Annotated in this window: 55 protein-coding genes (1 of these 55 running past the window's edge); 48 read left to right on the forward strand and 7 right to left on the reverse strand. The window is 47.9% G+C overall.

Annotated features, from left to right (window positions below; genetic code table 11):
• Positions 1-110: 110 nt before the first annotated feature.
• The 5 genes from istA to QQL66_RS09795 all read left to right on the forward strand — a co-directional run bounded on the left by istA (position 111) and on the right by QQL66_RS09795 (position 3,728).
• Positions 111-1,616 carry an IS21 family transposase gene (gene istA / locus QQL66_RS09775; RefSeq protein ID WP_082640780.1) on the forward strand — a complete coding sequence of 502 codons (1,506 nt, stop codon included), beginning with the start codon at positions 111-113 and terminating at the stop codon, positions 1,614-1,616.
• A complete protein-coding gene (gene istB / locus QQL66_RS09780) occupies positions 1,603-2,343 on the forward strand; it encodes an IS21-like element helper ATPase IstB (RefSeq protein ID WP_053112996.1) in 741 nt (246 codons plus the stop codon). The genes istA and istB overlap by 14 nt, the downstream gene beginning before the upstream one ends.
• A 79-nt stretch (positions 2,344-2,422) precedes the next feature.
• Complete coding sequence (locus tag QQL66_RS09785) at positions 2,423-3,055, forward strand: hypothetical protein (protein WP_284381073.1); 633 nt, start codon at positions 2,423-2,425, stop codon at positions 3,053-3,055.
• A gap of 47 nt (positions 3,056-3,102) precedes the next feature.
• Complete coding sequence (locus QQL66_RS09790; protein WP_268905169.1) at positions 3,103-3,372, forward strand: hypothetical protein; 270 nt, start codon at positions 3,103-3,105, stop codon at positions 3,370-3,372.
• 11 nt (positions 3,373-3,383) lie between these two features.
• Positions 3,384-3,728, forward strand: coding sequence for a response regulator (locus QQL66_RS09795; protein WP_284381075.1), 345 nt, complete (start codon positions 3,384-3,386; stop codon positions 3,726-3,728).
• 263 nt (positions 3,729-3,991) lie between these two features.
• Here the strand turns inward: QQL66_RS09795 and QQL66_RS09800 are convergent, their stop codons facing one another.
• The 3 genes from QQL66_RS09800 to QQL66_RS09810 are packed head-to-tail and all read right to left on the reverse strand — an operon-like array spanning position 3,992 to position 6,351.
• Complete coding sequence (locus QQL66_RS09800; protein WP_284381077.1) at positions 3,992-4,510, reverse strand: PD-(D/E)XK nuclease family protein; 519 nt, start codon at positions 4,508-4,510, stop codon at positions 3,992-3,994.
• Complete coding sequence (locus QQL66_RS09805; RefSeq protein ID WP_284381078.1) at positions 4,503-4,919, reverse strand: CFI-box-CTERM domain-containing protein; 417 nt, start codon at positions 4,917-4,919, stop codon at positions 4,503-4,505. Before QQL66_RS09805 ends, QQL66_RS09800 begins: the two co-directional genes overlap by 8 nt.
• A complete protein-coding gene (locus QQL66_RS09810; RefSeq protein WP_284381079.1) occupies positions 4,909-6,351 on the reverse strand; it encodes a fused MFS/spermidine synthase in 1,443 nt (480 codons plus the stop codon). The genes QQL66_RS09805 and QQL66_RS09810 overlap by 11 nt, the downstream gene beginning before the upstream one ends.
• 539 nt (positions 6,352-6,890) lie before the next feature.
• Here QQL66_RS09810 and QQL66_RS09815 point away from each other — a divergent pair.
• From QQL66_RS09815 to QQL66_RS09830, 4 genes are all read left to right on the forward strand, one after another.
• Positions 6,891-7,127, forward strand: coding sequence for a hypothetical protein (locus QQL66_RS09815; RefSeq protein ID WP_284381080.1), 237 nt, complete (start codon positions 6,891-6,893; stop codon positions 7,125-7,127).
• An 11-nt stretch (positions 7,128-7,138) separates the two neighbouring features.
• Complete coding sequence (locus QQL66_RS09820; protein ID WP_004748851.1) at positions 7,139-7,477, forward strand: hypothetical protein; 339 nt, start codon at positions 7,139-7,141, stop codon at positions 7,475-7,477.
• Between the two features lie 10 nt (positions 7,478-7,487).
• A complete protein-coding gene (gene ssb, locus QQL66_RS09825; protein ID WP_257172044.1) occupies positions 7,488-7,961 on the forward strand; it encodes a single-stranded DNA-binding protein in 474 nt (157 codons plus the stop codon).
• Between the two features lie 85 nt (positions 7,962-8,046).
• Positions 8,047-8,238 (forward strand): hypothetical protein, encoded by a 192-nt coding sequence (locus tag QQL66_RS09830; RefSeq protein ID WP_004748853.1) that lies wholly within the window; start codon positions 8,047-8,049, stop codon positions 8,236-8,238.
• Here QQL66_RS09830 and QQL66_RS09835 read toward each other — a convergent pair.
• The gene (locus QQL66_RS09835; protein WP_004748854.1) at positions 8,225-8,545 is read right to left on the reverse strand and encodes a hypothetical protein; all 321 of its coding nucleotides are present in this window, start codon (positions 8,543-8,545) and stop codon (positions 8,225-8,227) included. The two genes, QQL66_RS09830 and QQL66_RS09835, sit on opposite strands and share 14 nt — an antisense overlap.
• Positions 8,546-8,607: 62 nt before the next feature.
• Between QQL66_RS09835 and QQL66_RS09840 the strand changes: the two genes are divergently transcribed.
• From QQL66_RS09840 to QQL66_RS09915, 16 genes are all read left to right on the forward strand, one after another.
• Entirely contained in the window at positions 8,608-9,579 is a 972-nt protein-coding gene (locus QQL66_RS09840; RefSeq protein ID WP_004748855.1) for a recombinase RecT, read from the forward strand.
• A 79-nt stretch (positions 9,580-9,658) separates the two neighbouring features.
• Positions 9,659-10,000 carry a hypothetical protein gene (locus QQL66_RS09845; RefSeq protein ID WP_004748856.1) on the forward strand — a complete coding sequence of 114 codons (342 nt, stop codon included), beginning with the start codon at positions 9,659-9,661 and terminating at the stop codon, positions 9,998-10,000.
• Positions 10,001-10,083: 83 nt separating this feature from the next.
• Positions 10,084-11,088, forward strand: a complete 1,005-nt coding sequence (locus tag QQL66_RS09850; RefSeq protein ID WP_284381083.1) for a YqaJ viral recombinase family nuclease — start codon at positions 10,084-10,086, stop codon at positions 11,086-11,088.
• Positions 11,089-11,327: 239 nt separating this feature from the next.
• On the forward strand, positions 11,328-11,582 hold the full coding sequence (locus QQL66_RS09855) for a hypothetical protein (RefSeq protein ID WP_004748858.1): 255 nt from the start codon (positions 11,328-11,330) through the stop codon (positions 11,580-11,582).
• A 375-nt stretch (positions 11,583-11,957) separates the two neighbouring features.
• Positions 11,958-12,923 carry an AAA family ATPase gene (locus QQL66_RS09860; RefSeq protein WP_004748859.1) on the forward strand — a complete coding sequence of 322 codons (966 nt, stop codon included), beginning with the start codon at positions 11,958-11,960 and terminating at the stop codon, positions 12,921-12,923.
• Entirely contained in the window at positions 12,920-13,744 is an 825-nt protein-coding gene (locus QQL66_RS09865) for a hypothetical protein (RefSeq protein ID WP_004748860.1), read from the forward strand. Before QQL66_RS09860 ends, QQL66_RS09865 begins: the two co-directional genes overlap by 4 nt.
• Positions 13,745-13,863: 119 nt before the next feature.
• Positions 13,864-14,808, forward strand: a complete 945-nt coding sequence (locus tag QQL66_RS09870) for a DUF3150 domain-containing protein (protein ID WP_004748861.1) — start codon at positions 13,864-13,866, stop codon at positions 14,806-14,808.
• A 10-nt stretch (positions 14,809-14,818) separates the two neighbouring features.
• Positions 14,819-16,621, forward strand: coding sequence for a cobaltochelatase CobT-related protein (locus QQL66_RS09875; protein WP_284381086.1), 1,803 nt, complete (start codon positions 14,819-14,821; stop codon positions 16,619-16,621).
• A gap of 81 nt (positions 16,622-16,702) precedes the next feature.
• Positions 16,703-17,020 carry a hypothetical protein gene (locus tag QQL66_RS09880; RefSeq protein WP_004748863.1) on the forward strand — a complete coding sequence of 106 codons (318 nt, stop codon included), beginning with the start codon at positions 16,703-16,705 and terminating at the stop codon, positions 17,018-17,020.
• A gap of 77 nt (positions 17,021-17,097) precedes the next feature.
• Positions 17,098-17,265: a hypothetical protein gene (locus QQL66_RS09885; RefSeq protein WP_004748864.1), complete on the forward strand. Its 168-nt coding sequence runs from the start codon at positions 17,098-17,100 to the stop codon at positions 17,263-17,265.
• Between the two features lie 79 nt (positions 17,266-17,344).
• Positions 17,345-18,421: a DUF7146 domain-containing protein gene (locus tag QQL66_RS09890; RefSeq protein ID WP_284381087.1), complete on the forward strand. Its 1,077-nt coding sequence runs from the start codon at positions 17,345-17,347 to the stop codon at positions 18,419-18,421.
• Positions 18,422-18,506: 85 nt separating this feature from the next.
• On the forward strand, positions 18,507-18,800 hold the full coding sequence (locus QQL66_RS09895; RefSeq protein WP_284381089.1) for a hypothetical protein: 294 nt from the start codon (positions 18,507-18,509) through the stop codon (positions 18,798-18,800).
• 32 nt (positions 18,801-18,832) lie between these two features.
• Positions 18,833-19,983, forward strand: a protein-coding gene (locus QQL66_RS09900; RefSeq protein WP_431356908.1) for an IS3 family transposase whose coding sequence is annotated in 2 segments (ribosomal slippage) — positions 18,833-19,070 and positions 19,070-19,983 — 1,152 coding nt in all. Because the reading frame shifts where the segments join, the coding sequence is not laid out codon by codon here.
• Between the two features lie 12 nt (positions 19,984-19,995).
• Positions 19,996-20,136 carry a hypothetical protein gene (locus QQL66_RS09905; RefSeq protein ID WP_284381093.1) on the forward strand — a complete coding sequence of 47 codons (141 nt, stop codon included), beginning with the start codon at positions 19,996-19,998 and terminating at the stop codon, positions 20,134-20,136.
• A 115-nt stretch (positions 20,137-20,251) separates the two neighbouring features.
• On the forward strand, positions 20,252-20,584 hold the full coding sequence (locus QQL66_RS09910; protein WP_284381094.1) for a hypothetical protein: 333 nt from the start codon (positions 20,252-20,254) through the stop codon (positions 20,582-20,584).
• Positions 20,585-20,627: 43 nt separating this feature from the next.
• Complete coding sequence (locus tag QQL66_RS09915; RefSeq protein ID WP_004748868.1) at positions 20,628-20,786, forward strand: hypothetical protein; 159 nt, start codon at positions 20,628-20,630, stop codon at positions 20,784-20,786.
• A 52-nt stretch (positions 20,787-20,838) separates the two neighbouring features.
• Here the strand turns inward: QQL66_RS09915 and QQL66_RS09920 are convergent, their stop codons facing one another.
• Positions 20,839-21,849 carry a hypothetical protein gene (locus tag QQL66_RS09920; RefSeq protein ID WP_284381095.1) on the reverse strand — a complete coding sequence of 337 codons (1,011 nt, stop codon included), beginning with the start codon at positions 21,847-21,849 and terminating at the stop codon, positions 20,839-20,841.
• 39 nt (positions 21,850-21,888) lie between these two features.
• Entirely contained in the window at positions 21,889-22,497 is a 609-nt protein-coding gene (locus tag QQL66_RS09925; protein WP_284381097.1) for a DNA-binding protein, read from the reverse strand.
• Positions 22,498-22,661: 164 nt separating this feature from the next.
• Here QQL66_RS09925 and QQL66_RS09930 point away from each other — a divergent pair, with 164 nt between their 5' ends.
• The 10 genes from QQL66_RS09930 (at position 22,662) to QQL66_RS09975 (ending at position 26,925) form a co-directional block, all read left to right on the forward strand.
• Positions 22,662-23,222 carry a hypothetical protein gene (locus QQL66_RS09930; RefSeq protein ID WP_284381098.1) on the forward strand — a complete coding sequence of 187 codons (561 nt, stop codon included), beginning with the start codon at positions 22,662-22,664 and terminating at the stop codon, positions 23,220-23,222.
• Positions 23,223-23,313: 91 nt separating this feature from the next.
• A complete protein-coding gene (locus QQL66_RS09935; protein WP_004748873.1) occupies positions 23,314-23,478 on the forward strand; it encodes a hypothetical protein in 165 nt (54 codons plus the stop codon).
• A 14-nt stretch (positions 23,479-23,492) separates the two neighbouring features.
• Complete coding sequence (locus QQL66_RS09940) at positions 23,493-23,777, forward strand: hypothetical protein (RefSeq protein WP_284381101.1); 285 nt, start codon at positions 23,493-23,495, stop codon at positions 23,775-23,777.
• Positions 23,777-24,076: a hypothetical protein gene (locus QQL66_RS09945; RefSeq protein WP_004748875.1), complete on the forward strand. Its 300-nt coding sequence runs from the start codon at positions 23,777-23,779 to the stop codon at positions 24,074-24,076. Before QQL66_RS09940 ends, QQL66_RS09945 begins: the two co-directional genes overlap by 1 nt.
• An 11-nt stretch (positions 24,077-24,087) precedes the next feature.
• Positions 24,088-24,483, forward strand: a complete 396-nt coding sequence (locus QQL66_RS09950; RefSeq protein WP_284381103.1) for a hypothetical protein — start codon at positions 24,088-24,090, stop codon at positions 24,481-24,483.
• Between the two features lie 9 nt (positions 24,484-24,492).
• Positions 24,493-25,077 (forward strand): YdbT family protein, encoded by a 585-nt coding sequence (locus tag QQL66_RS09955; protein WP_284381104.1) that lies wholly within the window; start codon positions 24,493-24,495, stop codon positions 25,075-25,077.
• Positions 25,077-25,571 (forward strand): hypothetical protein, encoded by a 495-nt coding sequence (locus QQL66_RS09960; protein WP_284381105.1) that lies wholly within the window; start codon positions 25,077-25,079, stop codon positions 25,569-25,571. Before QQL66_RS09955 ends, QQL66_RS09960 begins: the two co-directional genes overlap by 1 nt.
• Positions 25,568-26,413: a hypothetical protein gene (locus QQL66_RS09965; protein ID WP_284381107.1), complete on the forward strand. Its 846-nt coding sequence runs from the start codon at positions 25,568-25,570 to the stop codon at positions 26,411-26,413. The genes QQL66_RS09960 and QQL66_RS09965 overlap by 4 nt, the downstream gene beginning before the upstream one ends.
• Before the next feature lie 16 nt (positions 26,414-26,429).
• Positions 26,430-26,639, forward strand: a complete 210-nt coding sequence (locus QQL66_RS09970; RefSeq protein WP_004748880.1) for a hypothetical protein — start codon at positions 26,430-26,432, stop codon at positions 26,637-26,639.
• A 22-nt stretch (positions 26,640-26,661) separates the two neighbouring features.
• Positions 26,662-26,925 carry a hypothetical protein gene (locus tag QQL66_RS09975; RefSeq protein ID WP_284381108.1) on the forward strand — a complete coding sequence of 88 codons (264 nt, stop codon included), beginning with the start codon at positions 26,662-26,664 and terminating at the stop codon, positions 26,923-26,925.
• Positions 26,926-26,993: 68 nt separating this feature from the next.
• On the opposite strand, the gene QQL66_RS09980 is transcribed toward QQL66_RS09975, so the two are convergent.
• Positions 26,994-27,779: a DsbA family protein gene (locus tag QQL66_RS09980; protein WP_284381109.1), complete on the reverse strand. Its 786-nt coding sequence runs from the start codon at positions 27,777-27,779 to the stop codon at positions 26,994-26,996.
• A gap of 183 nt (positions 27,780-27,962) precedes the next feature.
• On the opposite strand from QQL66_RS09980, the gene QQL66_RS09985 reads away from it, so the two are divergent.
• The 13 genes from QQL66_RS09985 to QQL66_RS10045 all read left to right on the forward strand — a co-directional run.
• Positions 27,963-28,829, forward strand: a complete 867-nt coding sequence (locus tag QQL66_RS09985) for a helix-turn-helix transcriptional regulator (protein WP_284381110.1) — start codon at positions 27,963-27,965, stop codon at positions 28,827-28,829.
• Positions 28,830-28,841: 12 nt separating this feature from the next.
• Positions 28,842-29,453: a DUF1819 family protein gene (locus QQL66_RS09990; RefSeq protein WP_284381112.1), complete on the forward strand. Its 612-nt coding sequence runs from the start codon at positions 28,842-28,844 to the stop codon at positions 29,451-29,453.
• Positions 29,454-29,470: 17 nt separating this feature from the next.
• Positions 29,471-30,046, forward strand: a complete 576-nt coding sequence (locus QQL66_RS09995; RefSeq protein ID WP_284381113.1) for a DUF1788 domain-containing protein — start codon at positions 29,471-29,473, stop codon at positions 30,044-30,046.
• Between the two features lie 45 nt (positions 30,047-30,091).
• On the forward strand, positions 30,092-33,751 hold the full coding sequence (gene brxC, locus QQL66_RS10000) for a BREX system P-loop protein BrxC (protein WP_284381114.1): 3,660 nt from the start codon (positions 30,092-30,094) through the stop codon (positions 33,749-33,751).
• 12 nt (positions 33,752-33,763) lie between these two features.
• Entirely contained in the window at positions 33,764-37,408 is a 3,645-nt protein-coding gene (gene pglX / locus QQL66_RS10005) for a BREX-1 system adenine-specific DNA-methyltransferase PglX (RefSeq protein WP_284381115.1), read from the forward strand.
• Positions 37,405-39,333 carry a DUF262 domain-containing protein gene (locus QQL66_RS10010; RefSeq protein WP_284381116.1) on the forward strand — a complete coding sequence of 643 codons (1,929 nt, stop codon included), beginning with the start codon at positions 37,405-37,407 and terminating at the stop codon, positions 39,331-39,333. Before pglX ends, QQL66_RS10010 begins: the two co-directional genes overlap by 4 nt.
• Complete coding sequence (gene pglZ / locus QQL66_RS10015; protein ID WP_284381117.1) at positions 39,330-41,954, forward strand: BREX-1 system phosphatase PglZ type A; 2,625 nt, start codon at positions 39,330-39,332, stop codon at positions 41,952-41,954. Before QQL66_RS10010 ends, pglZ begins: the two co-directional genes overlap by 4 nt.
• A gap of 29 nt (positions 41,955-41,983) precedes the next feature.
• Positions 41,984-44,023 (forward strand): protease Lon-related BREX system protein BrxL, encoded by a 2,040-nt coding sequence (gene brxL, locus QQL66_RS10020; protein WP_284381118.1) that lies wholly within the window; start codon positions 41,984-41,986, stop codon positions 44,021-44,023.
• Positions 44,024-44,095: 72 nt separating this feature from the next.
• A complete protein-coding gene (locus tag QQL66_RS10025) occupies positions 44,096-49,147 on the forward strand; it encodes an AAA domain-containing protein (RefSeq protein ID WP_284381119.1) in 5,052 nt (1,683 codons plus the stop codon).
• Entirely contained in the window at positions 49,147-50,547 is a 1,401-nt protein-coding gene (locus tag QQL66_RS10030; protein ID WP_284381120.1) for a helix-turn-helix domain-containing protein, read from the forward strand. Before QQL66_RS10025 ends, QQL66_RS10030 begins: the two co-directional genes overlap by 1 nt.
• Positions 50,548-50,563: 16 nt before the next feature.
• Positions 50,564-51,616 carry a PDDEXK family nuclease gene (locus QQL66_RS10035; protein WP_284381121.1) on the forward strand — a complete coding sequence of 351 codons (1,053 nt, stop codon included), beginning with the start codon at positions 50,564-50,566 and terminating at the stop codon, positions 51,614-51,616.
• 6 nt (positions 51,617-51,622) lie between these two features.
• On the forward strand, positions 51,623-55,057 hold the full coding sequence (locus QQL66_RS10040) for a TM0106 family RecB-like putative nuclease (protein WP_284381123.1): 3,435 nt from the start codon (positions 51,623-51,625) through the stop codon (positions 55,055-55,057).
• Positions 55,050-57,671, forward strand: the 5' portion of a protein-coding gene (locus QQL66_RS10045) for a TrlF family AAA-like ATPase (RefSeq protein WP_284381124.1). The gene runs 15 nt beyond the window's last position; the window shows 2,622 of its 2,637 coding nt (coding positions 1-2,622); the start codon lies at positions 55,050-55,052; its stop codon lies off the right edge, out of view. The genes QQL66_RS10040 and QQL66_RS10045 overlap by 8 nt, the downstream gene beginning before the upstream one ends.

Here is a 57,671-nt window from a genome sequence, read left to right on the forward strand (position 1 = left end):
CTACTGGCCATTTATTTTGACCCACCTCCGGGTGGCCGTCAGGCCACAGAACCAGCTACTGTCCCCCGCTTTTATCGATAGCCGGGGGCATGTCAGTGAAGGAGTGGGTTGTGATACACAAAATCAAGGCACTGCACGATAACGGCAAAGGGTTGTCGATCCGCGCCATCAGTCAGGAACTGGGGCTGTCCCGCAATACCGTCCGCAAGTATCTGCGGATGAATGAGAACGCGATTTCAGAACAGATTGAAGATCCCTCACGCACCAAGCGCCTCGATGATCACCGGGATTATCTGGTGCATTTGCTCAAGCAATTCCCCAAGCTCAGCGCCGTCAAGATTGCCCGTAAGCTTCAGGCAAAGGTCGGCGACTTACCGGCCTCAGACCGTTCCATTCGCCGTTATGTGCGAGTGCTCAAGGAGGAAGTGGCCTCGGCCCAGATGCGCTATTACGAGCCCATTCTGGAGGATGTGCCCGGTGTTCAGTGTCAGGTGGACCCCGGTGAGTTGCGCGGCGTGCTGATCGGTGGCGAAGAACGCACGCTGCATTTTGTGGTGTTCGTGCTGTCGTACTCGCGGTTGATGTACGTGGGCCTGGCCTTCCGCCCGCTGGATACCCAGACGTTTATCCAGCTCCATGACGAAGCCCTGCGGTACTTCGGTGGCCTGCCGGATGAGTGCGTTTACGATCAGACCAAGCTGGTGGTGATCAACGAACAGTACCGCGAACTGACGCTCAACCAACGGTTTCATGAGTATGCCACCACGGCTGGATTCCGGATCCATGCCTGCGAAGGCTATGACCCGGAGAGCAAGGGCAAGGTGGAAGCCGGTGTTAAGTACGTCAAGCAGGATTGCCTCTACGGTGAAGTCTTCCGGGATCAGGAACACGTGCGTCAGCACGTGCAGGACTGGGTTGAGAGCGTGGCCAATGTCCGCATCCACGGCACCACCGGCGAACCACCGCGGGAACGCTTCGAACGGGATGAGCGAGAACATCTGGAGGCCTACCTGTCACCGGCTTGCGTACAGCCTGTGGCCCGCGAGACACGGCAGGTGGACAAGACCGGCCTGATCGCCTGGAAGGCCAACAAGTACTCCGTGCCCATGGCCTGGCAGCAGGCCCGGGTGGGCGTTCTGGAGTCCGGCAGTCAACTCCATATCAGCGACCTGAACACGGGCGAAGTCATTGCCAGTCATGCGCTGTGCGCCGACAAGGGCAAGGTGATCAAGAACACCCATCACTACCGGGATCATGCCCAGCGCGTGAACAAGCTGGAAGCTGGCATCAACGCCCTGATCAGCGACGAGACCGGGCACCGGTTGTGTCAGCAGCTCAAGCGCTCCGAGCCCAAGATCTACAAGGATCAGTTGGTGGCTGCCCGTGACCTGCTCAAGCGCCATGCGCCGGTGGATCCAGAGTTGATCACAGCGCTGGCAGAACGCCCCGGCATGACGGCCACACGACTGCAAAACTACCTGGAAGCAGCCCAGGCGGCCGTTCTGCGGGAGCGACAGCCGGAATCGTTACCGGAACCCAAGCAGGCATTGGATCTGAGCGCCTACCAGCGTCTTGGCCGCTCCAGTGGCCAGGGGGTGACCCATGAGCCAGCTTGAACAGACTGTAGCCCGTTACCGCAGCCTGCGCCTGAGCGCAGCCGCCGATGAACTAATCAACCTGCTGGCCGAGGCAGAAGCCAACGAGATGTCCTATCTCAGCTTCGCGGATCGGCTTGCCGAACACGAACTGGTTCAACGGCAGGACAAGCGCATCCACCGGAATCGGAAGATGGCCGCGTTCCCCGCCGAGAAGCGCCTTGAGGGCTTCGACTACCGGCACCAGACCACCATTAATAAACGCCAGGTGAACGCCTTGCTGGACTTCCAGTTCCTCGACGAACGGAACAACCTGGTGTTCATTGGCCCGCCGGGTGTGGGCAAGACCCACCTGGCCATCGGTATTGGCCACAAGGCAGTGGAAGCTGGTTACCGGGTATTGTTCCGCAATGCCCTGGATCTGGTGGAAGAGCTGGAACTGGCCGAGATGAAGGGTGAGCTGAAAAAACGGGTCAGCGCCCTGGCCAAATACGACCTGCTGATCATTGATGAGCTGGGTTACCTGCCCATGACCCGGCAGGCCCGCTACAATCTGTTCCAGTTGATCAACAGCCTGTACGAATACCGGTCGATCATCTTGACCACCAACAAGGACTTCACCAGTTGGGGCGAGTTCTTCCACGACGACAACGTGGCGGTGCCGATCATTGACCGGGTCATCCACCATTCGCACATCTTTATGTTGGGAGGAGAAAGCTATCGACTGAAGCAAAAAGCCACAAGATAGACTATGAAAGGTGGGTCAATTTTATTGGCCAAAGGTGGGTCAAAATAAATGGCCATTGACACTAAGCATGGAGAAGCTCATGAACACATCAAGAATCCTACTTCTGGTCAGCTTTGCCTCACTTCTTTCTGCCTGTGGTGGCGGAGGGGGAGGATCGTCAAGCAATGGTTCGCAGACACCAAGCAACCTCAATCCCAGTGAACCACCGGAGCTGGTATTTGAATTTGCGCCGGAACCGATGCATCCCAAGGCCTTTAACTTGGCGGCATCCAGTGGTGAAGAAGAAAATCACTTCAGCCCCGGCGATACAGTAAGCTTGATCTGGAATGTGGATATTTACTATACAGATAACACTACGATTGGTCCCGGTGAGCAGTACCTTTACGATGCCAATGTCTATTTGAGTACTGATGGCCAGGTGCAGGAAGAGGACCTGAAGTTGTTTACGCTTGAGTGCTCTTTGCCGGGTACCGCTCAACATGCGTGTGCTGATACAGCGTCATTTCAATGTGTCTATGCTCAGGACAACCAGAGTAATCTCAGTTGTACCAGTATCCCTCTGGATAAGCTGCATGGATTCAAAGACCTGTCTGTCGATACCAGCTCTTGGCTGGATGTAATACCCAAGGTGGCCAATGTGATTTTTCAGGCCTGTTTGAGAGATGAGCCTGAAACGTGTACTGAAGCGGTTTACCCGATTCAGCTTAACTGAGTGTTGTCTTGGATGTACTAACAACAATAATGATGAGAGAAATACTTATGATGCCACCGACCTATATTGCAGGCTGTATTGATGAAGACCTACTCCAGGAATCAATGGAGGTCATGCTTAATACCGTATCTGCCAACTGTGAGTCTGGGTATCAACTCGACATCGATGTTTTGATCCGGTACGTCCAGGATGGAATGACGCTTGAAACCTTCAACTTGCTGGTGCTCAACCTCAATCGAGAGTTGAGCACGCAGTTTCAGAAAGGCGGTGGTTCATATGGCTTCGTTATGAACTATAACCATGCCACTGTCCATTGATGGTAGTGAATATGGCCAAGAAAACCATCTTAGTCATTGACGACAACGAAATGATCATCAAGGCACTTCGGGCGTTATTGGGCGAAGATCGCTTTGAAGTTTACGGGGCCGAAAATGGTGCTTTGGGTATTAAAGAGTATGTCAGAGTTAAGCCGGATCTTGTTATCACCGATATGGAAATGCCGGTGATGTCTGGGGAGAAGGTCATTGCGAGAATCAAGGCAGAGTGCCCGTTTCAGACAGTACTTGCGATGTCTTCACGATTATCGAATGAAAAGAAAGCCATTAACGCTGGCGCTACCCGGTTTTTTAAGAAGCCAGTCATGCCAGAAGATGTGATTCCTTACATCCAATGAAAATCCTTTGAGCTCACGCTCATTCAAGAAGGGATAGCAGACTCTCGGGAACAAACTCACGCTCGATCACCAAGGACCCATCGAACGTTTTAATGAGAGATGAAACGATGGGATCGTTCATTATTTCCGTAATTTCCCTCGCTTTCTTAGGGTGCTGGCTTTTCAGATGAAGCCATAGCGCATTCTTCTGCTGCGCCGATAGCTGAGAAACAGATAGCCCAGGCTCGTATCTGCCTGATGGAACGGGAGGAGGCCAGTTTGGTTTATCTTTTTTGGGCATGAACGCAATCGTACTTAAATGCACAGCCACGGCACTTTCCTACATTTGGCCAGGCCTTCATCCTTACACCGGCTTTAGCTTGCCTGGTAAGAATTACGTATTCCTTGATCTCATTAAATAGGGTTTTGTCTGCACGCGGGAGCTCGATGTATTGTTCAGTGGTTGCTGTCTTAACAAGCAGCCGCGTGACCTGGTAACCGTTTCCACGCGCTGCTAGAGCGGCACACTTTGCTTGCACCACATCGCTCTTGAATACTGGGCCGCGTCGGCTTTTATACTCAACTGCCAAAACGCCTCCGCGTACTCTATACATGAGATCCGGCTTACCCAGGACCTCGAAGACCTGGTTAAAGAAGGGCTTTGTAGACCGGCCCTTGTCCATCCAAATAAGCTTGCCTTCTATACCAAGGCCACTTCTGGAGCCAGCAATGCGCCGTATGAAGTTGTAAAGTAGGGCAGCGGCAGCAAGTCCGAGCAGCCCATATAACAGAATATCAATCATCCTCACATCTCTCCTGGATATGACGAATCTTACAGTCCACGAAGTACCGCATGAACTTGGAGATCAAGGGGAGTTTACGTGCCGCGATGACCAAGTAAGGGGATATGGCATAGTAAACGCTGATGAACACCCTGCCTGTTGTATGAGAAGCGAGCTTCTGGTCCCGATATTTTCTAAGTAGACACGTATTGGGGTGGTCGATCCCGTAGAGATGAGTTGCAACGAAACAGCGGCTGTCTTCAGCTTGACGGTTCAGTGCCTCATGACTGACTTCGCCCTTTGCTCTGGCCTTCAGCGACTGTTGGGATGGCTTGGTCCCTTTTTCCTTCAGCTCCAGGTAATGTGGGCAATAGGATGCCCGCCCAACATCGCTGGCGGACACCCATTTTGACTTTCTGCTATTGCCCATGATTGTTGTCTTCCCGGCTTTGCCATTTCTTGATGTTCAGGGATGAGACGTAGCCGTCCACGGTTACTTTAGTTGTATCATCTCGATACAAACTAGCAACCGCATCATTGTCCATGCTCGACCGCTTTGAGCAGAAATAAACAATATTCACCAGAGCGTTCTGGTACCCGGTGATGTCGGTGATGCATCTTGATAATGCCTGGCGGACGGTGAAATCCATATTCACAGAATAGGCATCGTTCAATCGGGGGTTGGCTGCGATATTGAGGACTGCTTTTCCGGAAGGTTTGAGACGTGAGCTCACCAGAGAGAAGAACTCAAAGGTGGCTGTGTGCATAGGTATCGTGGCGGCATTGGTATACAGATCCACGACAATAACATCCCATGATTTTTCGCTGGTCAGCAGATAGGATCTGGCGTCCTGGGCTATGAATTCACCTTTGATGGGTTCCTCAAGGAAATACTTCTCTGCAATTGGCTTGATCTTTGGGTCAACGTCCAGATAGGTAAAGTTTGCGCCGTGAGTTTCTTCTGCCGAGAGGGTGAAGCCCCCGGCACCAAGTACCAGAATATCCTTCCCAGTCATGTCATCAGCAAATATGCCCTGTTTCATAATCTCAATGTACGGCCAACCTTTTCTGTCCTTTTCCCCGATGAATGAGGCGCTACTGCGATTGATGATGAACCGCTTGCCTTCCGGATGCTCTGCAACGTAGAAATTCGAGTAGGGGGTAGTCGCGGCGAACAAGCGATCTGGGATTTTTACGTTCAGCGTAAACGCGATGACCAGGAAAGAAAAAGTTGCACCAACCACATACTTCGTTTGGCTGTTGTTCCAATCAACCAAGAAACAGAGGCATACCGCGAGGATCAGGCAATTGATGAAAATGGAGTACCCAACTCCAAGGAAGTACATGAGCAGCAAGGATGTGATCAAACATCCAAGCACGTTACCAATCGTACTTAGCGCCGTGGCATTGCCCGTGGCTTCACTCTTGCGGGTCTCGTGGTCTGCGGTGTTGAGCAGTAATGGGACGGTTTGCCCAAGAAAAAACACCAATGGAGACATTATAAGCAGGCTGAACAGGAATAGGTGGATCAGGGGATTGCCCAAATAGGGCGCTCCTTGGGTTATGTCTGCGATGGACAGAAAAAAGAAGCTCACAAAGCTGTAGGACAGACCAATACCAAACAGGGCGATGCTACCAACCAGGTTCATTACCAGGGACTTGGCATACCGCTCAGAAGCCTGTTGGCCGCCCCAGTAGTACCCCAATGCCAGAGCACCCAGGAAACAACTGATGATGATTGAAGTGCAAAGCACCGAGCTGCCAACAAAGGGTACTGTCTGGCGGATGGTGATCATCTGCAATCCGGAGCTGGCCAGCCCCTCAAGGAGCAGGATAAGAGCAGCTTTCCGCTTGGTCGTCATATAAAACACCACTAAATAAATAATTATTGATGTTCAACATAACGAGAAGAGGACTCAAATGCCGCAATAAATGGGTCAAAGGGCGGGGTCCCTTTAAAGCCTTGCGAAGAGTGGATATTTGATGTAACTTTTATCGTGTGGTCGTATAGCGTCCATATTTCAATCAAAGGTGCCTTATCGAGTCACATAGACGGCACCGAGCTGAAAAGCTTGGCTCCAACTGAACAACCTTCCTCTGCCGTAGCATTCACGGCTGTATCAACATCAAGTCTACCTCCTAAAGCTCCAAGCATTTTACCTTCAAGGTTTTCACCTTTTACTCCGACTATTTCGTTTCACACCTTTTTCCAGGGCGTTTAGGCGTGTTCTCTGCACGTCCATAGAGAACAGCCCTAAACCACCTTCGTGTGTCTCCGAATCTTGTTGCTGTTGTTGTTTTAACAATGGCACCTGATAAGTACCCCCAATCTAGCCATGAAACGGGTACGAACGCTGCGGCGTTTTGGCTAAATACTCAACCAATTAATTGGAGACACTTCATGTATAACTTCGATTTCAATGCGCATCAGCAGCTTTCCGGAAGTCCTAAGAACAATGTTCAGCAGGCTATCGAAAAAGCAAATGAAAAAGCTCATATGGGCAATTTCAAAGTGTGCGTAACTACAGCAGGTGATGTTCTGGTTCTGCCGGAATTCTCTGTTCTGATGAGAGATGATATTGCCGAGATCGTGTACGACACAGACCACGGTTATAGCTTCAAATCTTCATCAAACTAAGGGGACAACAAATGGAACTTATTATGCTTTGCATAGCGCTGTTTGTTTTCTTCTTTGGGTCGGTTATTGCCATGCAGGCCATAGAGTTTGGATTTCGCGTAGGCGATAAAGCTCTGGAAGCCTCTGGTAAATTGGTAAAGCTGCCTTTCAAGATAGCTTTCAAGTTGATCTGCTTTGCAGGCAAACACCTCATCAAGCGATTGATGAAGAACAAGCCTCAAGAAGTCACGATCAAGCCGATCTTCGCTGTTACACCGCTGGAACTTCAGCACATGCGTAACAACAACCTCCTTCAATCAGGAAAGCGCCAACCTGTACTGATTGAACATCCTCCACAACAGACTAAATAGGAGATACATCATGTATCAGAAAGTCATTCTTATTGGCCGTGTAGGTCAAAAGCAATTGGGTTACACCAAAACACAAAAGCCGGTCGCGCAATACTCGTTGGCAACAACGAAGTCCTTCAAGGATAAGCAAACTGGTGATTGGAATGAGCATACTGAATGGCACCGTTTGGTCTCATTCAACCAGTGCGCCGAGCATGTGAACAACAAGCTTGAGCCTGGAGATCTCATTCAAGTAGAAGGCGAACTGCGCACGCGCAAATGGCAGGATCAAAGCGGTACCGATCGTTATACCACTGAAATTGTGGTGAATGATTTTCCGAAGAAACTGCCTCGCTACTACAACCGAGATGGTCAAGCTGCACCTGCACAACAGCAGGCTCCTCAGCGACAACCGTCACAACCAATGGCACAAGCTGCCGGTCAGGAGTTCATGGCGCAGGGACCATCATTCGACTCGTTCGATGACATGGACATTCCGTTCTGAATGAACTGATTTAAAGCTTGTTTCACCCTGATGGGGACTTTCCCCTACAGGGTAAGCCCCATCATTTTCTCTATGGAGAATGACTATGGGCTTTTCACGAAAAGAGGTTTATTTCTGGCTGGAAACAGCGAGCGATGAACAACTTCAGCACATGCTGAACACGTCGAAAGATATGCTCAGTATGCTCACCGACAAAGAACAGGTTTCATCGTTGAAATGGCTTCGCGCCAAAATCATCGAAGAAATTAATGCACGAAGAGAAGCTAAACAAGCTTAAAGCTTTGTTTGCGTTTTAACTTTTCGAGCAACTGGTCTTGCTCTTCCGGAGTACCAAAAGCGATGGATCGTATTGCTTGCCACTCTAATGTGTCAGGCTTGCCTTTCAATCGTTTATCGGTCTCCTCTTGCAGATACTCCATAAAGTACGGGCTCGCCGCCTGTCTTGCCTGGATGTACTCCGCATACGTCTTGATAGCTTTGGCATCGATACCGGCTTTTGCCAGTAACGGAGCCTGATTGTCGAGACCAACCCTTGTAAACCTGAAATTACCTTGGTCATCCACGATGTAGTCTTGGGTTTGCATATCTCAATACCTCCTGGGGTCATTATACCTCACATACTCAACTAGCAACCTGGAGCAATCCTATGAATCAACCGCAAAACCAAGTGGCGCAAAAGCCCACTAACCAATGGCACCAGGCAATTGAGTCCGCCAAGGACAAATTCTCTGGTTCCGGTCTGGACTTCTTTCAGGAGCAGATCTTTGCCACCCAACTCTTGATGAATAACAGCTACTTGCTGGATGTCGCCAAGAAAAACCCATCGAGTCTTCGCCTGGCGATGTACAACGTAGCGGCAGTCGGATTGACGCTGAACCCTAACCAGGGTCTGGCCTATCTGGTACCGCGACGATTACGCAAGAACGAAGACCCGAAAGTGATGCTCGACATTTCCTACCGGGGATTAATCACTATCGGTGTTGAAACGGGTGCAATTCGCTGGGCCAAGGCTGAACTTGTCTATGAGAAAGATCAGTTCACCTACAAAGGTCCAGCCGAAAAACCAGACCACTTCTGCGACCCTTTTTCTACGGAAAGAGGAGCCGTTCGAGGTGGCTACTGTATCGCGGAACTTCCTTCTGGTGGTGTCTTGGTCGAGCCTATGTCCAAAGCGGACATGGACAAGATTCGGGATGTCTCAGAGGCCTTCAAAAAAGGTCTTGGCCCTTGGGTCGATTGGGAAGATCAGATGCAACTGAAATCGGTAGTGAAGCGTGCTTCCAAATGGTGGCCCAAGTCTACGCCTCGACTGGCTAAAGCCCTTCAGATCCTCAATGAGGAAAATGGAGAAGGCCTCGCCGTCCTGTCGAAAGATATGGCAACTGTAGGAATGTTACCACCTCCGCCGAGTCGTGATGAAGTACCGCTTACTGTACAGAATACCGTGAAACAACTGGTAGACCGTGCGGTTAAGCAAAATGCTTTTGAAGCGTGTCGGGAGTTAATGGAAAGCCGGATCAAGAATCCTGCTGAACTGTCTTTTGCATATAGCGAACTGGATAAGGCCAAGGCTGAGTCTGAAGCGAAAATGCACGAGCAGAAAATCGTTAACGCCTAATTTCAACTAACACTCAACCTGCTGGGGTGATGCTTACTCCAGTGGAGGTGCATTGCCCCTTTTTTTACAAGGAATAGCAATGATCACTTCCAACTCTAACTACAGAACAACTCTGTTCTACTTCAACAATGTGGATCAGCTTCGTGATTTTGAGTCCTTCAAAATCTGCCCTGTCCACGCTGGTCAGCACATTCCAGATACTGAAGCTGATAAAGCGGATTACTGGTGTGTCATCGGAATTTATAAGGCTGAGCAAGCGCGAGCGAACCAAAGCCCTTCTTTCCCGGTAGCTGATTTACCCACAGAGCTGTACGCAAACCTGTTCGCACAACTGTGTCGTCAACTGGTCAGCAGTACACCTGACAGTGCTTCAACCAAAACACTGACAAAAGCTCTTCAGTCTCAAGCCTTAACAGCCTGAGATTAACCAATCTATCACTCAACCCACTGGGGTAATGCTTACTCCAGTGGAGATGGCATTACCTCTATTTAGAGGAATCAGTAATGTCAAATATGAAAGTAGTTGATCTTAATCAGCGTTCAGACGAGTGGTTGCAATGGCGGTCTAAGGGAGTTACGGCATCGGATATTCCGATCATCCTTGGGCTCAGTCCATACAAGACACGTTGGCAACTTTGGGCGGAAAAAGTCGGGCGTATTAATGCTCCTGATATATCCAACAACCCCAATGTAAAACGTGGTGTTCGCCTTGAAGATGAAGCTCGCCAATTGGCCGAAGGTCGTTATGGTGAGGTTCTGCTTCCGCTCTGTGGGGAATGCGCTCGATGGGATGTGTTGCGTGCGAGCTTTGATGGGCTTGATTCAGCAATGCAACCATTTGAGTTCAAGGCCCCCAGTGAATCGGTGTGGGATGACATCGAAAAGAAAGGTGTCGAGTCCAGTACGTATAAATTGTATGAGGCGCAAGTCCATGCTCAATGTGCGGTTGCAGGGACGACAACCGGTCGCCTGATTTTTTACAAAGAAGGCGGTCAGGACCTGGATTTTTCTGTCACGTTAACACCTGAAAGGGAGAATGAAATCCTTGAGGCGGCAAAGCTCTTTTGGGAGCACGTAGTAACCAATACGCCCCCTGAGCCTGATCCTGAAAGAGACTGGTATATACCGGAATCTGGAGATCAGCAGTTCAAGTGGGATGCGTATGCTGATGCATGGCGCACGCAGCACCATCGCATACAAGCACTTAAAGATGAACTGAAAGTTCTTGAAAAAGAGCAGAAGGGGATTCAGAAGGCAATGATCACGTTGATGGGTCCGTTTATGCAGGCGGACATTGGTGGCGTGAAAGTTACCCGATTCATGAAGAAGGGCAGTATCGATTATGGCGCTTATCTGAAGGACACGTTCCCAGATAAAGACCTAACCGATGAACTGGAGTCCTACCGCAAAGCGTCTCGTGAGGAGTCTCGCTTCAGCAGGTCTGAAGATGAACTCGTTAATACGGATGTTGGTGAGGTTGTGACTACGGTGAAATCTGCTTACTTCTGATATGTGAATTTAAGTGTGATGCCCTGGGGAGCTTGTAGCCCCAGGGTACAAATATTTGACTTGTCCACCATCGGACACCAGACAAGAATTCCGGCTTTCTTGCCCGTAAGCAAGGGAGCCAAACATAGCGGGTACTCCTGATTGGAGGCGAGGTTCGCAGGCTTCCCTAAAGCGTTTTCGCTGAGAGCGTTTTAGGGAGCCTGTGGGCTTCAAATTCAATCAAATTTAGGAGATTCGCTATGACACATTTCGTAATGACTGAAGAACAAGTACAGCAATCAGTTGCTGGTGCTCGAATAGAATCCGCCGTTTCGGTTGCGATCGCGCAAGCCGACAAAATGTCAGAATGCGGCGGTTGCCATATGACCGTGGTGCGCACAAAGCGTCATGGAATATGTATCTATCACGACTACCAGATGAAAGTTGCTAAAGATGAAATCATTGAAGAAATCTACAGCACAGAGAATGGTTTCATATTTCGGTCGGCTGCTTAATGGCGGCTCCGAAGGAAGTGGGCAATACATGCATAGAGATGCAGTCTGTCATCAGAATCTGCATCTTGTATTGCGCCTTACTACTCTATGTGAGGCGAGGCGGATACGTTGTGTATCTGCCTTCCTTATGTCCATTCTGGAAACGGAGTGGCTATAAGAAAGGCGAAATCGTCTTCACAGAATTTTGATCGTGCTTGCACGACAAAATAAGTGTCTATTCCGGATATTGAAACGGACACGACGGCTGCGGCTGTATATCCCTACTCAACATTTAAAGTCTTACCACGCCAGTAGGCCATCATCACCTACTGGGTGGTCGGTGTGCTTCTGGCTGGGGTGACTTATACCTCAACACAATGTAATAGGAGCACATCCATGACACATCGTGATCAAGCTTTAGCTGTTCGCACTACTTTCAACCTTGATGTACCCGCTGAGGTCATCACAGCAGGCTTTGCTGACACACAGAACCCTCATGTGCCTAACCGCGATGATGGCTATGTGTTTCGTCGGGAAACCTTGCGCGACATCCTGAGTTTTCTGGATGACCCCGATGGCGATGGTTTGTATTTCTCTGGTCACTACGGTGCCGGTAAAACAACCTTGCCCTACCAGGTAGCCGCTCGGCTTTGCTGGCCAGTTCAGTCCTTCACGGCTCACAGTCGTATGGAATTTGATGATCTGGTTGGTACCTGGAAACTTGTCAACGGCACCATGCAATTCCTGCATGGACCCTTAGCCGTTGCCATGCGTGAAGGTCACTTGTTCATATTGAACGAGATTGACCGTGCCGATCCTGGTCAGCTTGCTGGTCTGCATGATGTCCTTGAAGGGCATCCCTTGGTTATTGCAACCAATGGAGGAGAGGTGATTCGCGCACATGAAAACTTTCGATTCATTGCCAATGGCAACAGCATGGGATCTGGAGACAGTACCGGGCTGTATCAAGGCGTTAACCAATTGGATATTGCCTTTATGGATCGATTCAGGGTGGTCGAAGTTGATTATCCAACCGAGGATGTCGAAATGATGATCCTCCAAAAGAAAACACCAGAACTTCCCGAAGAGATCCGTCGGAATATGATTCGCGTTGCGAACCAGATCCGGAGGCTGTTCATTGGTGGAGAGGAATCGGCTACGCCGTTGACCATTACTATGTCTACTCGTGCCTTGTGCCGATGGGCAAAGTTAACCCTGGTGTTTCGCAATGCGCCTAACGCGCTCGCTTATGCTTTGAATCAGTCATTGCTTGCAAAGGCTGAACCTGAACAGAAGATTGCGATCGAGCAAATTGCTAGAGACGTGTTTGGCTCAACCTGGCAACAGGGAGAGGCAGCATGAGCAATGAATTTGTCGTACTTCATTACCAGGATGGCAGCTCCGATAAGATCTGGGCTATCAACAAAGTAGCGAATGCGGATAACTCGCACACCGTTTGGTTTGGTAGACGCGGAACCAAGCTTCAAAGCAAGAAAGTTGGCTACAAAACGTGGTCAGCTTTAATGCAAAGCAAGCTGGATAAGGGTTATCGCGAAGTGGAAAACGTCACTATCGATGTTGAAAACAACGTGGTTGTTCCTTTTCTTCAGGCAACTGAAGAATCCGAAGAGTTACCAGATGCCTTGTGGTACCGGGTGTCCAATCAGGTTCCTGTGAATGTGATTCGTGACTATCTGAATATCACTATTCAACTGGTTTCCGAGCATAGCAATGAGGAGTTAGAGCGGTTAATTCAGCTCCCGACTTACAAAGCTTTATATGCCGGAAAAAAGAGCGGTGGTGCTGACTACACGGAGGGGCCTTTGGCCCTTCTGTTGTTGTTTGGTCTACGCCGTTACCTAAATGATGTTGCAGGTTCTCCGTTATCTACGGAAATCATGCAGATTGCTAATGATGGAAGTGAGCTTCTCCCTGAGAGGTTTGCGGACATTGAGGACTATGTTCGTTCCTATGCCATTGGGTTGTTTGAACACAACGGATGGTTTGGTAACCGGACAAGTGGTGATTGGAAGGAATATGTTGATGGCGTAGCCGGACAGCATAACCTTTCTCACTACACCTCAGTAACTGGCATCAAGCCATTAGCAATTGCGATGGGATGTATTGACGCTCCGATTGATCTGACGGTTATCCGTACAGAGACAAAGGCCGCGTTTTTCTGACTGTCGCCAACCTGGATGGGCAACCGTCCTACTCTCAACCTCCTCTGGCCTTTGGGCCAAACACTCAATCTCGCTAGGTAACTAGCTAACTCAACCACTTTCTCTACAAGGAGATACACATGGAATTTATCCGTGGGACCACACTCGTCCATTTGAAAATGCGCTGCTGGGGCGGAGAGAAAAAGGCCTCCCGAGACAGCGACATTCACTTAGGCGCTGACGGCAAAATGCCGCCAGAAAAACTGCTCGATTTGGGCAGAAAGAAGATATTTCCACCAAAGGCGCTCGACCCTTTAATGAGTAAGCGTAAAGCGGCGGAAAGAGCTTGTTTAGCTGAAGGTACACGTTTCATGGGCGGCTTTGCCGTTCCCGATGATGTTGTAGAAGGTCTTTTGGCCAAACTCGAAGACATCAAGGAAATGTTCTATTCGGAGTTGCAGGTATTTCTTGCTGATTTCGACCGGAACAAAGAAGCGTGGATCGCGGAGAACGACGAATTTGCACACATCATTCGTGACCAGGTTCCTGACCGGGAAACGGTGTCAAAGTCGTTTGAATTCTCCATCAAGCTTTACAAGCTACAGCCACTCGAAGGCTTCGAGCCTGACGAAAATGAAGTGGCGAACCAGATCTTGCATGAGGTGGGTTTAACCTGCAAACAGATGTCTGATCGCATGTTGGACCGGAAACGGTCAATCAGCGGTAAGAACCTCTCTGAGCAGCTCGATCCTCTTATCAAGAAACTCGATACCTTGTCGTTCGGTAATGGTCGCATTCTGAAGGTACTTAATGAGTTTTTTGCTCTGCAAAAAGCCATTCCGATGGAAATGATTGACCAGGACCACCCGACATTTGGGCAAGTGCTTACCTTCCTTTCAATGTGTTCTGACAGCGACAAGCTTGAACGAATCATTGATGGGCAATTTTCAGTAAGCAAGCTCATAGAGGGTATGAAACGGTCGGTAACGGTTTCCAGCTCGTCTGGACCTGCGCCAACCATACCAAAATCAACCCAACCTGCGGCTGTGACAACGCACACCATAACGGCTGGGGCTTACTTCTAGGGAGGTTCGTATGAACAAACTGCAAACCGCCCTGGAAAGGGCTCTACCTATTGTTGCGGCTGCCTATGGCGAACAGTTCGGTGTCAATGTTGTGCTGTCTGGTACGGACGCATACACCGATGGCGAGACCATTTACTTGCCTTTGCTGAACGCTATGAGTGATTTGAGAGAAGTGTTGTTTGGCTATCTCGCTCACGAAGCTGCGCACGTTCGATCATCGGATTTCAACACCTTAAAAAAGTGTAAGAGTCCGATGGAGAAATCCTGTACCAACCTCATCGAGGACATCAGGATCGAGCGTCTCATTCAGGAAGTGTTTCCTGGTACTCAGTTTACGCTGAATGCCATGTGGAGCTATATCGTGGAGCAGGGCATGAGTCCTCCCGCGACGCCTGAAGACAATGAAGCAACGAAGTTGTTTCAGTACCTCTTACATCGCTTGCGATCGGAGGTGCTGCATCGGGACGCTTCAACTCCGCTGGCGGAGTCAAGCCAACGGGTGGTTGAACAGACATTTCCGGTAGGTTTTTTCGTCCGTTTGGATGGCTTGCTTGGAAAACACTTGGACAACTTAACCTGTAGCGACGACTGCCTGAAGTTGGCGAGAGCCATACTCAAGGCATTGAAGGATGCTGAAGAAGAGGAACGCCAACAGCAACAAAACCAGGAACAACAGCAGCAAAGCAGCGATTCATCGCAAGGTGATCAAAGCCAACAAGCTGGTGGATCGGGTGGAAGTGGTGACGGCGAATCACAACCTCAACCGGGAAAGGCAGACTCATCGAACGGTGGTGATGCTAACCAGGGGACAGGAGACTCACAGCAGTCCAGCGCAGACAGTGATGGCAACGGCAACCAGGCTCAGGATACTGGGTCAGGAAACCAGTCATCGTCGGCCCAAGGTGCATCGGATTCGTCCGGTGATCAGGGTCAACCTCAAGGTGGCAACGGTGCTTCTTTGCATGAGCGGCTCATTAACGAGACCAATCTGCCAGAGGATGCCGTTGGGCAGCTACGAGAGCAATTGGCAGATCAAGCCCGTGAAGACAACGATGGAGAACGTGTGGCCATTGATACGTCCAGCGTGGGGAGTGATGCCAGAAATCATGGTGATACCAGTAGTTTGAAAACCGGCATTCTTGCCTCTTCAACTATTCGGTCGCGCCTGCTCGGTCTGCTGCAAGCCCAAACCCGTCAAAAGCAATGGTTACATACCAGAGGCAAGCGGGTAGACGGCAAACGCCTGGCCAGACTGCCAACCGGCGACTCGCGGGTGTTTATCCAGCGAGAGGAGATGCAACGACCTGACACTGCGGTTCATGTGCTGCTTGATTGCAGCGGTTCCATGAATCGAATTCAGGAAGTCGCAAATCAAGCCACGGTGTCCTTGGCATTGGCTGTATCCACTATCCCGAAGTGTGACATCGCTGCGTCGATGTTTCCGGGTATTGGTGGAGAGGTCAGTCCGATACTGCATCGTGGTCAGCCTGTTCGTGCTGGTCTGGGACGATTCGCTGTTTGCTCAAGTGGCAGTACACCATTGGCAGAAGCCATGTTGTATGCCGCCAGAGAGTTAGTGGCGAGTAAGCGTCAGCGCAAGGTGCTTATCATCATCACTGATGGTGCCCCAAATAATGGGGGAGCAGTTCGATATTTGAACGACCTTGTTGCTGGTCACGTTGATACCTATGCAATTGGTATCGGCTCAACTGCGGTTAGTCAGTACTTCGAGAAGTGGTCTGTGATCAACGATGTGAAGGAGCTTCAAAAAGCGCTTTTCACGATTGCTGGCCAATTCCTCGACCTGCACTAATGGCTTCGCTCAACACCCTGCGGGGATACATCTCCCCCGCACGGGTGAGGTGTGTCTTCCCGCTACACCGGGAGGTCCACTATGGAGCAACTGTCATTGATGGACTTGCTTGAGGCGCTTGAGAACGACACAAAGTTCGAGGGTGACCTGGAGAAGATCCTTACCGATGAAGATATTCCGTACCTTCGGGAAAACCTACTAATCGAGTCAGTGAAATCTGCCTTTGGTGAAAGTCGTGGTGGCCAGAAACGTAAGCCATCTGATGAAGCCTGGGAGTGGATTATTTCGGAAGATCGGGAGCTTCCGTTCTCGTTCAACCAATGCTGCCTCGCTTGTGGAGTCGATCCCGACAAGATGCTTGATTGGCTGCGTTACTACAAACGCAAGTTCATGAGCTAACTCAACCCAAACCTGGGACATAAACACTGTGTCCCTATGGGCATGGTGTGTCCCTCACTCAACGAAAGGTAAACACCATGTCTAATACTCAACAAAATGTAATTAAACATCAGCAGGTAAATGCACGCGGTACACCGGTTCGCCAAATCACGGTTTATACCCCGGAGCGAGTAACAGAGCTGTTCTATCAGTTTGTTATGGAGCAATGGGTACCGTACAAGCGAGTCGTTCATTCCGTGCATTGATAAAGGGGCCTCGCCCCTTTGTTTCACTGGCTGACAGTGGAACTGAAAAATGTGGTGAAACTGTCAGAGGGAGATACCTATGAAGAAACGAAACTCAACTGAAATGAAGCGCCGAATGGAAGGCCGTTGGCTTGCTGCTTTCAAAGCACTCGCGCCAGCACTGGATCAGGCCATCGACAACCTCGGTACGAATGTACCTTGCCCGGTTGAAGGTGGAACGGACGGTTTTAGGCTTTTCAAAGACGCCAACTACACAGGCGGTGGAGTAAAACAGTCATGGCGTATTATCCCGGAAGGGATCGATATGCTCATGTGGGTAAATGATTGGTCCTTTACCAAGGTCTACGATGAACTTGAAGCTTGGTTGGGTGATAAACCTGTCGAGGCTGGACCGAAATATCTACCAAAGCCTAAGCCTGTAGATGAAGAGGGTCTGCGCAAGTGGCTGAACAGGATTTGGAAAGAGGCATTGCCTTTGACCGATCTTGCAGCTTATCCAGCTCGGGCTTACTTCAGTTACCGTTGGGTGAATACTGCTGCATTGTCTGCCAACGATGTGCGGTTTCATCCTTGTCTTAACTACAAAGATAAACAGGGCAACGTTCTCGGTAAGTTCGGAGCAGTCCTGTCCCTGGTGCGCAATAACGAGGGGGAGCCAGTCGCGATACATCGGACGTTCATCACTAAAGGTGGATTGAAGGTAAATCTCGGCAAAACTCACAAACCTAAGAAGATGACGCCTTCTGTGAATCAACGCAGTAAGGGGCGGCATATTCGGTTGTTTGCACCACAAAACGGTTACTTGGGAGTCTCTGAAGGTCTGGAAACTGCGCTCGCGGTATATCAGGCTAAGCAGTTTCCCGTTTGGCCGGGCCTGTCCAATACAATACTTCAATCGTTCGTTCCTCCAAAGGGCGTGCATACGATTCTGAATTTTGTGGATAAAGACAGAAACAAAGCAGGGGAGAATGCGGCGGAAATCCTTCGGGCAAATTTAGCGCCTAAAGGTATTCGCGTTATCGACCTGTTACCACCAACGTCGATTCTCGATACCGATGAAAAAGGTGTTGATTGGGCGGATCAGTTGAAAAGGGATGTTAGTGGTTTTGGTCTGATAGACCAGGCACTTGCCTTCAGCCGACTGAAACAAGCCTGACTACCTCAACTACTACCCTGCGGGGACACGCTCCCCGTAAGGGGAGTAGTGTTTCTGCGGGTTTCCTCAACATAAGGAGATCAATATGCAGAATGATTTATCAACCATGCAGTCGGTCGAAATACCGGTTAGCAAACTTGAACAAATGGCTTATGGCCATGCGACAGCCCAATTCATTAGTTGTGACAACGGCTTTGAAGGCACCTGGTTTGAACGCTATCAGTATCTGTCTGAATGTGTTTCAGACAACAAAGAGCCTGAAGGTTGGGTTGCGTGGCAGCCGTTTGAAACATGGGAATGGAGCGACATCGTTGAGCAGATCGACAGTGAAGCTGACTCATTTCTTTGGCAAGCCCCCGATATTCTAGACATCCGATAGCGTTACAATAACGCATCGAGGAGGTGTCGATAATGAGTGGTAAACGTTATCCGGAAGATTTCAAGATTGAAGCGGTTCGTCAGGTCACGGATCGAGGATATAAAGTATCCGAAGTGGCTGACCGGCTGGGTGTTACCGTTAAGAGCCTGCACGACTGGATCAAGAAGTACGGTAGCCACAGCGAGCAGCATCAGGCCCTGTCGGATCAACAGGCAGAGATCCGTAAACTCAAGGCCGAGCTGCGCCGCGTCACCGAGGAGCGCGACATACTAAAGGAGGCCGCCGCGTACTTTGCCGGGGAGTCAAAGAAAAGTACGCGTTCATGAAGGAGTGGCTCCATCGCTTTTCACTGACGACCATGTGCCGAACCCTGGGTGTCCATCGAAGTGGTTTTTACCAGTGGCTCAATGGGTCACCAGGGCCACGAGCACAGGAAAATGCAACGCTAACCGGACAGATCAAGCAATGCTGGATAGAAAGTGGATTTGCCTATGGCTACAGGAATATTACCCTCGACCTTCATGAGCTGGGGCATCGGTGCAGCAGAAACCGGGTGCACCGCCTGATGAAGGTCGCCGGAATCCGCTCCCTGCGGGGTTATCGGCGACACCCTGGCTTTCAGGGTGGCAAGTCTGCGGACGTTGCGCCGAACACGCTGGATCGCGCCTTTGAGGTTGATGGGCCCAATAAGGTCTGGGTGACCGACTTTACGTATATCCGAACCCACGAGGGCTGGTTGTATCTGACGATTGTCCTGGATCTCTTCTCGCGACAGGTCATTGGCTGGAGCATGAAGGCCAACGCCAGAGCCGATCTGGTTCTGGATGCACTGCTGATGGCGATGTGGCGACGTAAACCCAAGGGCCGGGTGCTGGTTCACTCGGATCAGGGCATCCAGTACACCTGCTCTGACTGGCGCAAGTTCCTGAAGGATCACAATCTGGAAGCCAGCATGAGTCGTCGAGGCAACTGTCATGATAACGCTGTAGCCGAAAGCTTCTTTGCACAACTGAAGACCGAGCGAATCAAGCGGAAAGTGTATCCGACACGCAACGAAGCCCGAGCGGATATCTTCAATTACATCGAGTTCTTCTATAACCCGGTGAGGCGCCATGGCAACAATGGTGGTGTGTCACCAGCCAAGTTCGAAGAGCAGTACTTTATGAAGCTGTCAGGTGTCTAGGATATCGGGGGCTTGCCACTTTCCACAATCAAGCAAGCGCTGGAGTATGCCAAAAATGGCATTGTTGCTTCAGCAATTGATTGCTCACTCGATAGCGATATGAATCAGTTGGATATGGTTCATTTAGTCGAGCTGGGTTCTAAAGAGCAGTAAACCACTGGTGAAGTAATTCACCAACAAACGATGAATTCGACCCTGGAGGGTGTATGCCCTTCAGGGGCTACATCCGTCCGGACGTTGAGGTCATTAAACGAAAGGAAGGTGTAGTATGGATAATCGTAGAATGTTCAGGGAAATCAGCAGGCTCCGCACAACGGACCTGTTGATTGCCAAGATGGACTGCACCAGGAGAATTGCCCTGTTTAAATCGTTGAAGCTTGGTCTTCTCGGTTTGCTGGGTATCTTCGTTGGCCATGTCGCCAAATCACTGTTAGCGGCACAAGCTATGTCCTGGATAGACTACCTGTCTGTCTCGCTGGCTATGTACTGTGTGATTGGCTATTTGGCTCTCGATGCTCTTGAGGCAAGTTCAACCGCTCTGAAAGAGCTGATCTGCGACCTACTTGCCCTCCGGATGAGTAGGACCGGTAAGAAGTCTTGACAAAAGGCTTCACTGGGATTATTTAACTAAGAGGGTTTAAGTTATGTGGATCACAGTCATGAATCTTCTAATGCTGTTAGCTGTTACGTTATTACTACTGTTTACTGGGATAGCCGTTCGCGCCTATGTGCAAGAGCGTCACTCCTGGAAAGACATTGAAGTAAAAGCGAGCCAGTCCGGCATAAAGGGATTTGATGAATAACAGTTAAGGGCCTCTTCTGAGGCCTTTTCTTTTATTTAGTTCAGATGAACTATTAATTTTGTATTCTGCCGCAACCAGTCTCAATGCCGTGAGCCAACTTTTCTAAACAAGACACCATGTATTCAACATCTTTAGGTGAGATGATTAATCGTTGACCCTCCTTGTAAGATTGGTCTCCAGATTTTTGCGTATACTTTTTATCGATTATTCCTTCATTATGTGCCAATAGATGGCGCTTCTGGTAAAGCACTCCAAGTAATCTGAGCTCATCTTCAGACAGCCACGAATCTAACCCTTCTTGAAAAGCCTTTTTCCAAAGTTCACTGGTTTGATCTAAACGCTGAAATGCATTGAAGGGGGGCGTTCCGAATCGCTGATACATTCCTTCACAGTATTTTTGAAAAGCAACTACACCATCACCAATGCATGTTTCGATTAACGATCTGCAAGTTAGCTCCGCTTCATCCTTGCCGACGGATTCGATCAAAGCACTTCTAACGACATCAAGGCTATCCTTTTTAGCTCGAATTTTCCGTAAGGAATCATGGAATGTTCTGGTTACAGAGTTATGACCGCATGCGGGACAGAAGTAAGCACTACCGATGACTGCAAATCGTGATTCGCATTCTTCGCACTGGATTTCCAGTTGCATTAATTCAGCAGCTTTTGCTGGAATTGTATATGTTCGTTTAGTTCCGCCTGTTACCTTCATTGACATTGAAATGAAGCTGTTCTTTGGTTGGCGACGATTAAACTTTTGAGCGCCAGTTCGAAGCGAGTTATGAATCTTACCTTTTATTACGGCTAATGCTTCTGACTTTGCGTGTTCAACCTGAGCTATTGTAAACCACTTATCAGAGGTTGCTTCATGTCGGCAAAGTGGGCACCACACTGCTTCATCTTTAAAGATATTTGCCCAATCATCTTTGTTGACTTTAAATATAAACTCACAACCTTCATTGGGGCATTGTTTGTCTATATATCCTTTGTCGTCTGACTCAATCTCAACAGATACTGAGTGCCCATTCATTCGATTCATTTCTTTTATAAGATCCTCAAACATTATTCCTCCTTGTATGCTGAATGGCACAATAACGTTGAATTATTTTTTCGACTCTTTTGCAATATTAACCAATTCAGCCTGAAGTGACTTGTTATCGTCTCGTGCTTCTTTCAATTCTTCTTTGAGGCCTTTGATTTGCTCGTTTCGCTCGTCAACCCGTGCAGACAGGGCTGCCAATTCAGTCTGAAACCGCGCATTCTCTCCTTGGGCAGCGTCCAGGTCAGACTTCAATTTCTGGATCTTTTCACCTTGTTCGTGCTCCAGTGTTAGAAGATCTGCAATACGTGTCTCCAGGCGAGAAATCTCATTCAGAGCTTCATCTCTCTCATGGGCTGCGGCGTCTATATTGGCTTGGGCTTCTTGCTGTATTTTTTCAACGGTAGCAGAAGCCAGTTTGCTCGCTGCTGTCCAAACCTGGCTGAGAGAGGTCTCGATGGCTTTTTTCAGCTCAGATGGAATTTCAAGGGCCGCTACAACTCGTGCCTTTTGTGACTCTCTCCATTCTCGCATGGTGGGAGAAATGTGGGATAACGATCCACTCCCCATGCGCTCGCGCACCTGCTCATTGGTTGGGTTCTCGTTGCCCTCGGCAACCAATGCGTTGGCGGCCTCAACGATCCTTTCTTTGATTTCCGGTTTGATCTTCATGGGTATCTTGCCTGCCATGTATTAAATGTATGTATGTATCGTACATACATCTAATACAATACGCAACAACCCGAGTCCGTCCAAGACTCTCCAAATGGAATTTTTGGCAGTTGCTAGTTTCAGGAGCCGTGAGATAGTGGATTCAATCGAATCAGGAGACGAGCATGGACTACAAGTTTTTGAGTGTGGATCTGTCTGCGGCGACCTTTGAGGGACTCTCTTTGTCTCATCATCGGAAGATCGCATTATTGGGTACCATTACCATCTGGCTGGGGGTGGGTTACGCCTTCTACCTGGCAGCGTTGCGGTTGGACGCCCTTGGGTGGGCTGAGGATGTTGCTTCAGTTTTCCTGACTGGCGCGTTGATTCATTACATCGCTGGTGGTCAGTTCATCATGTATAGCGCTGCTCGGGCGCTGGCTAGGGTAACTCCTCTCGGTGTCCTTTACCGACAGGACAAGACCGTGCTTGATAAAGCCAAAAGAGAGCTGCTCTCGATAGCGCAGGAGGTTCAGTTCAGGGATTACCTGGAATATGGCAAGATCAATCCGGCTATTCGATCCCGTAGTAGTTTGGTGGTGATGGCTCACCAGAAGAAGGGTGATCTGAATCAGTGGATTGGCAGTGCTCGGAATCTCAAGCAATTGGCGAATCTTGTTTATCAAATATACCTGGTTGAACAAATCCTCGCGCAAGACATCGAGCCCGAACTTCAACCTTCCTAAATTATAAAGGGTCATTCTCGCATGACCCTTTAAACCTCCTTTTCCTCTACAGAATTCATACCATAGCTTCCAATAAAAAGTGGAGGCTTGGATGTTTATCAGTACACCCTTTGTCAGATTCGCAGTTAACCGTCTCTATCGCCAAGGCAAGCTGGATAAGCAGCAGCGAGATTACCTGATTCTTCAGGACCGCCAGATCAATGTGATGATCACTATTGGCGCATTGGTACTGCTCGCGGCCTATTACATTCGTTAGACAGGGGATTTCATGTGAGCAATATCGTTCATGTTGACTTTAGTGCAAGGAAATCTGAAAGGGAATTCAGTGCGGACGTGTACTCCTTTGACATGAAAAAGTATCGGTTTCAGGTGGTGGCGACATCGATCACAGAAGCTTATTACGCCTTTGTTGCTGAGGCTGTCCAGCATGGTGTGAATGTCATTCGTTGTATAGCAATTTATCTAGGGCTCGCGGACCAAAGGGCGGAGTACCAGGTTCCAGCAAAGGTTTGGCAACAATATGATCCGGTTGCTGGTGGATTGGTCGAGTTCTGATGATGAATTGGTTCCGATCTCCAAAATCCTACCCATACATTGTTGTTGCCACTGCATCAATACTGATGATGGTCATTCTCACCTCTGGTGAGCCTGTTTCCATCACTTTTCCTTTGCTGCTTTTTATGTCCGCAAAACTCAGCGTCATCTTTGGTGCCGTTGAGATTGGGTTGTCGTCCATCGGGCGTTACGAAAGTAAAGAGGATGTATACCGGGCTATTAGCAGAGCTATCTCTGCATTTGGTATGGCGATGTGCTTCATGTTGTTGATCGGTGCGTATGAGGCCGCGAAGAGGTGAGGGCAGAATCCGTGAAAATTATCAGGATCAGCGAAAGTCATGTCTTAGCAAATGATCGTTGGCTTTATCACGTTCTTGAGCACCTGGATACCTTCACCTTGTTGGAGTGTCGGGGTAGAAGAGAACTCTGCCTTAGAGATATTACGCACACGCTGATTCTTGATCATTTGGATGAAGCAGAAAGTCCTACAGAAATTTTGAACCAAGTGATGAGTGCTTCCTGCGAAATTAAAACGCTGGTTGTTGTGGCTTCGGAACCAGAAGCAGACATTAGTGGAATCGTTTTTGACCTGCATATAGCAATGCGGCAAGACCTTGATTGCTTGGAAAGCATTGGTGCTGTCTGTGTGAACGACTTGGGCATGGCAGTAAACCTAGTGAAGGACAGTTTGGTGAAAGCAGCATAGGAAACAGAGATGAATGATGAAACGGCACAATTGATGGAGGAGGTGGATACCGAGAATCAAAAATCGGTTTCCTACGACGATGAAACTGTTATCTGGGAAGGAAGGCCTTCTCAGTGGGTGAACCTGGGCACTTTTCTCTGGTGGGGCGTGTTTTTCATCGGTTCTGCCGTATCACTGTTCCTCTGGGGTGCAGGTTTGAACGATGGGTACAGTACTCTCATCAATGAGGCTGTTTATTGGGTTTGCTATGGCCTTATGGGGTTGTCGATTACCAGCATTCTCTACGCCTATCTCTCTGTGCATTATGAGCACACTGTTATCACGCGAAACAAGATCAAGGAAGCGAAGGGGATCACAAGTATCTTCCGGCAGGAGTTGTTCTGCGAGATCAGCGACATCAAAGATATTAACAGCCCTCCAGCCGGGCTTCTTGGTCTTGTGGGGTTGTCAACGCTGGTTATTGAAACTAACGACGACGACCAGCCAATTATAAAGATCCGTGCGATCAAGAATCGCGACCAATTAATTGAAAAGCTCCTTCCTATTTGGCGCAAGCTGAAAATCGAGCGAAAGGGGTACTTTGGAGACCGATAATGAAAAAGACAAAGTATGCTGCCCTGTTTGGGGGTTTGGCGATTTCCTCCCTATGCCTTGCTGGACCGCCAGAGCGTCATGATCCTGCATTGAGGAATGCTACGAAAGAAACTGCTATTGAGTTTGTGGCCAAGTATTACGCCCATATGGATCGAGGGATGTCCAGGAGGCACCTTGAAAGTTACTGGACCGAAGACAAGATCGAGCAGCTCGATAAACTGACGGTAAGCATTGCTGAGAAAACGGGTAAAGAGCTGGTTCACGAAAGCCAGCGGCTAATGGATCTTGAGCACATGGAATCCCGGTGTGAAGACATTGACCTCGTGAAAGCTAAAGCCTATGGATCGCCATCGAGAAAGGCAAAGCTTGAGTATGTCGTTAACAATCACTGCGAGAGCTGGAGAGGGTCTTTTTCGAGAACCATTAACTTGCGGTTCTCTTCCGATCAGAAACATTGGTTGATTGACGAAATTGAAGATGGAGAAAAGCAATGAGGTTGTTAGGTATCTTGGCCGCGCTCAGTCTTTCATTATTCAGCTCTATTGCAGCGTCAGAGTCGAACAGTCCCGCAGAAAAGCCTTTCCCTGAAGTAACCTTTGACAAGGTTCAGGAAATATTCGGGCATAACTTGGACACTGACGATACCGTCCTCAAGACGCTGTTGTTGGCTATCGGGATGGATCACACATCAACTGAATCACCTCACGCCAACGAGCGGATTGGCATTCCCTATATAGTCCATGAAGGGCCGGGCTATTGGGTGGCGCGTCTTAAATCCGGTGAAAGAAAGCTTGAAGTCCTGGTCAACAATGCCTTGCTTCTGCTTTTCACCAAAGAAGAAATTCCCAAGGCGCAGGAGACGGCTTTTGCATTAATGAAGTCTGCCGCAGACAAAGGGTACTGGCCAGCGGATTACTATGTGGCAGAAAGTAATTTGTCGAAGCGCTTGACGGTGGATTACACCGAAGGCTCCTCGTCCGCAAGGGTGATGGATGAAAAGTCAAAGGTGATTGCTAAGGACACCATGACCCGATACAACCGTTGCGCTGACATGGGCTTTGCGCCTTGCCAATATCGAATTGGGTTCTGGCTATCCAACTCAACCAAGACGCTCAAAGATGGGCTGGATGTACTCAGAACGGCGATTCACACCTCCAGAAATGACACTCGCTACCAGGGTGTGCTCGATGGCGCTTTAATCATGGCGGCAAAGGAGATCGTCTTTAAGGGGGATCAGGTCGGCATGGATAAGGTCGTCCGTGAAGAGTACGCCAATCTGGTAAAGCAGCAGCTTGCTATGCTTGGCAAGGCAGCAAAAGAAAGCGAAAAGAAGTAACAGGTGAGGCTTCGAGATGGACGTTCAATCATCTTCTTTTCGCTACGGCCTATATCTTGATCCGGCACCTGATGATGAGGTTGTACCTTGTCTGAAAGAGGCGGAAAAGAAGGCAAAAAGCTTGTCTATGGATAAAGGTGGCGTGCTCGTTGCTGTTTGGCAGGATGGGGATAGGGTTGTTCGCCTTTTCGCGGGTGGGGATGAGTTTGTTCCTGTGAAGCTCTGATTTTGTATTGCTGGAAGCCCAGATGATAACGTTTATAACCGATATTCTCACACCTGCTGAACCTGACATTCTGAAAGGGTTTGAGCACTATGATCTGGTTTTTGTACCGTTGGATGATGATTTAAGTGCAGACTTCCTTCGGATTTCACCTCCAGAAACTGGGTGGTCACACGATGAACTCTGTCGCCACTCTGGGAGGCTTGAGTGTGGTGATGCTTACCTCGCTCCTCCGGGTATTCCTCTGAATATCCCATCGGCTCAATGGGTCGGTAGCTCTGAGGTTTAAATTGCTACTGACCCAGTATGCGTTGAAATTGTGGTGCAACCTCCTTTGACTCCAGTGGCACAATTCTCCTATTGGCTCAGTATCTGCTGTACTGCCTGAAGAAGCTGCTCTGGCGTGCGGTACCCCTTCAGGAGGTAGTCCTGACCTGTCTGGTTATCCAGGATGCGGATAGCCGGTGTCGCAGTAATACCGGCGCGGCGGCCATCTTCATAATCCTGATTGATCTTGCCCTTATGGTCATCCGCGGCAAGACAGTTACCGATGAGGCTTCCGTTAAGTCCGAATGATCGAACGTATTCCGGAATATCACCCAGGCCTTTGCCATTTCCTTTTGTGTCCATCATGAACCTTTCCAGGGCGATCCACGCGGTTCGGTTGTCATAGGCTTCCTTTACGCACTCAATGGCTTGGCTCTCAATGGCCGCGACCGGGTTATGACTGCCGAGGGGAAAGTGTTTGAATTCCCAGTTAATCACGCCTTGCGAGTGTTCTATGACTTGTTTGATGCTCCCGTGCATCTTTCGGCAGTAAGGGCATTCGATGTCTCCATACTCTTGAAGCGTAATTCTCGCGTTGAGCTCACCATAGATCAGTCGGTTGTCCGGCGTAGATGCCTGGGCTAACTGAAACTGTTCTTCCAAGTTGGACAGGAGCTCTTGCGCCTTGCGCTTCTCCAGAGAGGATAGCCGGTCATCGACCAGTGCGATCACGTCATGTTGAGAGAGGTGCTCCATGAGGGGCTGGTCAGTGCTGGTCTTCAGGTTAATCAGCTCCGTGTGTAGATAGATGTTGGATGCTATAAGAGCGACTGTTGAGATGGTCAAAACCCCGGTTATTAACTGATTTCCGCGCATAAAAGCCTCATTTTTCCAGCAAATAAGGCACTTTAATCAATCTGGTTGCTGAGATCCGGGTTAATGGGTCAGGTATCCTCAACCTATTACCATGAATGCTCAAAGTTGTTTTACAGTATAAAAACTTTACAGTAAATAAATTTTGGGGTAGCCTGATTGTGTGATGGTTTAATGAGGCTACTCATGGCTGATGAAAAGCATGAAGTTCTACTAAGGCTGAGAGCAATTGAATTGCTGGCGTACTGGGAGGGACGATTGGTTACCAATCGGCTCATGTCCTGGTTTGGTATTAGCCGACAACAGGCTTCATCTGATATTAAGCGTTATATAAGTGTTCACAATCCTGGCTCCCTTTATCACGATCCGGGAGTTAAAGGGTATGTCCCGCAAGGAGACTTCCAACCGGTCTTAACGAAGGGTCATATCAACGAATACCTGGATATGATTTCTGGTCTGGTCAGCGAATCTGTCGCAGTGACCCTTGAATCTGAAGACCATCTTGCTGCTGTCCAATTGCCCGATCGCACTGTTCGGCCAGAAATAGTGCGAGAAATATTGCGAGCTTGCCGGACGCAAACCAGTGTGAAAATTCTCTATGCCTCGATGACAAACCCGATATGGAGTGAGCGGGTTATATCTCCGCATACCCTGGTTTATACGGGCTTCCGTTGGCATGTTCGAGCGTATTGCCACAAGCGTGGTGAGTTCCGTGACTTCATTCTGTCCAGGATAGACCGGACACCAAAACCTGCTACAGAGTCGTCACCCGATCCAATGCAGGACTCATTGTGGAATGAGCAGATCCTGTTAACCATTGTGCCAAACCCAAAGCTGAACGATGGGCAGAAGGCGCTGGTAGAGAAGGATTTTGGTATGCCGGATGGTCGGTTACAGATTTCGGTTAGAAAAGCACTGGCACACTATACCTTGCAGCGTTACCAGGCGGCGATAACCGTTGATGAGGCAGCCGATGAGTTTAAGTTCCCTATCATCCTACTGGATTCAGATCGAAAGAAACTGAGTCCCTTTTTGTTTGGCTCAGAGTCTTAGGGGAGGTTGAGTTTGATAAAGCAGTTCCATTATGACAGCGACATGGCGGGTGGCTCCCTCATGGTGAGAGAAAGCCGTATCGTTGCTGGTTTGCTAATGGACGGCGTAACACCTGAACAGTGGGATGAAGCAATTCGGGTAGAGAACGTGTTGCAAAAACGCACGCCAGCGTCAGCAAAGCGAAATGCCACGGCGATTCGCAAACGACTTGAGCGTCTGGAGCCGGAGTTCTGGCGAGCGTTGAGAGATGGAGATGACGAGCTGGCCACACAGGTAGCCTTTTGCGGTGCGCTGGAGCGGAATCTTTTGCTGGTGGAGTTTATGGAGACGGTACTTCGTGATGCCTACATGTCCAGAGCTGAGCATCTCGATGCGTTTGTTTGGGCGGATTTTCTCGAAGACCGGTCGCATAGAGATCTGGCCATTTGCGACTGGAAGGAATCTACCAAAAAGAAAATGGGGCAGGTGGTGTTTCGTATGCTCGCTGAGGTTGGGTACCTGAAGAGCACACGAAAGCTTGAACTACAGCATGTTGTGGTAAGGCCTGAAGTCAAAACCATGCTCGAAGAGCATTACAAACACAGAATTAAAAAGTGCATGGAAGTGTCGGCATGGACGCGATAAGTGCATTGGGAGCAACTATGGATCAACGACTACATGACCGGCTGAATCAGATACCAGACAAGATTCTGTCCCCAGAGTTTTTGAGTGGGCAGGGACTGGGAAATGAAATTGGCTTCTGGATATTTGATTACGAGCCTGAGCAAGAGCTTGGGGTTCGAGAGTACATCGAATTCCTTGAAGTCATGCTGGCCAAGAAGCACAGTCATTTGAAGGTGGTTAACATCAATCTTCTCAAGTGCCTGGTCGGTTATCTTGCCGATCGCAACTTCGTTGATAAAGCCATAGAGATGCAGAAGGTCAAAGGTGATGAGGCCTTGATGAAAGCCCTGAAAGGGCCGCTGCACATGGACAAATTCGCGCCTTACCTGACAGAAAAACATTCCGCTACCGAGCAGGACATCATCTTCATTACTGGAGTGGGTTCTGTTTGGCCGTTATTGCGAGCACACAACCTGCTAAACAGCCTTCATTCACTGTTGGGGCATAAGCCTGTCGTTCTGTTTTATCCCGGTCAATACAACGGCCAGGCAATGAGCCTGTTCGGGAGAATACCCAGCAATAACTACTACAGAGCCTTCAGGTTGGTTCCGTAAGCAATGGCGACCAATTAATAAGAATTTCAGGGGAATCAACACACTATGAACATCAAAGAACTCTTTTTTAAGCCACTGGATCGCTCAATTAACGGCGTTGTTAAGGCTGACCAGGATGATGATGCCACTGTTTACCAGGAACTGGATGAATATGTGGTGACCAATGAGCTGGAGAAGCATTTTCGGGATTTCTTTCAGTCCTACGGTACCGATCTCAATGACCCCTCCATCGCTAACCGTGTGGGGGTGTGGATTTCTGGTTTCTTCGGTTCTGGTAAATCACACTTCCTGAAGACCTTATCCTATATTCTGGCCAACAAGGTGGCGCGGGATTCAGAAGGTCACGAACGCAGCGCAGTAGAGTTTTTTGATGAACACAAGATCCGCGATGCTTTTATTCGTGCAGATATTGATAAAGCCGTAAGCGGTCATTCCGATGTCATTCTGTTCAATATTGACAGTAAGGCCAGCTCAAACGATGACGGCAACCCTATCCTTAATGTCTTCCTGCGAGTGTTCAATGAGCACCAGGGTTTTAGCGGGGATCACCCGCACATCGCGCACATGGAACGTCATTTGGCCCAGAAAGGGGCCTATGAGACCTTCAAAACCGCATTTGAAGAATCCAGCGGTCTTTCATGGACTGAAGAACGTGACGGGTATCAGTTCTACCAGGATGATGTAGAGAAGGCCATTTCCAAGGCATTGAACCTGTCACCAGATGCTGCCCATAAATGGTTTGAAGAATCCGAAGAGACGTTCAGCGTCTCCGTCGAAAACTTCTGTCACTGGGTCAAAGAGTACCTGGACAGTAAAGATCCGAAACACCGGATACTGTTCCTGGTGGATGAAGTCGGTCAGTTTATTGGCAGTAATACCCGCCTGATGCTGACCTTGCAAACCATCACGGAAAACCTGGGCACCATCTGTAAGGGGCGTGCCTGGATCATAGTAACCTCTCAGGCCGATATGGACGCGGTACTGGGTGAACTGTCATCTTCCAAAGCCAACGATTTCTCCAAGATTGCCGGTCGCTTCAAGACCCGGTTGTCGCTGTCCAGCTCGAACACCGATGAGGTTATCCAGAAGCGCTTGCTGCGTAAGACTCCGGAAGCAGCGGACATGCTCAAGTCCGTCTTCGACCAGAAGGGCGACATCCTGAAAAACCAAATTACCTTCGATCGTTCCGGGCCGACGCTCAAGAACTTTGATGGTCCAGATAGCTTCGTCAATAACTATCCGTTTGCGCCTTACCACTTCCAGTTGGTACAGAAGGTTTTTGAGGAGATCCGTAAAGTCGGGGCCACCGGGGCGCACCTGGCTTACGGTGAGCGGTCTATGCTGGACGCCTTCCAAATGGCCGCCAGCTCCATCGCCAAGGAAGAGGTGGGAGCCCTCGTGCCAATGCACCGCTTCTATAGTGCCGTTGAAGGCTTTTTGGATACAGCCGTCAAACGCACCATCGATCAGGCCGGTGAGAATGCCACCCTGGACAGTTTCGATGTTCAGATGCTCCGCACACTGTTCATGATTCGCTATGTAGATCTGATCAAAGGAACTCTCGATAACCTGGTCACTCTGTCGATTGAGAAAATCGACGATGACAAGCTGGCGCTACGCAAACGTATCGAGGAGAGCCTTCAGCGTCTGGAGAAGGAAAGCCTGATCACTCGTAATGGTGATGAGTTCCTGTTCCTGACAAACGAAGAGCGGGACATTACTCAGAAGATTAAGGCTACTGACGTTGCCAGCTCGGAAGAAAACAAAGAACTGAGCAACCTGATTTTCAAAGATTTGCTGCGTGATACCAATAAATACCGCCATCAGCCCAACAAGATGGACTACAGCATTGGCCGGTACCTGGATGGGCATACCCTGGACGGTAAGTATGAAGCTGACCTGAAAGTGGAAGTGGTGTCACCGCTGGACACGGATTACAGCCAATACTCTGAGGCTGGCTGCATCAATAAAAGCGCAGAGGGCGAAGGTCAAATCCTTATTAAGCTGGGCGATGATAAGCAGTTCTTCAGTGAACTCCGCACCTGGCTGAAGACCAACAAGTTTATTCGTCTGAATGACGACGGAACCCAGGCGGACATTACCCGTATCTTGGCTGATCGTGGTCGGGAGAACCAGGAGCGTAAAAAACGCCTGCGTGCCCGGATGGAAGACATGCTGTTGAAAGCGGAGGTCTACGCTCTTGGTCAGCATCTTTCTCTATCTTCATCCAATGCACTTACCAAGCTTGATGAGGCCTGCCGATACCTGTTGGAGAATACCTACACCAAGCTGAGCTATATCAAGGTCTACCAGCAAGATCCCTGGCGCGAGCTTAATGCCGTTCTGACCGTCGATGATATTGGACAAATGGGCCTGTCATTGGAAGGCGAAGAGGGTAATCCAAAGGCAACCCGCGATGTTGAGCAATACATCGGGCTTAGGGCGACCGGGACCGAGCGTATCCTGCTTTCAGATATTGTTGAGCGTTTCGCGAAGCGACCGTATGGCTGGCCAGATGCTGAGATTTTGTTGATTGTTGGCCGTTTGGCTGCGGCTGGCCGGATCTCGTTCCAGCTTGGGGGTGGAACGCTGCCCGTCAGGGAAGCGCTGGAGCCTCTCCAGAATACACGCCGTCGTCGCGAAGTCTCAATTATCAAAAAACGCCAAACGGATGAAGCAGTGCTGAAGCAGGCGCGTAACCTGACTCAAGACCTGTTCTCTTCGATGGGACCGGCCACCGAGAAGGAGTTGTTTGAGTTTTACACCCAGCACTTCAGCAAGTGGCTGGCCAATCTCAAATCCTACAAAAGCAAAACCGATGTGGGCCGTTTTCCAGGGAAGACAGTGATTGAGCAGTCAATCCTGACTCTGGAGCGCTTGCTTAGCAACGATGATAGCTTCGATTTCTTCAAGCAGGTCGTCGATAAGAAGGACGATTACCTGGATCTGGAGGAGGATTACCGGGACATCCACGAATTCTTCAGTAACCAGATCCACACCTGGCAGCAGCTTCAGCAGGCACTTCGTCACTTTGATAAAAACCGTCAGGCGTTGGAGAAAGACGCGGATGCCAGTAAGGCTTTGTCGGAACTGCAATCTATCGAATCAGCAGATGCGCCTTACGGGATGTTGCACAAAGTCGCTTCTCTGGTAAGCACAGTAGAAACCGTCAACGAACGTCTACTAACTGAAAAGCGAACCCATGCCATTGAGCGAGTGGACGACAAAATCAAACAGCTTGAAGGTGAGATCGCCAAGAGTGGAATTGGAACGCCTGAACTGAGCAACCGGTTGCTTCGTCCACTGCAACTGGTGAAAGCAGATTTGGAAACCGAAACCAGTATTGCTGGTATCTACATGCTGCAAACCGAAACAGCCACTGAACGCTTTGATGATGGCCTGTATGAGCTTGAACGAGCGGTCCAGGCAGAGATTGAGCGCCGCGCCAAGGCAGAACAGGCAGCGAAAGCTCAGCAAGCTGACCCAGGCGGTGCAGATGCGTCCACACCTATCCCAGAAACGAAGCCAGAGCCACCCGTTGCTAAGCCTAAACCTGTTGTCGAGGTGAATGTGTCCAGCGTCTACAACAAGACCTGTGAAGGTGTGTACTTGGAAACTGAAGAATCCATCGACCAGTTTGTGGAAGCCCTCAAAGCTGAGTTGAAGAGCATTGTTCGCAATGAAAAGCGCGTGCGTATTCGCTAAGGAAGTAATCACATGAACACAAACAACGTAAAAAAATACGCACCTAAAGCCCGTAAAGCCTTCATTGAGGCCATGAGTAAACAGGCAGCTAAATATGGGATTACCAAAAAGAAAATCGAGCCAGCGGAGCAGAAGGGCGACCTGGTTCTAATTGGTGATAGACCGTTTCCGGCTTCGGTTATCAAACCACGTGAACGTTTGGTAAAGCGCATCGAGCAGCAAGGCTTCGACCAGGTAATGGAGCATGTAGCCTATAGCTGGTTTAACCGTCTATGCGCAATTCGCTACATGGAACGCAAAGGGTTCCTTGACCATGGGCGTCGGGTATTGAGCGCGACTGACGGCAGTGCCGGTGTGCCCCAAATAATGGAAGAGTGTCTGGATGTCGAGTTGCCCGGTCTGGACCAGGCCAAGGTTAGAGAACTGAAGCTTGATGGCACCAAAGACGAAGAGCTTTATCGTGAATTGTTACTGGCCCAGTGCCATGCCTTGCACCAAGCAATGCCATTTCTGTTTGAGGCGGTAGCAGATGAATCCGAGCTGCTGTTGCCAGAGAACCTGACAAAGACAGACTCACTGATCCGAGATTTGGTGGCCAGTATTCCCGATGAAGACTGGGATCATATTGAAATTATTGGTTGGCTGTACCAGTTCTATATCTCTGAGAAAAAAGACCAAGTTATCGGCAAGGTCGTTAAGAGCGAGGATATTCCAGCCGCGACACAGCTTTTCACGCCCAATTGGATTGTTCAGTACTTGGTTCAAAACTCTGTTGGTCGCCAGTGGCTTCAGGCGTATCCAGATTCTCCACTCAAGGAGAAAATGCCGTATTACATTGAGCTTTCTGAGCAATCGCTTGAGGTACAGGACAGGCTTGCTGAGATTTCAAAGAAGGAAATTAAACCAGAATTATTGTCATGTATTGATCCAAGTTGTGGGTCTGGGCATATTTTGGTTGAAGCCTACAAACTTTTTAAAGCCATATATGAAGAGAGAGGCTACCGAACTCGCGACATTCCTCAGCTTATTCTCGAAAACAATCTTTACGGCTTGGATATTGATGACCGCGCTGGACAATTGGCCGGGTTCGCTTTGATGATGCTGGCGAGAGAGGATGATAGAAGAATCTTCTCTCGCAATATCAGGCTCAATGTTCTGTCCTTGCAGGAAAGCACCAACGTTAACCTCCGATCGTTGTGGCAATCACTAAACCTTACTGGAGAGTGGGAAAGTGGTAGTTCACAAGGATTGTTTGTCGAAGAACAGCAGGATTTAGGTTCTTTAACATCAGATAATCGCTACGAGCTTCTCCAGAGAACTTTGGAAAGGTTCAAACAATCCAAGACTTTTGGGTCTTTGATTGAAGTGCCGCATGAAGATCTCGAAGGGCTGACAGAGTTACACCTATCTCTCGCAGAAATGGAGCAATCTGGGGACACTATGCAAAAGGTGGCGGCTTCTCAGCTAATACCTTTCGTACATCAAGCATTGTTATTGGCGCGAGAGTATGACTCTGTAGTCACTAATCCTCCCTATATAGGAAGCGGCTATTTAAACGCAGATTTGAAAGAATTGGCAAATATCAGATATGTGAAATCTAAAGCCGATTTGTTCGGAATGTTCATTGAACGTTGCATTGAGTTAGCTAAAACACACGGATTCTCATCAATGATGACTCCGTTTACATGGCTAACTATTAAAAACTTCTCTGAGTTACGGAAGCACGTGATAGCCTGTTCAGAGATTGTTGGTCTTGTTCAGCCTGAATATCATGCATTTTTTGAATCTGCATACGTCCCCATTTGTGCATACATAATAAGGAAGTCAAACACTGGCGTTCGAGGCTGCTATATAGACTTGGCGGATTTTTACGGGGCGGAAATTCAACCTGTAATGTATCTCAAGGCGGCCAGGGACGTTTCTGTAAGTTATAGGTATGACAGATGCTCTTCTGATTTTAGCAAGGTTCCAGACAGCTCAATAATGTTCAAACTTCCCGACCCTCTATTTGATTTGTTCTCCAATACGAATAAGTTAGCTGGACGTGCAGATATAAGTGAGGGGATTAAAACCGGGGATAATGAGTACTTTATTCGTTTTTGGCATGAGGTTGACTTTGGTCGGATGTCAACCATTGGAGGCGGAGATGATATCAAATGGATTCCACACCACAAAGGAGGGGAGTATCGTAGATGGTATGGAAATCTTGAGCATGTAGTCAACTGGGAAAATAATGGAGCGGAGCTAAAGGCCAGTAAGAAATCAGGACTTCAGGGTTCTAAAAATTATTTTAAAGAAGGGGTTACTTGGTCCAAGTTATCAAGCAGCTACTTCGGTGTAAGGATGTTGCCAGGAAATGTCTTGTTCGACTCCGGAAGTCCATCAGCATTCATTCACAATGAGTCAGAAAGATATGCCCTGCTAGGATACTTATCATCTGTGGTTGCTTCTTATATTGTGAAGCAACTAAACCCAACACTTAATTTCCAAGTTGGAAATATCGCGTCTCTTCCATTTAAAGGATCTGATGAAGTTGACTATAAGGAAGTCAATTCGATCGTTAAAAGACTTGTGGAATTGGCAAGGACTTCTTGGGATTATTCCGAAGTTAGTTATTCATTTGACAGGAGTCCGATACTAAATGGCAAAACACTTGGGCAAGGTTATTCTGAATTTATTTTGCAAGTTGGACGAGAAATAGACGAAGCGGTTGCCCTTGAGGCGGCTAATAATAAATCGTTTGTTGATATTTATGAGCTTAATGGCTTCTTGGATACTGACGTTTTACGAGAACACATAACGCATCGATACAATCCAGAATTTATATATGATTCTAAAAAAGATAGTGGTGAGCTTAGTAAGAGGCTTCAATCTGACATCCTAACAGAGTTTCTAAGCTATACAATTGGTTGCATGGTTGGTCGTTATTCTTTGGATCGCGATGGTTTGGTCTTTGCTGGCTCAGGAAACTCGGGATTCACAGAGCTGGTTTCCGAGGGTACCTATAAGACCTTCCCAGCCGACGACGATGGAATCATCCCTCTAACTGACCAAGAATGGTTCCCTGATGATGCGACTAATCGCTTCCGAGAGTTTGTCAAAGTCGTTTGGGGAGAAGACCACCTTCAAGAAAACCTCGACTTCGTAGCCGATTCTCTCTGCCTGCACGCTATCAAACCTAAGAAATCTGAATCGTCGATGGACACGATTCGTCGGTACCTATCCACCCAGTTTTATAAAGACCACCTGAAGACTTACAAAAAACGTCCTATCTACTGGCTGTTCAGCTCTGGTAAGCAAAAGGCTTTCGAGTGCCTGGTTTATCTGCACCGGTATAACGAAGGTACGCTGGCGCGTATGCGCACTGAGTACGTCATTCCCCTGACAGCGAAGATGGCGGCCTATGCTCAAAAGCTGGAAAACGACAAAGAGGCCAGCGGTTCGGCAGCAGAGGTGAAGCGCCTTGAAAAAGAAATTGCCCAACTGCACAAGCAGCAGGCTGAGCTGAGCGAGTTCGATGAGAAGTTGCGCCATTATGCTGACCAGAGAATAAGCCTGGATCTCGATGATGGCGTAAAAGCCAACTACGGCAAATTTGGTGATTTGCTGGCAGAAGTGAAAGCCATTACAGGCGAGTCTCCGGAGGTTTTATCATGAAATTGAATAGCCTTAGCGATATTTTCGAGCGCCGCCTGCTACGCATCCCTGACTATCAGAGAGGTTACGCTTGGAAGGAGCACCAGGTTGAGGACTTTTGGGAAGATATTCTTCAGCTCGAAAATGATCGAATTCATTACACAGGAGTTATCACTCTTGAGCCTGTGAAGGCAAACCTGTATCAGAAATGGGAGAAGGATCTTTGGTTAATAGAAGGTGTTGGATTCAGGCCGTTCTATGTGGTTGACGGGCAGCAGAGACTAACTACATCGATGATCCTACTGCAAGCCATCTTGGAATCTGTCCCAAAAGATGCCGAGCTGAACTATCAGTCGATTAGTTCTATCCGAAAGCAGTTTATATTCTTTGAGGCTGACAATAAGCTCCAGCAGAGCTTCATATTTGGGTACGAGAAAGATAACCCAAGTGATGAGTATATGAAGACCAAAATATTTGGCGAGCACTCTGGCTCAAATCAGTTTTTGGAGACGTTGTATACGAGAAACCTCAGCTTTGCAAAAAATTACTTTAAAGACCGTCTGAAGGATATGTCGGTAGATGAAATTGCCCAGATATATAAAAAGCTTACCCAGAAGCTGAAGTTCAACTTGTATGAAATTGACGAAGAAATTGATGTCTTTGTCACTTTTGAAACGATGAATAATCGTGGCAAACCTCTAACGAGCTTGGAGCTTCTGAAGAACAGGTTGATATATATATCTACGTTATTCAAAAATAACGATGGGCGAGAACAGCTTAGAATTAACATAAACGATGCATGGAAAACCATGTATGAATATCTAGGAAAGAATCCTGATGTTCCACTAAGCGATAATCTTTTCCTTCGTAATCATTGGACGATGTATTTTAAGTACACGCGAAAAAAAGGTGACGATTACATAAAATTCCTTCTTGATGATAAATTCAGTGCAAGAAATGTCACGCATCCAAAATCGCCAGATGACGCACTAAGAATCGAAGAAATATCTGATTATGTTCGTAGTTTACAGCAGTCGATCGTTTACTGGTTCTACATGCATAACCCGTATTATGCCCAGTCAAATGAACTGACTGATTCCCAGAAAGTTTGGCTTGATCGGTTGGATCGCCTCAGTTTTAGATCGTTTAAGCCACTTATCCTCTCGGCTTTTGTTTCCAAACAAGAACCTAAGAAAATAACAGAATTATTAACATCTGCGGAAAGGTACAACTTTACTCTATTCAATTTAAGTCAGCGAAGAGCAAACACTGGCGATACTGAGTTTTTCAGTATGTCTCGTGATCTATTGACGGGGGAAAAGACCATCGTTGACGTTTTGGAGACAATTAATAGATGGATAGATAAGTACTATGACCCGGAGAAATTCTTAGCTCACATCGAGGAAAAGTACGAGCTAGATAGAGATGGATTCTATCACTGGGATGGAGTCAGATACTTTTTGTTTGAACATGAACAGTGGCTTAGGGAGAAGGGAAGGCAGGCTACCAGTAAATTATCTTGGGACGTTTTGAAATCGAACAAAAAAGATCATGTGACTCTCGAACATATTTTCCCACAGACTCCTGATGACCCCTATTGGAAAAACCGATTTGGCCACTTGGAGGAGTCGGAACAGCGTTATCTAACCCATTCATTGGGGAATTTGCTTCCACTATCACGTTCAAAGAACTCTGCTCTTCAAAATGATAGCTTCCCCAAGAAGGTCAATAACGGCGATGGAGTAGGTTATTACAACGGTTCTGTGTCAGAAAATGAAGTAGCTCAATGCCCGGATTGGACCCCGACACAAATCCTCAAGCGCGGATTGGATTTGCTGAGCTTTATGGAACAGCGGTGGAGTATTGTATTAGGAGATTATGATTTTAAAGGGCAGTTACTCCATCTTGCAGACATCGACTTTTCTCCTTCGGGAGAACTATCATGAATCTGAACCAGCTTCGAGAGGGCCTTGAGCAGGCCTTCTACAAAGAGAACCATCGCCTGGTGTTCTGGTATGACCCGGAGCAGTCATTTGTGGATGAGCTACCGTCCCTGTCTCTCGTGGACGTGCAGATCCTCAACATGGCCAATGAATCAGCATTGGGTACCAAGCTCAAATTGGAGTTGGAAGATAAGGCCGGTAAGTATCTCCTGTACTTCCCATTTGCCGAGCCTGATGTAGAAAAAGACTGGTTGCTCGACATCAAGTTGTACTCCAGATGCTTCTACGCTGATCGCTTCTCAATCATCTTCAATGAGCTTGGACTGCACCAGCAAAGCTTGAGAGAGCACTTGGCCAAGCGAGACAAATTCCTTGCCAGCAAAGCCAGGCTGACAGCACTGCAACGCTATGTTCAGCCGGACTTTGATGAGTCAGACCTGGACATGGCCATGATTGTTTCTGTCGTTAAGGCTGAAAGCTGTGATCTCCCGCATGTGATCCTGGCGCTTGCTGAAGAAACAGTTGCGGATGACCTTGGACTGGAGGCCAATCCAGCTTCTCTCAACGAACTTGAAAAATACGACTTAATCCCGGCATTGGTAGCTGCGCTTCAGTCCGAAATTGGTTACCCGGCTACGGTAGAGGAGTTGAAGGGTGAAGCCCAATTCAAGCTGGGACATTTCTTTATCCTGTTGCTGGTAACCGGCTTCTGCGAGAGCGTCGGTGATGTACCTGGCTGGGCTCAAGAATTGGTAATGTCTTCGGCCAGCTCCCGTGCAACTGCCAGAGCATTACTTTCACGTTGGCGAGACAGTTCACGCTATTACAAAGCGTTCGATGCCGTGTCCGGGTGGGTGGCGATCGCGCTGCGCATCAAAGACAAGATGGGTATATTCGATACTGACCAACTCAGCGATGTTGTCACCTTTGAGGCCGTGGAGCAGAAGATTATTGTCGATCTGGCCGTGGCCATTCCTCATGCTCCCAAGGGGGAGTTGGAACGTTTCCGTGCAATGATAGCTTCTCGCCTGGACGGCTACTGGGCTTCCAAGCATAAAGACGACACGACGCGCCGGAAGTACCGCACCGTTTATACCGCATTGCAGGCTGCTATCGACCTCTTCAGCTTGCGTATTCAGCATGATAGCGGATTCCACTTTGAGTCGAGTGAAGCGCTATACAAGGCTTACGAGCGAGACCTATACCGCTTCGATATGGCCTACCGTCATTACTGTGAAGCGTCCCAGCGTGCTCATGTAGAGATCCTGAAGAAGCTCGATGACGAAGTGGAGAATTGTTACGCCTACTGGTACATCGACAACTTGGCGAAGAACTGGGGTGACCGCGTTGAGGCTGAGCAACGTCTCTCTCAGTGGCGCTTTCCTGGAATACCTAATCAGCAGGACTTCTTTCAGGGACTGGTGAAACCGTTGTTTTCCAAGGCTACCAAGCGCCGGGTTGTGGTCATCATCAGTGATGCCTTTCGCTATGAGGCAGCAGTGGAGCTTCGCGATCGAATCAACGACAAGCGTTACTCTGAAGCTACTCTGTCTTCCCAGCTTGGCGTTGTCCCAAGTTATACGACATTGGGGATGGCGTCCCTCTTGCCTCATAAAACGCTGGAGTATCGCGAATCAGCTTCAGATGACGTGTTTGTGGATGGCCAATCCAGTAAGGGCACAGCGGCAAGAACCAAGATCCTTGCAGCGCATGGCGGTCTGGCCGTGACAGCAGAAACCGTTAAAGCCTGGTCAAGGGATGAAGGCCGGGAAGCCCTCAAAGATCAGGAGCTGGTCTATGTCTACCACAATGTAGTGGATGCCCGAGGCGATAGCTCATCGACGGAATCAGAAACTTTCATGGCCGTTGAACACGCCATCGAGGAGTTGACTGAGTTGAGCCGCAAGATCCTGATGCACTTCAACACATCGACGGTGCTCATCACGGCAGATCACGGTTTCTTATTCCAGCAAAGTAAGCTGGAGGCAGCCGATCGCTCGTCTCTGGCTGAAAAACCAACCAATGCCCTGAAGAACAAAAAGCGCTATGTGGTGGGCTTTGGTCTGCCAGATACCAAAGAAGCGTGGAAGGGCTCAACCAAGGCAACAGCCGGAACAGCTTCAGATACTGATTTCTGGGTGCCGAAGGGTGCCAACCGATTCCATTTCGTGGGCGGTTCACGTTTTGTCCACGGTGGGGTTATGCCGCAAGAGATTGTCGTGCCGGTATTGACCGTCAAACAGCTTCGTGGCGAAAGGGCTGAGAAGCGTACCAAACGAAAAGTAGGCGTTATTTCTACCAAGTCCACCCTGAAAATGGTGAACAACATCCAGAAGTTCGACCTGATGCAGACCGAAGTGGTCAGCGATTTGGTTACGCCGGTCACGCTGTCAGTGGCCATCTACGACGGTGATAGCAAGATCTCCAGTGAAGAGACGGTGACCTTTGACTGCGCAACCGATTCGGTCGCGGAGCGGGTCAAGCAAGTGCGACTCTCACTGTCTGGGACGGACTTCGATCGGAAGAAGGATTACTTCCTGGTGCTCAAGGATAAGGATCTGAATACCGAGATGGAACGCTACAAGGTCACCATCGACCTGGCGTTTACCGATGACTTCTTTTAACCACGAATTGACGATAGAGCGTGCCGAGTATGGAATCCGCTAACGATAAAGAATTAGATCAACTGCTGAATGAGCACTTTGCGGGTCGTGTGGTTCGCAAGGATCTCACCAAGCTCATTAAGGAAGGGGCGAATGTCCCTGTCTATGTGCTCGAATACCTGCTTGGCATGTACTGCGCGTCAGATGATCCAGACATCATTGAGCAAGGGCTGAACAACGTCAAAACCGTGTTGGCTGAGAATTACGTTCGTCCTGATGAGGCCGAAAAGGTTAAGTCACTGGTCAAAGAGCGCGGCACCTTTAAAGTCATCGACCGGGTAACCGTGAAACTGAATGAGCGCAAGGATAAGTATGAGGCCTCTTTCAGCAATCTGGGTATCAAGGACGCTGAAATTTCGTCTGGGATCGTCAAAGAGTACGAGAAGCTGCTGGTGGGTGGTATCTGGGTCATTGCCACCTTGAGTTATTACCACGAGGAAGGGCAGACCGGTTCTCCATTCGGGGTAACGCTGCTCAAGCCAATCCAGATGCCCAACATGAATATGGACGAGCTCTTCCAGGGGAGAGCCGCATTAACGACAGATCAGTGGCGCGAGTGTTTGATACGGTCAGTCGGTATGGAGCCTGCGGCATTGGGTGTCGATGTGCAGTGGCACATTCTGGCTCGGATGATTCCTTTCGTTGAAAACAATTACAACGTCTGTGAACTGGGTCCACGCGGGACAGGTAAAAGCCATATTTATAAAGAATGCTCCCCCAACAGCATTTTGGTATCTGGCGGCCAAACCACCGTGGCCAACCTGTTCTACAACATGAGTTCACGTCGAATTGGTCTGGTCGGGCTTTGGGATCTGGTTGCGTTCGATGAGGTGGCCGGGATCTCCTTTAAGGACAAGGATGGTGTCCAGATCATGAAGGACTACATGGCCTCTGGTTCCTTTGCTCGTGGTCGTGAACAGATGGAGGCCTCGGCCTCTATGGTGTTTGTGGGCAACATCAATCAGAGCGTTGAGTCCTTGGTGAAAACCAGTCATCTGCTTGCACCATTCCCTGATGCCATGATCGACTCCGCTTTCTTTGACCGCTTCCATGCCTACATTCCAGGCTGGGAAATCCCCAAGATGCGGCCTGAGTATTTCACCAATCGTTACGGCTTGATTGTTGACTACCTGGCGGAGTTCTATCGGGAGATGCGCAAGCGCAGCTTCGCAGATGCTATCGAAAAATACTTCAAGCTGGGGAATAACCTGAACCAGCGTGATGTGATCGCGGTGCGCAAGACAGTTTCTGGTTTACTGAAGTTGCTATTCCCGCATGGGCAGTTCGAGAAAGAGGATGTTCGCCAGTGCCTGGAGTATGCCCTTCAGGTTCGACGCCGAGTGAAGGAACAACTCAAAAAGATTGGTGGTATGGAGTTCTACGATGTCCACTTCAGTTACATCGACAATGACTCGCTGGAAGAGCATTTCGTATCAGTCAAAGAGCAGGGTGGCGGTGGTCTGATCCCAGAAGGCCCTGGTAAGCCCGGATTCCTTCACACCATTGGTCTCAGTAACAAAGGGATGCCTGGGCTATACCGGCTGGAACTTCAGGTTACCAAGGGCTCCGGCAAGTTGGCCACATCAGGGCTATGGAACTCCAGTGCAGCTAAAGAGCAGGTGAAGATTGCCTTTGATTACTTCAAGGCGAACGCTTCCAGGATCAGCGGTGGAAGTAAAGTGGGTGAACATGACTTCCATTTGCACGCAGTCGAGCTTCAGAACACTGGGCCATTCAGCCACCTGGCCCTCTCCAGCCTCGTTGCCTTTGCGTCAGGCCTCCTTGGTAAGCCTCTTCAGAACCAGATGGTGGTGCTGGGGGATATGAGTCTGGGCGGTTCCGTTACGCCGGTAGAAAGCCTCGCTGAGTGCCTCCAAGTTGCTTTTGATGCAGGGGCCAAGAAAGTGGCCTTGCCGATGAGCAGCGCAGCTGACATTCCAACGATTCCGGCTGAACTGTTTACCAAGTTTCAGACCAGCTTTTACGCCGATCCGGTTGATGCGGTGTTTAAGGCTCTTGGGGTGGACTAGAAGAGCGCTTTTAACACGTTCTAGGGTAGCGTAGGTATTAAATTAAATTGAATTGCATTGGAATATTCATCGATGTCGAATGATAAGAAGAAAATGGACGTTAAATATTGGGAAGGTGGATTAACGCTTCACGAAGTTAGAGCCATAGAAAAAATCGCTCAAACTTTTTCAGGCGCTAACCAGAAGCAGGAGTCCAAACCGGCAAAACTCGGCTCTTTGAGCGACCTAAAGGTCTTAAAGCCCGGAGGGAATGCTATGTTCCCCTGGAAAGGGTATGCAGGCTTTCGACTTGCTGGCTCTGGCCGTGAAGGAGAATTCGATCTTGTCATCGTGACCCACTATAACGTCATCATCGTTGAACTAAAGCATTGGAATGGCGAGCTTACTGCGTCTGGTGATAATTGGTATCAAAATGGAGAGTTCAGAGAGCGATCAGCGGTCAGCAAAACACAAGACAAGGCTCATCTGCTCACCTCTAAGCTTGCCAAGTGTGGGAGAGATTTTCCTAGCTTCCAGGGGCACAAGTTTGACCGTCCCAAGGTAGACTTTCTAGTTGTGTTAACCGGCACTGCTAATGCTTCTAAACTGCCGCCTAGAGAACAGGAGCACGTCCTAACGCTTAATGAGTTTCTAAAACTTTCGGACGAAGGTGCATACAACAAACGCTTTCGACCACATCCGCAAGCCAATAAAAGCTTAAACCAGGACATCCCGGTTTTTGATCAAATCTTCTCAGAAGGTGAGACCAAGCCCAAGAGCCTAATCGTCGATGGTTACGAAGCCATTGAGAAGATATTCCCGCCAGAGAACATCGAGTCGATATACACGGAGTTCCTATCTAAAAACAAGAACAACAAGGATGACTTTGCATTGCTGAGAAGATGGAACTTCTCTGATTTAGATGATGTTGGTAGTAAAACGCGAGACGAACGCTATAAAATCGTCAGTCACGAGAAAGAAGTCTTATCATTCATACGTTCAAACGACGGGGATTTATATAACGCCTGTTTGCGCTCTCTGACCAATATTGATCCAAACAATATTACCGAGGAGTTTTACGAGCTTTTTGAGCTTCCCCATAACTATTCTCGCCTAAATGAATTTATTTCTTCTTTTGTTATCAAGTACGCCGAAGAAGAGCGAGCGACACTCGTCAAAATCATCCTGAATAATTTTTCCTCTCTGCATGATATAAGAATTGCTCACCGAGATATTGGCGATCACAGCTTATGGCTTTCTCCTGGTATGAAAATGGCCATGTCCAGTTTCATGTCGGCCTACCATAAGCCAGCAGGAACTGTCGGTGAGAGACGCAAAGCAATTAGCACAGGGATTATACCCATCCCTGAGGAACAGAACTCGGAACATAATGGCACCGAGTATGACCGTGACATATATTCACTGGGCATTCTGACCTGGCTGATAATGCAGGGGAAACGCCTCAATCCCGCATCAATTAATGACGCTATAAAAAACATTACCGCTTCCAGTATCTGGTACGCACCTGTCATACAAAAAGCTATCAGTCCTGAGCCGCAGGATCGTTACCGGAATGCCCACGAATTTCTAGCCGCTTTTTCAGCATCACAGCCTGAAGCAGAAACCATTGAGCTATTTGATAGTTCCATGATCGAGCAATACAAAACCGAGGTTAAACTCTACAAAACCTATGTTGAAGATGAGGAAATATCCTCTACCGATGCAAAAGAGGTTTATCGCTCGGGTCAGTTACTTGTTAAAATCTGGAACAACGCCCTCGACAATGAAGATTCCAGTAATATCTTTTTCTGCAAAGCTTTTATCGAGAAAGCTGAAAAGATTCAGGGACTTGGAGCTGGGTTTATCCCTAGCATTCGGGACAAGGGTATTACCCACAAATCTGAACTCTTTCTGATCCAGGACTATATAGATGCGCCATCATGGGACACATGGGCGACTTACAATGTTTCTGAAGAACAGAAGCTCAAAGCCATCAACGCCTTAATTAGCCATGTTAGCTTCCTGCATGAAAGTGAAGTCACTCATGGCGATATACATCCTGGGAATATACTTGTACTGGCCGAAGATGAAGAACTTAACGTCTATATCATCGACTTACCCGACTTTAAGCTTGGGACAACTGAAGTTAAGAACCATCGATATAGTCCTGAAACGATCCATAACGCAACAGCTATTGTGCGCGATAACTATGCGGTTATTCGTATGGCTTGTGAGCTCCTTGGACTCGACTGGAATAACCTCGAAGAAGAAAATAATCATCCGCAGTTAATTGAAATCATCAAAGCTGAAAAATCGGACAGTGCCGGGTTTATTTCTTTGGAAAGATTTAGCCAGTCACTCAAAGAACTTTACGAAACCTCATCTGAATCCATCGAGGAGCTGAACGTCCAGCTATTCCGTCAGGACTTTCACGAAGCGATCAGTCTTTTACCCGATAACGGTGAGCTGTTTCTGTTTTATGAACCCTCCACGAAAAACACAGACTCAGTGAAGGTGTTACTGTCTGGTGTAGACTCTTCCTGGACGATTTTCTTTAACCCGATAAATGAAGCTATCGAAGGTGGACTAGCGCCTCGAAAAACCGATGATATTCCACCCTGGATTCGGGATAAAAGCCAGTTAACGCTACCCATAAAAATCAACATCGAACCTTCTGATTACCAGACGGATACCTCAGCACTTCAGTCCTATCTATTGGCTCACGAAACATTTCTTATTGATTGTAAAGCAGCCATCAAGGAAAACACTCAAAGCAAAGAGGTCGATGAGAAGCTCAGTAAAGAGATTGATGAACAGCTCAAGAATCTACTTGCTGATGTTGAATATGATGAAGAATCCATTGTTTCAATAAAGAATGAAAAGATTGCCACAAAGAACATATGGAAGGCTATTTTAGAGACAGAGACAGAAGCGCTTCCAAGCGTTGAAGTCGCCGACGAACCGAAGCCTGATATTCGAAAAAATGAGTTGGTTATTCCCTATGATTCAGATAACGAAGTGCTTGACCGCTTTTCTAAAGAGGATGATGTCATCGCCATCAAGAAGGTCGATGATAAGGAGTTTATCGTAGGGAAGGTCAACATTGACCAGTCCACCAGCTCAGAAATGCGAGTCCCGCTGAGTTCCGGTAAGAATTACCCTAAAACCGGCGACGTTTTATACCTTCGCACAAAACGAGACAGGGCATCCTACAGTCGCCGTAAAAAGGCGATGGAGAGAGTGCTCAATAAGAATGCGGTCATATCTGACCTAACAGACTATTTTGAGCCTTCTATAGATCAGCCTTTTACTGATTATAAAGTCATTCCCACTGAAGAACAGCTGGATCTCTATGACCAATATGATGACGAGGGCAATTTAACCGTTAGCTTGAACGAGGCACAACGTGATGCTTTCAAGATACTGTTCAGCAAAGGGCCACTGTCACTTTTACAAGGACCACCAGGTACCGGTAAAACCGAGTTTATCTCGGCTTTCGTACATTACTTGCTGACTGAGGGCAATGCGCAGCATATATTGCTTGTCAGTCAGTCACATGAAGCCGTCAATACGGCAGTTGAGCGTATCCGTAAACACTGTACCCGACTAGAATCGCCAATCGATATTGTTCGGTTTAGTAACTCAGAAGCATCGGTTTCCCAAGGCCTTAAAGATGTCTATTCCCGCAATTTGATCGAATCAAGAAGACAGTCCTTTATCGCTGAACTCAGGGAGCGGATTCAGTTTATTCAGCCATCACTGAAGTTGGAACCTGAGTATATTGATGCCATTCTCAACGCGGAACTTGGTATCAAGAAGAAAATCAAAAACGCACTTCGCTTGCAGACGGATATTAGTGATTCTTCGGATGAGCAACTGTCATCCAGTTTATCGTCTAGCCTAGAATCGCTTTGTTATCAAATCATATCTGAACTCAATGAATCATATTCAATTGAGATCAGTCAGTTGGAGCTAGGCAGTATCGGTGAAAAAATCGATAAACACCTTAATGCGCTTTATGGCATCGGCCCCCATGAGCATAGACGCATAAGCGCCCTGTTAGATTTGGTTAATGATTACAGAGACAGGCTATCATCCAATCCTGGAAGCTATGAGGAGTTTCTGGCCAGATCCAGAACTTTGGTATGCGGGACTTGCGTAGGTATGGGACTCGGGCATCTGGGCTTAAATCAGATTCAATATGACTGGGTGATTATCGACGAAGCGGCACGTTCTATATCATCAGAGCTTGCTATTGCAATGCAATCTGCCAATCGTATTTTGCTGGTTGGGGATCACAAGCAACTGCCACCTCTATTCCAGGAAGAGCATAAAAACGCCATATTGAGGAAACTGGGTGTTCCAAGAGTTGAGCCATTTCAAAAGGAAGTCTTCAAGAGCGATTTTGAAAAGGCATTTCTGTCTCCATACGGCAAAGCCGTCGGAAGGAGCCTTTTAACTCAATACCGTATGGCTGAACCGATCAGTCGACTGGTTTCAGATACTTTCTATGAACAACCTTTGATCACCGGAGATCGAGAAATCCCTGATTTTTATAATGATGGCATCGATGTTTTGAAAGCAACTGTGACCTGGCTGGACACGTCAGAATGTAAGTTCGGCTTCGACAGTGAAGATGGTACGAGCCTCGTTAATCTTGAAGAAGTAAATCAGATTCTCGCCGTTTTAAAAGAGATTGAAGCCAATGGCGACTATGTTGAACAGCTTACCTCTCTAGTTTCTTCAGGCGAACCTGCCATTGGCATTATCTGTATGTATGGTGCTCAAAAACGACTCTTACGAAGAAAGTTCAACGAATTAGCCTGGAGTCCAGAGTTCAGATCCCTGATCAAAATCGATACGGTTGATAGCTATCAAGGTAAGGAGAATCGGGTAATCATTGTGTCAATTACCCGCAATGGTAAAGATCGAAAGCCCAAGTTTTTGAAAGAACCTAACCGGATCAATGTTGCCATGTCTCGTGCTATGGATCGTTTATTGATTGTTGGCTCCATGCAAATGTGGAACCGAGAAAACGCTTCTTTGCCACTTGGCCAAGTGGCCTCGTATATCCAAAGTCACCAAAGCGAAGAGTATCGCATCGTGTCAGCGAAACAGACGGTGAAGAATGGAGGGAAACGATAATGAAAAATCACACTTTGATTCCTCTAATGACGATAGATATTGCGCTACCTGTTCAGGCCTTTAGGTTTGAATACACACTGGTAGGCAGGAGTGATTTACCCTTCATTCGCGAGTTTATCCTGCGCCTGCTGAAAGTGGGTAATATGTCGGCTACCCAATTGGCGAAATTTCTTGGACTCTCTGAAAAGGAAATCAGCATAGCCGTGTCACAATTAGTCAGCCTGAATGAAATCTCCGTGGACAACGAGGGTAATATTCAACTGACCGCTGAGGCGCATAAATATTTTGATGGACTCTCTGATAATCGTCCGAAAATCACAAAATTATTTGAAGGAACCAGTACCTTCAAATTTGACCTATTGTCATTTGGTTTAATTCGATCCGATGACAAGATTAGTCCTCCTCTAAATGCCATACGCCTTTCTCCAGAAACAGAGAAGCTCAGCAATAGTATCAACTATGCTAAATCGGCATTCCTAAGAAACTATATTGATATTTTTGAGGAAGAGTCGATCAGCTTCGATGGTGTTAACGATATTCGTAAAGTAGAGCTGTATAAATTATCGGATGTCAGAAAGAATAAAGATTATGCTGCCCGATTTGCGCTTACTTTTTCACTCGACACTGAACGTAATTCAATCGAACGACATTCAGACAGCCGTTTTTTCGAGGCTGATGAAATCCAAAAGAATCTCAACGAGGTACTACTCAGCTCATTTAACTCCTCTAACATTCAGGATATTGTTTCTGCGTTAGATACGCTAGATGAAACACAATTGCTAGATTGTTTTACACCGGATGGCATTGACCTTACAGCACTGGCTATATTGGCAGTCAAACAAAGCGCCTCATCATCTGTCCGATCCTACTTTCTAGGATCGCCAACAAATAGCGCTAATTGGAATCAACTAACGACTCTCATCAAGAAACATCTGAAGGGCGGTAAATCCACTGCCACATGTACCTGGTTAGCGCCGTCAGATCGCTTTTGGTTAATGAGCAATCAATCCTTTATCCGAACTTCTGAATTAATCAACGCCACTAAAGGGCTTGAGGCACAACTTTATGTGCCTGTTGCAGGTAGTAAGGATAAGCATCAGGAGTTGTTATGGAAGAAATCACTCGGCTCTATGAAGGACAAGTCCATAAAGGTTTCTGAAGGCTTTATGGGTGGATCAGTAGAAGTAATTTTAGTGCCGGGAATTGTTTCCATGCTCTGCTTTTACCTACAAAAACCAGGTGAGTCAGTATCTATCCCTTTTGGGTTCGTCACGACAGATGAATCAGATATAGATTGTATCCATCAAAAATTTGAGTCGTATCTACGAAGCTATGATTCGCATATGGAAAAAAGAGATTACGGACCTTTGGTAAGACGGTTTAGCCAAGAAGACAATTGATAACGAGGTTTGTACTTTGCCAATTTATGAATTGAGTGATACCGGTATTAAACGCCTACAGAAAACAACCTTTGCTGACCGGGGTATCCGTGAGCGGCAGGATATTCAGCGACTGTTGAGAGACCAGATCGAGATCATCTCCGACCAGACAATGGTGATTGCGGAAGAGTTCGGCGATTGGGATGCAAGCCGGAGGCGGATTGATCTGCTTTGCATCGACAAAGAAGCCAACCTGGTTGTGATTGAGCTGAAGCGTACCGAAGATGGTGGGCATATGGAGCTTCAGGCTATTCGCTATAGTGCCATGATCTCAACTATGACCTTTGATCAGGTTGTTGAGGCCCACAAGTCCTTCCTGACCAGTATTGGATCGGAAGAAGATGCTCAGCAAAGAATCCTTGAGTTCCTCGACTGGGAAGAGCCAGATGAGGACTCTTTTGCACAAGATGTCCGGATTGTTCTGGCGTCAGCCGAGTTTTCTAAAGAGCTTACCAGTGCGGTGCTATGGCTTAACGACAAGGGAATTGATATTCGTTGCGTCAAGATGGAGCCATTCTACGACGGGCAACGAATCCTGTTGGACATTCAGCAGGTTATCCCTTTACCTGAGACCGAACAATTTCAGGTCCAGGTGAGACAGAAGAAGCAGAAAGAGCAGCAGTCCAGAACGTCATCTCGCGATTTCTCAAAATTCACGCTCTCGATTGGAGGCCGCGATCACCACGGTCTGAATAAGCGTAATCTTATGTACCAACTGGTGAGTGAAGTCATCCAGGGTGGAGCCAAGCCAGAAGAGGTCGCGGATATCGTTAGCTGGCGAAAAGGGAATCTCTTCGTTTGCTTTGATGGCTCACTCGATGAAGAGCAATTCGCAGAACAGCTAATGACGCTCGATACCGGGGGCAAGCTACCGAAGACCAGGCGTTATTTCTGCAAGCAGGAAGAACTATTTCATATTGACGGTAAGACCTATGCAATGACCAATCAGTGGGGGGTAAGAACGTTGGAAGCGGTGGATCTGCTTAGTGCAAAGTACCCTGAAAAGAATATCAGTATCGAGCGGGAGTAATAGCGAATGTATATCCAACACGGAACGTTAATGTATTCCCCATCCGATCTAACCCTCTTCATGGAGAGTCCATTTGCTTCATGGATGGAGCACTTAGCCATTGTTGCTCCCGATCAAATTCCAGAGCGAGATCCAGGCGATGGCATGATGGCCATGCTTCAGGAGAAAGGTGGAGAGCATGAAAAGGCCGTCCTGGATGAGTTCATGGCTCAAGGGCTCAATGTCGCAGACATCAGTTCTTCGCCTGATAAGGAAACCGCGACGGTTACGGCGATGGAGTCTGGCGCAGAGGTCATATTTCAAGCTTGCCTGAGTCGAGGAGGATTCAAAGGCTTCGCTGATTTTCTGGTTAAAGTTCCAGGGGAAAGCCGTCTTGGCGAATACCACTATGAGGTTTGGGATACCAAGTTATCGAAAACCCTCAAACCTTACTTCACAGTCCAGCTTTGCTGCTACGAAGATCTATTGGAAGGTATCCAAGGCAGGCGCTCACAGGACTTTGTGGTTGTACTCGGTGATGGGCAACGGGAACGTCTTCGCACAGACGACTATTTCTATTATTACCAGTCCATCCGAGACGCTTTTCTAAAGGCACATAGTGATTTTGATGTTTCCCAACGTCCTGACCCGGCTGACTCAAAATCCTGGGGAAATTGGGAAACTTATGCCAAGCAACTGCTGAAGGAATCGGATCATCCATCGCAGGTTGCAACGATCACTCGCTCTCAGATCAAAAAGCTTAGTGCAGTCGGTATCAAGACAATGGCAGAGCTCGCCAATACAGAATTAGAGCGGGTTCCAGGTATCAGCGTGGCCGTATTTCAAAAGCTGAAAGCCCAAGCAAAGATTCAGAAGGCCAGTGAAGGACGGGAAACCCCGTTGTTTGAAGTGCTGGTGCCTGAGCAAGGCAGGAAACAGGGGTTCGCGCTTTTGCCACCCCATTCGGATCTTGATGTTTTTTTTGACATCGAGGGCTTCCCATTAGTCGATGGTGGACTGGAGTATCTTTGGGGTAACACTTATTTTGACGAATCCGGTGAGCGGCAATTCAAAGACTTCTGGGCGCACACGCCAGAAGAGGAGAGGCGATCTTTTAAGGAATTCATAGAGTGGGTGTACGCACGGTGGCAGGCAGACCCTCAAATGCACATCTACCACTATGCGAACTATGAGATCGCTGCGTGCCGCAAGCTTATGAGCCGATACGGCATTTGTGAATACGAAGTCGATCAACTTTTGCGTAATGAGGTATTCGTTGACCTCTATAAAATCGTCAAAAGCGGCCTATTGATCGGAGAACCGAAATACTCCATCAAGAACGTCGAGCACTTATATAGAGGGAAGCGCCAGACCGAAGTGGGTACCGGAGGTGACTCCGTTGTTGTTTACGAAAACTGGCGGCAAAACCCTGATGGTCTCACCTGGCAGACATCGAAGATCCTCAACGACATCCGAGACTACAACATTGACGACTGCAATAGCACTCAGGAGCTGGTGGCATGGCTTCGAGAACGGCAGGCAGAGCATGGTATTCCTTACCTTGGTAGCACGGAGGTTGTCGAACCGGATGTGCCAGAGGAAATCACTGAGCGAACCAGGCTACGGGATAGTCTGTTAGAGAAAGCGGAGTCCACCAAGGACAGTGACTCCATCACTTCCTCAGTGACAGAGAATCTAGCCTGGTCATTGGAATTTCATCGGCGGGAATCTAAGCCGGTTTTTTGGAGGCTGTTTGATCGCCTTGGCCTCACTGAAATTGACTTGATTGATGACCTGGATTGTCTGGCAGCATGTGAAAGGTCAGAGACGGAGCCGTTTAAGCCTTCATCGAAAGCTCGAAACTTGGCTTACGAGTACAAGTTCAATCCGAACCAGGAATTCAAGCTGGCCAATACAACCTCTTTCTACGTCCTCGGAGAGGAAAATGACAAGGGAGAGCGCTTGAAGGTGACACTCTTACCTGAATTTACCAATCTGGGGGAAGGCATTATCACCGTTCAGGCCAAGGCTGAGCCACCATCCATTATTACCCTGGTTCCTGATGAATATGTAAGACCTGATCCAATCCCGCAGTCCATAGAGGCTGTAGTCAAAGAGTATGAGACAGGCTCGCTGAGCCAGTGTGCGATTGTGGATTTCATGAAGCGTGATTTTCCACGAATCAAAGGCCTTCAACCTGGTCAGCCGATCGCGTCGAGCCATGACCCGAAAGAACGGTTGAGCCAAATCGTTCAGGCCATTGCCAACCTTGATAATTCCTATCTGCCAATACAAGGTCCACCAGGTGCCGGTAAGACTTACACAGGCAAGCATGTTATTGCCGAGCTTCTACGGCAAGGCAAAAGGGTGGGTATCAGCTCGAACTCCCACAAGGCAATCAACAATTTATTGGTGGGAACAGCCAGATACTGCATAGACGAGGGTATTGAGGCTTTCTTCGGTTGTACGAAAGATACTGATGATGAAATTCAGGCGTTGGGCATTTCGGTACTTCAGAACAAGGACATTGCAAGCTATACCAGGCAGGCTTGCGTCATTGGCACCACGGCTTGGGGTTTCTCCAGGGATGATCTCCAGGGACAGTTCGATTACCTGTTCGTTGATGAAGCTGGACAAGTCTCAGTGGCCAACCTGATTGCTATGAGTCGTGCAACCAGCAACATTATCCTCATGGGTGATCAGATGCAGCTAGGGCAACCGTCGCAAGGAACCCATCCGGGGGAGAGCGGCCTGTCCACGCTGGACTATCTGCTTCACCACACCCCAACAATCTCTGAAGACCGAGGTGTGTTCCTGGAAACAACCTATCGGATGCACTCAGCGGTTAACCGGTTCATTAGCGAGGCCATCTACGAAGGAAAACTGCATTCTCATCCAGATAATGACAAGCAGGTAATCAAGGTTCCTATCGATTATACAGGTGCGATAAATAAGGAAGCCGGTGTCATTTTTATTCCGGTTGAACACGAAGGGAATACGCAAGCCAGTGATGAGGAAGTAGAAGCCATTAAGCACGCGGTCCAGGATATATTGGGTCGGGTATTTTGCGATAAGGGCGGTAAAACGCGCCCGATCGGATGGGATGACATGTTGTTCGTAGCGCCCTACAACTTTCAGGTTAATAAAATACGTGATGCATTAGGGCCAAATGCCAAAGTGGGCAGCGTGGATAAGTTTCAGGGGCAAGAAGCGCCGGTAGTATTTTTCAGTATGTGCGCCAGCGACGCCAATGATTCCCCACGCGGCATGGATTTTCTCTTTGACAAGAATCGCATTAACGTCGCCATCTCCAGGGCGCAATCTCTGGCCATTATTGTTGGCAACAGTAGATTGGCGGAAAGTACAGCTAATAGTACAGACCAACAGAACAAAATAAACACGTTTTGCCAACTTGTAAGTTATGGTGGCAATAATTACAAGAAGGAAAACACTTATGGCTGATTGGAACATTGAACCATTTCAAAATGGAAGTTCATGGATGAGAGCGGATTTCCATTTGCATACTAAGGCGGATAAAGAATTTAAATATACGGGCGAGGAAAACAGCTTCGTTAATGATTATGTCGATGCTTTAAAGAAAGCTGATATTCGAATAGGTGCTATTACCAATCATAATAAATTTGATGTCGGTGAATATAACGCACTTCGTAAGAAAGCCAAGAAAAACGGCATTTTATTGCTTCCAGGTGTTGAGTTATCTGTTAATGACGGTGCAAATGGCGTTCATACTCTCATTATATTTTCGCAAGAGTGGATTGAAGGCGGGAAAGATCTAATTAATCAATTCCTCGGGAATGCCTTTAAAGGAAAAACCCCTGCCGAATATGAGCAGGAAAATGGTAGGTCTTCGCTTGGTCTTCGGGCAACGTTAGAAGAATTGGATACTTATCATAAGGATTTCTTTATTGTTTTTGCTCACGTTGAGTCCGCCAGCGGTTTATGGAATGAGCTAGATGGTGGTCGCTTACAAGAACTTGCGAATGACCCTCTGATAAAGAAATATTGCCTTGGATTTCAGAAGGTGCGTACTCACGATAAGCCCGACACCAAATGCAGAATAAAGGTTAAAGGCTGGTGGGGAGAAAGCTATCCTGCTGAACTCGAAGGAAGTGATCCGAAGGCAATCAATGAGATTGGAAGAGGTCAATGTGCGTATTTGAAAATTGGAGAGCTTTCATATGAGTCTGTAAAATATTCATTGAGTGACTTTCAATTCAGAGTAAGAAAAGAGCCAAGTAAAGTATCGCATTCACACATAGAAGCAATTCGCTATGAGGGAGGCTTACTTGACAACTCAAGAGTACCTTTTTCACCCCATCTTAATTGTTTGATAGGTATTCGCGGAAGTGGTAAGTCATCATTGCTCGAATCAATCCGGTATGCTTTAGATATTCCCTTCGGCCAGGTTGCACAGGATAGATCTTATAAGGACGACCTGATACCTCACTTGTTGCAGAGTGGTGGCAAGATAGTCGTAGAAGCTCGCGATAAACACGGGACTCTATATGAAATAAAGCGAATCCATCGCCATGCTCCCGAGGTGTATGTTGATGGAATTCTCCAGCCAGGCTTAGCTATACGCCAAACAGTGGTATGGAAGCCACTTTATTTCGGACAAAAAGACCTAGCTGCTGCTGGCAAAGGATTTGGTCAGGATTTGGTTGAAAAACTGGTTGGCGATTCTTTGAAGCCAATCCGCCAGAAAATACAAGAACGAGTAGACCAACTAGAATCTGCAATTACAGCTCTCATGGCTCTAAACACTGATGTTGAGCAGAAAGATGCAGATGAAGATGATCTGAAAGACGTTCAATTCAGATTAGATCAGTTTAAAAAGTATGGAGTTCAAGAAAAGCTTGATAAGCAAGTGGAGTTTGGAAAGGATCTGGCCTACTTTGATCAAGTAATAAAAATTGGAAGTGAATGGGCTGACTCCATAAATAATGGAATAGTTGAGGCTGAGGAGTCCGTATCTCACATACCGGAATATACGTCTCAACACAATTCAGATCTATTAATCCGGTTTAATGCTACGTTCGACACATTGAAAAAAATAATAGAGGAGGCCAAATTGGTCCTTCTCAATATAACTTCAAAAACGGAAGCACTTGAATCTATTAAAACTGAGCTGGAATCTAAGAAAGACACTCTTAAAGAGGCGTTTGCTGAAACAGAAAGAGAGATTGTCAAAGCTCTGGCAGAAAAGGGCGTCACATCAATCCAACCGGATGAATATGTGACACTATCTAATAAGAAAACACAGCTTGAGGCGTCGATAAAGGATCTAAAGAGAAAAACTGATAAATACAAAGAAAAACAGAATGCAGTAATGATTGCCATTTCGTCACTGAATGAAGCATGGCATGAGGAATATGTGCTAATCACTAAGGCCCTTGAACAGATTAATACTGCCCAATCAGCATTAAAAGTTGAACCTCAATATAAAGGGGATGCTGAAAAATTTGCTAGTAAAATGGATGAAGTATTTAAGGGGCAGAATATTAGGAAGGAGTATTACAAGAATATTGCTGACAAATATGCTGACTTTGGCGAAATATACAAAGACCTTGAGGCGGCAGCAGAGCAAACGAAGAGCAAAGCAGACGTTTTTATTAGGCTGTTTAATGAGAGTCTTTTTGAGCTTCTTAGCTTTCAGGTTCCCAATAGCTACAAGGTTACGTATCACGGGAAAGATTTGAAGCAACATTCATTAGGGCAAAGGGCATCCGCAATGATGCTATTCATCCTGAGCCAAAAAGATTGCGACCTGCTCATGATTGATCAGCCAGAGGACGATCTCGATGGCCAAAGTATTTATGAGGAGGTTGTAAAACTTATTCGAGAGCTCAAGCCTAACCAGCAATTCATTTTTGCAACACATAACGCAAATTTCCCAGTTCTAGGTGATGCGGAGCTTGTTGTTAGTTGCCAGTATAATGAAGACAAAATAACGGTCGAAGGTGCAAGTATTGATGACAAGGAAAGCCAGAAGAAAATTGTTAATATCATGGAGGGAGGACGGGAAGCGTTTGAACGCAGGAAGATAATTTATCAG

Origin of the sequence: Litoribrevibacter albus (genome assembly GCF_030159995.1) — a bacterium.
Taxonomy (GTDB): Bacteria; Pseudomonadota; Gammaproteobacteria; order Pseudomonadales; family Litoribrevibacteraceae; genus Litoribrevibacter; species Litoribrevibacter albus.

What these genes read in the sequence shown, in the direction of transcription:
- QQL66_RS10025 (WP_284381119.1), top strand. Translation starts at nt 44,096, where the DNA reads ATGTCGAATGATAAGAAGAAAATGGACGTTAAATATTGGGAAGGTGGA.
- QQL66_RS09910 (WP_284381094.1), top strand. Translation starts at nt 20,252, where the DNA reads ATGGATAATCGTAGAATGTTCAGGGAAATCAGCAGGCTCCGCACAACG.
- QQL66_RS09800 (WP_284381077.1), bottom strand. Translation starts at nt 4,510, where the DNA reads ATGATTGATATTCTGTTATATGGGCTGCTCGGACTTGCTGCCGCTGCC.
- QQL66_RS09790 (WP_268905169.1), top strand. Translation starts at nt 3,103, where the DNA reads ATGATGCCACCGACCTATATTGCAGGCTGTATTGATGAAGACCTACTC.
- QQL66_RS09830 (WP_004748853.1), top strand. Translation starts at nt 8,047, where the DNA reads ATGGGCTTTTCACGAAAAGAGGTTTATTTCTGGCTGGAAACAGCGAGC.
- QQL66_RS09820 (WP_004748851.1), top strand. Translation starts at nt 7,139, where the DNA reads ATGGAACTTATTATGCTTTGCATAGCGCTGTTTGTTTTCTTCTTTGGG.
- QQL66_RS09985 (WP_284381110.1), top strand. Translation starts at nt 27,963, where the DNA reads ATGGCTGATGAAAAGCATGAAGTTCTACTAAGGCTGAGAGCAATTGAA.
- brxL (WP_284381118.1), top strand. Translation starts at nt 41,984, where the DNA reads ATGGAATCCGCTAACGATAAAGAATTAGATCAACTGCTGAATGAGCAC.
- QQL66_RS09795 (WP_284381075.1), top strand. Translation starts at nt 3,384, where the DNA reads ATGGCCAAGAAAACCATCTTAGTCATTGACGACAACGAAATGATCATC.
- QQL66_RS09935 (WP_004748873.1), top strand. Translation starts at nt 23,314, where the DNA reads ATGTTTATCAGTACACCCTTTGTCAGATTCGCAGTTAACCGTCTCTAT.
- QQL66_RS09915 (WP_004748868.1), top strand. Translation starts at nt 20,628, where the DNA reads ATGTGGATCACAGTCATGAATCTTCTAATGCTGTTAGCTGTTACGTTA.
- QQL66_RS10030 (WP_284381120.1), top strand. Translation starts at nt 49,147, where the DNA reads ATGAAAAATCACACTTTGATTCCTCTAATGACGATAGATATTGCGCTA.
- QQL66_RS09975 (WP_284381108.1), top strand. Translation starts at nt 26,662, where the DNA reads ATGATAACGTTTATAACCGATATTCTCACACCTGCTGAACCTGACATT.
- QQL66_RS09810 (WP_284381079.1), bottom strand. Translation starts at nt 6,351, where the DNA reads ATGACGACCAAGCGGAAAGCTGCTCTTATCCTGCTCCTTGAGGGGCTG.
- QQL66_RS10040 (WP_284381123.1), top strand. Translation starts at nt 51,623, where the DNA reads ATGTATATCCAACACGGAACGTTAATGTATTCCCCATCCGATCTAACC.
- QQL66_RS09805 (WP_284381078.1), bottom strand. Translation starts at nt 4,919, where the DNA reads ATGGGCAATAGCAGAAAGTCAAAATGGGTGTCCGCCAGCGATGTTGGG.
- ssb (WP_257172044.1), top strand. Translation starts at nt 7,488, where the DNA reads ATGTATCAGAAAGTCATTCTTATTGGCCGTGTAGGTCAAAAGCAATTG.
- QQL66_RS09960 (WP_284381105.1), top strand. Translation starts at nt 25,077, where the DNA reads ATGAAAAAGACAAAGTATGCTGCCCTGTTTGGGGGTTTGGCGATTTCC.
- QQL66_RS09880 (WP_004748863.1), top strand. Translation starts at nt 16,703, where the DNA reads ATGGAGCAACTGTCATTGATGGACTTGCTTGAGGCGCTTGAGAACGAC.
- brxC (WP_284381114.1), top strand. Translation starts at nt 30,092, where the DNA reads ATGAACATCAAAGAACTCTTTTTTAAGCCACTGGATCGCTCAATTAAC.
- QQL66_RS09850 (WP_284381083.1), top strand. Translation starts at nt 10,084, where the DNA reads ATGTCAAATATGAAAGTAGTTGATCTTAATCAGCGTTCAGACGAGTGG.
- istB (WP_053112996.1), top strand. Translation starts at nt 1,603, where the DNA reads ATGAGCCAGCTTGAACAGACTGTAGCCCGTTACCGCAGCCTGCGCCTG.
- QQL66_RS09870 (WP_004748861.1), top strand. Translation starts at nt 13,864, where the DNA reads ATGGAATTTATCCGTGGGACCACACTCGTCCATTTGAAAATGCGCTGC.
- QQL66_RS09965 (WP_284381107.1), top strand. Translation starts at nt 25,568, where the DNA reads ATGAGGTTGTTAGGTATCTTGGCCGCGCTCAGTCTTTCATTATTCAGC.
- QQL66_RS09860 (WP_004748859.1), top strand. Translation starts at nt 11,958, where the DNA reads ATGACACATCGTGATCAAGCTTTAGCTGTTCGCACTACTTTCAACCTT.
- QQL66_RS09920 (WP_284381095.1), bottom strand. Translation starts at nt 21,849, where the DNA reads ATGTTTGAGGATCTTATAAAAGAAATGAATCGAATGAATGGGCACTCA.
- QQL66_RS09945 (WP_004748875.1), top strand. Translation starts at nt 23,777, where the DNA reads ATGATGAATTGGTTCCGATCTCCAAAATCCTACCCATACATTGTTGTT.
- QQL66_RS09815 (WP_284381080.1), top strand. Translation starts at nt 6,891, where the DNA reads ATGTATAACTTCGATTTCAATGCGCATCAGCAGCTTTCCGGAAGTCCT.
- QQL66_RS09785 (WP_284381073.1), top strand. Translation starts at nt 2,423, where the DNA reads ATGAACACATCAAGAATCCTACTTCTGGTCAGCTTTGCCTCACTTCTT.
- pglX (WP_284381115.1), top strand. Translation starts at nt 33,764, where the DNA reads ATGAACACAAACAACGTAAAAAAATACGCACCTAAAGCCCGTAAAGCC.
- QQL66_RS09885 (WP_004748864.1), top strand. Translation starts at nt 17,098, where the DNA reads ATGTCTAATACTCAACAAAATGTAATTAAACATCAGCAGGTAAATGCA.
- QQL66_RS09955 (WP_284381104.1), top strand. Translation starts at nt 24,493, where the DNA reads ATGAATGATGAAACGGCACAATTGATGGAGGAGGTGGATACCGAGAAT.
- QQL66_RS09970 (WP_004748880.1), top strand. Translation starts at nt 26,430, where the DNA reads ATGGACGTTCAATCATCTTCTTTTCGCTACGGCCTATATCTTGATCCG.
- QQL66_RS09890 (WP_284381087.1), top strand. Translation starts at nt 17,345, where the DNA reads ATGAAGAAACGAAACTCAACTGAAATGAAGCGCCGAATGGAAGGCCGT.
- QQL66_RS09840 (WP_004748855.1), top strand. Translation starts at nt 8,608, where the DNA reads ATGAATCAACCGCAAAACCAAGTGGCGCAAAAGCCCACTAACCAATGG.
- QQL66_RS10010 (WP_284381116.1), top strand. Translation starts at nt 37,405, where the DNA reads ATGAAATTGAATAGCCTTAGCGATATTTTCGAGCGCCGCCTGCTACGC.
- pglZ (WP_284381117.1), top strand. Translation starts at nt 39,330, where the DNA reads ATGAATCTGAACCAGCTTCGAGAGGGCCTTGAGCAGGCCTTCTACAAA.
- QQL66_RS09845 (WP_004748856.1), top strand. Translation starts at nt 9,659, where the DNA reads ATGATCACTTCCAACTCTAACTACAGAACAACTCTGTTCTACTTCAAC.
- QQL66_RS09980 (WP_284381109.1), bottom strand. Translation starts at nt 27,779, where the DNA reads ATGCGCGGAAATCAGTTAATAACCGGGGTTTTGACCATCTCAACAGTC.
- QQL66_RS09995 (WP_284381113.1), top strand. Translation starts at nt 29,471, where the DNA reads ATGGATCAACGACTACATGACCGGCTGAATCAGATACCAGACAAGATT.
- QQL66_RS09835 (WP_004748854.1), bottom strand. Translation starts at nt 8,545, where the DNA reads ATGCAAACCCAAGACTACATCGTGGATGACCAAGGTAATTTCAGGTTT.
- QQL66_RS09865 (WP_004748860.1), top strand. Translation starts at nt 12,920, where the DNA reads ATGAGCAATGAATTTGTCGTACTTCATTACCAGGATGGCAGCTCCGAT.
- QQL66_RS09925 (WP_284381097.1), bottom strand. Translation starts at nt 22,497, where the DNA reads ATGAAGATCAAACCGGAAATCAAAGAAAGGATCGTTGAGGCCGCCAAC.
- QQL66_RS09895 (WP_284381089.1), top strand. Translation starts at nt 18,507, where the DNA reads ATGCAGAATGATTTATCAACCATGCAGTCGGTCGAAATACCGGTTAGC.
- QQL66_RS09930 (WP_284381098.1), top strand. Translation starts at nt 22,662, where the DNA reads ATGGACTACAAGTTTTTGAGTGTGGATCTGTCTGCGGCGACCTTTGAG.
- QQL66_RS09875 (WP_284381086.1), top strand. Translation starts at nt 14,819, where the DNA reads ATGAACAAACTGCAAACCGCCCTGGAAAGGGCTCTACCTATTGTTGCG.
- QQL66_RS09855 (WP_004748858.1), top strand. Translation starts at nt 11,328, where the DNA reads ATGACACATTTCGTAATGACTGAAGAACAAGTACAGCAATCAGTTGCT.